This is a genomic window from Streptomyces sp. LUP30 (assembly GCF_001746365.1).
Lineage (GTDB): Bacteria > Actinomycetota > Actinomycetes > Streptomycetales > Streptomycetaceae > Streptomyces.
On the sequence record NZ_MJAJ01000031.1, the window covers coordinates 1 to 57,390 of the forward strand.

Consider the following 57,390-nt stretch of genomic DNA (forward strand, 5'->3'; position numbering starts at 1 on the left):
GCCGGAGCCTCGGCGGCCGGGGCCGGGGCCGGGGCTGCGGGAGCCGGAGCAGCGGCCGGAGCCGCGCCCGGGGCGCCGATGACGGCCAGCTTGGCGCCGACCTCGGCGGTCTCGTCCTCGCCGACGGTGATCTCCAGCAGCACACCGGAGGTGGGCGCCGGGATCTCGGTGTCGACCTTGTCGGTGGAGACCTCGAGCAGCGGCTCGTCGGCCTCGACCGAGTCGCCGACCGACTTCAGCCAGCGGGTGACGGTGCCCTCGGTGACGGACTCGCCGAGCGCGGGCAGGACGACGTCCGTGCCCTCGGCGGAACCGCCGCCGGCGGCGGCCTCGGGGGTGGGAGCCGGGGCCGGAGCCGCCTGCTCGGTGGAGGGCTGGGCGGCCGGGGCCGGCTCGGGGGCCGGCGGAGCGACCTCCTCGGCGGCCGGGGCCGGGGCGGCGGCCGGGGCTCCGGTGCCGTCGTCGATCACGGCCAGCTCGGCGCCGACCTCGACCGTCTCGTCCTCGGCGACCTTGATGGACGCCAGGACGCCGGACGCGGGGGAGGGGATCTCGGTGTCGACCTTGTCGGTCGACACCTCGAGCAGGGGCTCGTCGGCCTCGACGCGCTCACCCTCGGCCTTCAGCCAGCGGGTGACGGTGCCCTCGGTGACGCTCTCGCCGAGCGCCGGAAGGGTTACGGAAACCGCCATGGTTTCGGTTGCTCCTTACGAGTTGCGGAAGTCTGTGTCGTCGCTTCGACGTGTCTCGACCGAGGGTCAGTCGTGAGCGTGCAGCGGCTTGCCCGCCAGGGCCAGGTGGGCCTCGCCGAGCGCTTCGTTCTGCGTCGGGTGGGCGTGGACCAGCTGCGCGACCTCGGCGGGCAGCGCCTCCCAGTTGTAGATCAGCTGGGCTTCGCCGACCTGCTCGCCCATGCGGTCGCCGACCATGTGGACGCCGACCACCGCGCCGTCCTTCACCTGGACGAGCTTGATCTCGCCCGAGGTGTTGAGGATCTTGCTCTTGCCGTTGCCCGCGAGGCTGTACTTCAGAGCGACGACCTTGTCCGCGCCGTAGATCTCCTTGGCCTTCGCCTCGGTGATGCCCACGGAGGCGACCTCGGGGTGGCAGTACGTCACCCGGGGGACGCCGTCGTAGTCGATCGGCACGGTCTTCAGACCGGCCAGACGCTCCGCCACCAGCATGCCCTCGGCGAAGCCGACGTGCGCGAGCTGGAGCGTCGGGACCAGGTCGCCGACCGCGGAGATCGTCGGGACGTTGGTGCGCATGTACTCGTCGACCAGGACGTAGCCGCGGTCCATGGCGACGCCCTGCTCCTCGTAGCCCAGACCGGCGGAGACGGGCCCGCGGCCGACCGCGACCAGCAGGACCTCGGCCTCGAACTCCTTGCCGTCGGCCAGGATCACCTTGACGCCGTCGGCGGTGTACTCGGCCTTCGAGAAGAAGGTGCCCAGGTTGAACTTGATGCCACGCTTGCGGAACGCGCGCTCGAGGAGCTTGGAGGAGTTCTCGTCCTCGACCGGGACGAGGTGCTTGAGGCCCTCGACGACCGTCACCTCGGCGCCGAAGGACTTCCACGCCGAGGCGAACTCGACGCCGATGACGCCGCCGCCCAGGATGATCGCGGACTTCGGCACGCGGTCCAGGACGAGGGCGTGGTCCGAGGAGATGATCCGGTCGCCGTCGATCTCCAGGCCCGGCAGCGACTTCGGCACGGAGCCGGTCGCCAGCAGCACGTGGCGGCCCTGGACCCGCTGCCCGTTCACGTCGACGGAGGTGGGGGAGGACAGCCGGCCCTCACCCTCGATGTAGGTCACCTTGCGGGAGGCGATCAGCCCCTGAAGACCCTTGTACAGGCCCGAGACGACGCCGTCCTTGTACTTGTGGACGCCGGGGACGTCGATGCCCTCGAAGGTCGCCTTCACGCCGAACTGCTCGCTCTCGCGGGCCTGGTCGGCGATCTCGCCCGCGTGCAGCAGGGCCTTGGTGGGGATGCAACCCCGGTGCAGGCAGGTGCCGCCGACCTTGTCCTTCTCGATCAGGGCGACGTCCAGGCCCAGCTGCGCCCCGCGCAGGGCCGCGGCGTACCCGCCACTACCACCGCCGAGGATCACTAGGTCGAAAACGGTGCTGGCGTCGTTCGCCACGTCACGTCCTCCATGCATGTGCGCCGTGCGCCGGTCGTCGCTGACCGCCGGCGGCTGGTGTCCGGCCGCTCTTTCTTCGGCCCTGTGGTGGGGGCCCTGTCCTGCCGAGGCCCATCTTCGCACTTGCGGGAGACGAACGAGACGCGGGGCCGGGGTGTGAGACACCCCACGCTCACTTGTGACATGGGGGTCGGCCCGGCCAGGGGCGCGGGGGACCGCGCGACCGGCCACATTCGGCCCGTACCCGTCACGCGACGTACGGACCCGAGTGACCAGGCGCACAGTCCCCCCTTCCCCGGGGGGTTAGCCCAGGTCGCCGGCGGCGGTCAGCTCGGCCAGCCGCACCAGCGTCCGCACCGCGGTGCCGGTGCCGCCCTTCGGGGTGTACCCGAAGGCCCCGCCCTCGTTGAACGCGGGCCCGGCGATGTCCAGGTGCGCCCAGGTGATCCCCTCGCCCACGAACTCGCGCAGGAAGAGACCGGCGACCAGGCCGCCGCCCATCCGCTCACCCATGTTGGCGATGTCCGCGACGGTGGAGTCCATGCCCTTGCGCAGGTGTTCCGGAAGGGGCATGGGCCACGCCGGCTCGCCGACCTCCTCGGCGGCCTCGTGCACCGCCGAGCGGAACGCGTCGTCGTTGGCCATGATCCCGAAGGTGCGGCTGCCCAGCGCCAGCATCATCGCGCCGGTCAGGGTCGCGACGTCGACGATCGCGTCCGGCTTCTCCGCGGAGGCCGCCCACAGCGCGTCCGCGAGGACCAGCCGGCCCTCGGCGTCGGTGTTGAGGACCTCGACGGTCTTGCCGCTGTACATGCGCAGCACGTCGCCGGGGCGGGTGGCGGAGCCGGACGGCATGTTCTCGGCGAGCGCCAGCCATCCGGTGACGTTCACCTCCAGGCCGAGCCGCGCGGCCGCGACGACCGCGGCGAAGACCGCCGCCGCCCCGCTCATGTCGCACTTCATCGTCTCGTTGTGCCCGGCGGGCTTCAGCGAGATGCCGCCCGAGTCGTACGTGATGCCCTTGCCGACGAAGGCGAGGTGCTTCTTCGCCTTCGAGGAGGTGTACGACAGCTTCACCAGGCGCGGGGCCGAGGCGGAACCGGCGCCGACGCCGAGGATGCCGCCGTAGCCGCCCTTGACGAGAGCCTTCTCGTCGAGGATCTGGATCTTGATGCCGTGCTCCTTGGCCGCCGTCTGGGCGAGAGCGGCGAACGCCTCGGGGTCGAGGTCGTTCGGCGGCATGTTGATCAGGTCGCGGGCGCGGTTGAGCTCCTCGCCCACGGCGGCGGCGCGGGCGAGCGCCGCCTTGTGGGCGGCGTCGCGCGGCTTCCCGCCGAGGAGGACGGCCTCGGCGAGCGGCGCCTTGTCGTTCTTGGCCTTGGCGTCGCCGTTCGCGCGCGCGGTCTGCTTGTAGGCGTCGAAGGAGTACGCGCCGAGCACCACGCCCTCACCGATCGCGCCGGCGTCGGCGGCGTCGGTCACCGGCAGGGCGAAGGCGGCCTTCTTGGCGCCGGTGAGGGTGCGGGCGGCCGAGCCGGCCGCCCTGCGCAGCGCCTCGGCGTCGAAGGCGGCGTCCTTCTCGGGCTCGGAGCCGAGCCCCACCGCGAGCACGAGAGGCGTCTTGAAGCCGGCCGGGGCGGGCAGCTTCGTCACCTCGCCCTCGGCGCCCGAAGCCCCGAGGGTCTCCAGAACGCCGGCGAGCCGGCCGTCGAACGCCTTGTCGACGGCTTCGGCGCCTGGGGCGACGATCGGGCCCTTTGCGCCCTTGGCGACACCGATCACGATCGCGTCGGCCCGCAGGCCGGGCGCCGCGGCGGTGCTGAGAGTGAGAGCAGTCACGGTGGTGAAATCTCGCTTCCGATGTGGAGTTGCTGTGGCCGGAGTGTGTGGGTCGACCGGGCCCAGGGCCGACCCTAGATCCGGGTCCTGGGCGCAGTCGCATCCGGGGTCTGCCTCACCGGCGCGGCGGACCGGCGGAGCGAACCCGGAACGAGCGTACGCGTGCGGGTGCGTTCGCTCACGCACGCGAGTGTTCACCCGGCGGCGCGGTCATGGCCACTCCTCGGTCCGAGCACTCCGCGAAACGGCGTGTAGTCGCCGTTCCCGTCCCATTCCGGGCGGACGGCGTCGCCGGACCGCCGGCGAACGGCCGCCGCACCCTTCGGCGCGGGCATGGGCGATCATCGTCCGGGTACGTCGCCGCACACCCTGGAGCCCTGCCCGGTGAGACACCCGACCGCCCTGCTGCCCCTTGTCGCCCTGCTGCTCGCGGGCTGCTCCGCCGCCCCGGACGACGGACCCCGCGACGACGACGGACCCCGCAACGGCGCGACCGCAACGGCCGGTACGTGGTGGCGGCCGGCCCCCGGCGTCGGCTGGCAGTGGCAGCTCAGCGGCCGGCTGGACACCTCCGTCGACGTGCCGGTCTACGACATCGACGGCTTCGACCACGACGCGGCCACGGTGGCCGGCCTGCACGACGACGGCCGCCGGGTCGTCTGCTACCTCTCCACCGGCGCCTGGGAGGACTGGCGGCCCGACGCGAAGAAGTTCCCCGCGTCGGTGATCGGCGAGGGAAACGGCTGGAAGGGCGAGCGCTGGCTCGACATCCGCAGGACGGACGTCCTGGAACCGCTGCTGGCGGCACGCCTCGACATGTGCCGCGACAAGGGCTTCGACGCCGTCGAGCCGGACAACATGGACGGCTACCGGAACACCACGGGCTTCCCGATCGGGGCCGCCGACCAACTGCGCTACAACCGCCTCGTCGCCCGGCTCGCCCATGAACGCGGCATGTCCGTCGGCCTCAAGAACGACCTCGACCAGATCCCCGCTCTCGTCGGCGACTTCGACTTCGCGGTGAACGAACAGTGCGCCCAGTACGGCGAATGCGCGGACCTGACCCCCTTCGTCGAGGCGGGCAAGGCCGTGTTCCACGTGGAGTACGAACTGCCCACGAGCGCCTTCTGCGCCGACTCCCGTCGTCTGAAGCTGAGTTCGCTGCTGAAGAAGTACGAACTGGGAGCCTGGCGCGAGGCCTGCTGACGAGCGGTCAGGGCCCCTTCCGCGAACCCGGGACAGGGACCGGGCGGCGGCCTAACGGCCCAGGCAGAGCACGATCAGGGCGGTCGTCGCCGCCGTCTCCGCCAGGCCGCCGAAGACGTCCCCGGTGACCCCGCCGAACCGGCGCGTGCAGTGCCGCAGGAGGAGTTCGGCGGCGACGAGGGCGGCGAGGACCGCCAGCACCGGCCCCACGGCGTCGTACGGCTCGAAGGAGGCCCCCGCGGCCCCCGCCCCGCCCGTCCCCGATCCGATCAGGACGACGACGCCGCTCCCGTACGGCCCCCACCACGCTCCCGCGCCCGCCGCGGCCAGCGTGACGACCCCGGCGGCCAGGACCGCCCCGCGCACCGGGACCACCCCCGCCACCGCCGCGCCCAGCCCCTCGGGCCGAGCGGGCGGCACCCCGTCGCGGGCGGCCAGGGTCAGCGCGAGACGAGCGGCTACGGCGGAGACCACGGCGGCCAGCGCGCCCAGCGCCCATGAGCTGTCGTAGAGCTGCGTCAGCGCGGCCACCTGCGCCAGCAGCACGAGAACGAGCGTGAGCACGCCGAAGGGGCCGATGTCCGACTGCTTCATGATCCGCAGCGCGTCCTCGGCGGGCTTTCCGCTGCCCAGGCCGTCCGCGGTGTCGGCCAGCCCGTCCAGGTGCAGCCCGCGGGTGAGGACGGCGGGCACGGCGGCGGAGGCGACGGCGGCGAGCAGCGGGCTCGCGCCCGTCCCGAGCAGCAGCAGCCCGAGTCCGGCCGCGCAGCCGCCGACCACCAGACCGACCAGGGGCGCGCTCAGCATGCCCCCGCGCGCGGCGGCACGGTCCCAGCGGGACACCCTGACCGGGAGCGCCGTCAGGGTGCCGAAGGCGAAGCGGAGGCCGTCGAAGGGCGAGGTCGTGGACACGGCGGCAGAGTAGCCCGGACGCCCCACCCGCGAGGCAGCCCGCCCCGTGGCCCGTGAGACTGGCGGCATGGGCCACTGGCTGCACCGCAACGTCGTCGAACCGGGCAAGCTCCCCCTGCTGCTCGCGCTGGCCGCGTTCGTGCTCACCTTCCTGATCACCCGGGTCATCACCCGGCTGATCCGGGCCGGCAAGGGCCCCTTCGGCAACATCAGCTCCGGCGGCGTGCACATCCACCATGTGGTGCCGGGCATCGTCCTGACCGTCGCGGGCGGCTTCGGCGCGGTGGCCAGCGGACGGCACGGCTTCGGTTCGGGCGCCTGCGCGGTGGTCTTCGGCATCGGGACGGGCCTCGTCCTCGACGAGTTCGCGCTGATCCTGCACCTGGACGACGTGTACTGGACGGAGGCGGGCCGCAAGAGCGTGGAGGCCGTGGTCCTGACGGCGGCGCTGGGCGGACTGCTGCTGGTGGGCTTCGCGCCCTTCGGGGTCAACGACATGAGCCAGGAGGAGCTGCAGGACCGCGGGAGCGTCCTCGCGACCGTCGCCCTCAACTTGCTCTTCTCGCTGGCCGTGCTGACCAAGGGCAAGGTCATGACGGCCGTCTTCAGCGTCTTCGTGCCCTTCGTGGGCCTGATCGGCCTCGTCCGGCTGGCCCGCCCGGGCTCGCCCTGGGCTCGCCGGTTCTATCGGCGGCGCCCCCGCGCGCGGGCGAGGGCGACGCTGCGCGCCTACCGTCACGACCGGCGCTGGGCCCGTCCGCGCCGACTGGTGGGGGACTGGCTGGGCGGCAAGACGGACGCGGAACTCACCGCCTCCGCCGAGCGGCGCTGACGTCGGCGCGCCTGCGCGGCCCCGCACAGCGCCAGGACCGCCGCGATCGCCGCCAGATGCTCCTTGCCCGCCAGGTTGCCCTTCAGCGCCACTTCGACGGCCATCGCGACGATCACCGCGGCCGCCGTCGCGTACGCGCGGTGGCGCCAGCCCAGGAACACCGCGAGGCCGACCACGGCCGCCGACGGGCCGGTGTCCACCACCAGGGCGTCCGAAACGGGCAGCCCGAGCGGGCCGTGCGGGCCGAGGGCGATGCCCACGCGCGCGTACAGGGTCCCGGCGAGGGTGGCGGCGTAGGCGATGACGAGGGTCCGCCACCAGCCCAGACACAGCTCCGCGATCCCGAACACCAGCAGGATCTGTGCGAGGGCGCCCCATACCGGCAGGTCCAGCGCGGGGACGAACAGCGACAGCGGGGTCCGCAGCAGGGCGAGCGCCAACGGGTCCTCGGCCCGCACCGCCCCGAGGTCCTGGACCGGCTGGTAGCCCCACGACTGGTTCTGCACGGCCTGGGTCGCGGACGTCAGGCACACCGCGCCCAGGGTCATCGGCGCGGCCCGCCACCGCCGGGCCGCCAGCGGCTCGCGCACGGCCGCGTACAGCGGCCCCCACTCGGCCCGGGCCCAGCGGACGATCCGCCTCACCGGCGGGTCTCCAGGCGCCTGCGGTGCAGCCACTTCGGCAGCCCCGGCGCCTCCAGGAACCCCTCCGCCCGCGCCGCCGCGATGCCGATCCGGGGCAGGTCGGCGCTCTTCTCGAAGAGCAGGAACCGCGGCTCCCAGATGGGCCGGTACTTGGCGTTGGCGCGGTACAGCGACTCGATCTGCCACCAGCGCGAGAAGAAGCCGAGCAGCGACCGCCACAGCCTCAGCACCGGCCCGGCGCCGAGCCGCGCGCCCCGCTCGAACACGGACCGGAACACGGCGAAGTTCAGCGAGACCTGCGTGACCCGGATCCCGCCGGCCGCCCAGCTCTCACCGGCCGCCCCGTCCGCGGGCGCCGTCCGGGCCTCCCGGGCGTCCCCGGCCTCCGGGGCCCGCCGGGCCTCCAAGGTCTGTCGGGCCAGCCGGAGCAGCTCGATGACCATGAACTCGATCAGCCCGTTGTCGCAGTCGCGGTCCCGGCGCATCAGGTCGAGGGACAGCCCGTGCGGTCCCCACGGCACGAACGACAGCAGCGCCCGCAACTCGCCCCCGGCGTCGGCGCACTCCAGCATCACGCAGCGCCCGTCCCGCGGGTCCCCGAGCCGCCCCAGCGCCATGCTGAACCCGCGCTCGGTGGCCCCGTCCCGCCAGTCGTCGGCACGTCGCACGAGGGACGCCATCTCGTCGGCCGGGATGTCCTCGTGCCGGCGGACGCGCACGGTGTACCCGGCCCGTCTCACCCGGTTGCAGGCCTGCCGGACGGTCCGCATGGCCCGCCCCTCCAGGGTGAACTCGGCGACGTCGACGATGGCCTCGTCGCCGAGTTCCAGCGCGTCCAGCCCGTGCCGGGCGTAGACCGTCCCCGCCTCCTCGCTCGCCCCCATCACCGCCGGGATCCAGCCGTGCGCCCGCGCCTCGGCGAGCCACGGCTCGATCGCGCCGGGCCAGGCCTCCGGATCGCCGAGCGGATCCCCGGAGGCCAGCGACACCCCGCCCAGGACGCGGTAGGCGACGGCCGCCTTCCCGGTCGGCGACCAGCGCACGCTCTTCTCCCGGCGCAGCGCGAAGTACCCGAGCGAGTCGCGCTCACCGTGCCGGTCGAGGAGCTCCCGCAGCCCCTTCTCGTCGTCCTCGGTGAGCGGGTCGACGGCCCGCCGGGAGCGGAAGGCGGCGTACAGGACGGCGAGGACGAGCGCGGTGCTCAGCACGTTGACGGCGACGTCGACCCAGGTGGGAGTGGTGATCCCGGCGACGCGGTAGTCGTCGGCGGTGACGGAGACCAGCCGCAGCGCGCCGTAGCGCCAGCGTTCGAGGAAGGTGGACGGCACGGACGACCGGTCGGTCGCCGTCACGAGCAGCGCGGCCAGCAGCGACGCGGCCAGCAGCCCACCGGCCCCGACGGCCGCGGCGAGCTTCGGGTTGGACCGGTCGCCCTTCGCGTAGAACTCCCGCCGCCCCGCGACCAGCGCGGCGACGAAGGCGGCGGTCAGCGCGAGCGAGACCCAGTTCTGGGGTCTGCGCCGGATCTCCGGGAACGCCATGGCCAGCGCGAACAGGCCCAGGAACGCTCCGCTCAGACAGAGGTTCAGGATCCACGCGGCCCGTTTGCGCCGCCGCATGGTGACGGCCAGGAACGCGGTGAATGCCCCGGACGCGAATCCGGCCGTGAGCAGGTACGGAGTGAAGAGGTCCGCCTGGTTGTGCCGCCGCACGTCCTGCCCCAGGGAGACCCACACCGCACTGAGGAAGTTGACGAACGCGACGGCCCGCAGGTACCAGACGGCGAAGGCGGCGGCGCCCCGGGTGTTGCCCATGATCGGTGATCATATGGGTGCACTTCCGGGAAACCGCTCTTTTGCCGCCGCCTGTCCCTTTTGGTCCGCCGTCCTACTCGGTCGCGGACGCCTCCGCGGGGCCCTCGGTAGCGGAATCCCCGGGCTTCTCGTCGGCCGCCCCGGGCTTCTCCGGCAGCTCCGCGGCCAGCGCGGCCGCCGCCTGCACCAACGGCAGCGCGAGCAGCGCCCCGGCGCCCTCCCCGACCTTCACGCCCTGGTCCAGCAGCGGTTCCAGAGCCATCCGATCGAGTGCCTTCGCCTGTCCCGGTTCACCGCTCCTGTGGCCGGCCAGCCACCAGTCGGGCGCCCGGAAGGCGATCCGCTGTCCGACGAGCGCGCACGCGGCCGCCACGACCCCGTCCAGGACCACCGGCAACTTCCGTACCGCGCACTGGAGCAGAAAGCCCGTCATGGCCGCGAGGTCGGCCCCGCCCACCGTCGCCAGCAGATGCAGTTGCTCGCCCAGCACCGGCCGCGCCCGCCGCAGCGCGTCCCGGATCGCGGCGCACTTGCGCATCCAGGCCAGGTCGTCGATCGCGTCGCCGCCGCGCCCGGTCACCACGGACGCGTCGGTCCCGCACAGCGCGGCGACCAGCACGCCCGCGGCCGTCGTCCCGCCCACGCTGACGTCGCCGAGCACGACCAGATCGGTGCCGGAGTCCGCCTCCTCGTCCGCGACGGCCACGCCCGCCAGGAAGGCGGCCTCGGCCTCCTGGAGCGTCAGCGCGTCCTCGATGTCGATGCGGCCGCTGCCGCGCCGCACCCGGTGCCGCACGACGTCCGCCGGGAACGCGTCCGGGTCGCAGTCCAGCGCCATGTCCACGACCCGTACCGGCACGCCGAGCCGACGTGCGAGCACGGACACCGGACGGCCGCCCTCCAGGACCTCCCGCACCAACTCCGCGGCGCTGCCCGCGGGCCGGGCGGAGACGCCGAGCCCGGCGACGCCGTGGTCACCGGCGAACAGCACCACCCGCGGTCGCTCGATCGGCCGCACCGGCGACGAGCCCTGCGCCGCCGCCAGCCACTCGCCCAGGCCGTCCAGGCGCCCCAGCGATCCGGGCGGCACGATCTGACGCTCCCGGCGCGCCTCTGCGTCACGGCGGGTCCCGCCGTCGGGGCGCTCGATCAGATCGGTGAAGTCGTCGAGATTAAGCGAGCTCATTCGCCGAACAGTACCGGCACCGATCGAACGGTTCCGCGCCCCGTCGCCACCACACCGGCGCGACGTCATTGCACCCCGCACCCGTATCCCATACGTTCCGGTTTGCCGTATATCGCCCTCCCGTCACCCGTCACCCGTCACCCGTCACTGCTCCCTCCCGCCCATCCCCCCATCCCCCCCATCCCTCCTTCGCCCCGGAGCCGCTCATGCCTCTCAGGCCCGTCCACGAGCCGCGCCGCGACGACTGCCCCTGGTGCGCCTCGAAGCGCCTGCGCACCCGGCTGCGCGCACCTGATCTGCGTCTGCGCAGGCCCGGCACGTTCGTCGTCGACGAGTGCCGGGACTGCGCGCACGCCTTCCAGAACCCGCGTCTGACCCCCGAGGGGCTGGAGCTCTACGCCGCCGAGGAGGACCGGCCCGTCGAGCGCGGACGCCTGGAGGCCACGGCCCGGACGATGCTGCGCTTCCCCGAGCCGGAGAGCTGGCTGGACGTCGGGACGGGGGACGCGGCCTTCCCGGAGGCGGCCAGGCCGCTGTTCGCCTACACGGCGTTCGACGGGGTGGACCCGACCCCGAGGGTGGAGCGGGCGAGGGCCGCGGGCCGGCTCGACGAGGCCCACGTGGGCGAGTTGACGGCCCCCCAGGTCCTGGCCCGGCTGCGCGGGCGTTACGACGTGGTCAGCATGCTCCATCACCTGGAACACACCCGGGACCCCAGAGGGGAACTCGCGGCGGCGCTGACGGCCCTGCGTCCGGGCGGCCATCTGCTCCTCGAACTCCCCGACCCCGCCAGCGCGTTCGCGCGCGTCCTGGGCAAGTGGTGGCACTCCTACGACCAGCCCCGCCATCTCCATCTGATCCCCCTGGCCAACATCCGGGCCGAACTGGAGGCGCGGGGCTGTGAGATCGTCGTCACGGACCGCAGAGCCGCCCACAACCCGCGGGACCTGGCGGCCGCCGCCTCGCTCTACGCCCGGCGCACCCGCCTGCCCCGGACGGCCGGATCCCTGACGGCCCCGGCCGCGGCCCTCGACCATCTCCTGGCCCCCGCCCTGCGCCGCACCCGTTTCTCCAACGCCTACCGGGTCGTCGCGCGCCGCGGCTGACCCGGCCGGGCCCCGTGCTCACCCGCGCAGCACCAGCGCCTGCCCCGCGACCACCAGCACGACCTGCTCGCACTCGTCCGCGACCGCAGCGTTCAATCGCCCCAGCTCGTCGCGGTATCGGCGCCCCGACGCCGTCGCCGGCACGATCCCCGAACCCACCTCGTTGGACACCAGCACCACCGTCCGCCGGGCCGAGCGCACCGCCTCCGCCAACTCCGCCACACGCGAACGCAGCGCCCGCTCACCGCCGTCCGCCCACAACGCGTCGTCCCACGCCCCGACGGAGTCCATGACGTCCGTCAGCCACAGCGACAGACAGTCGATCAGCAGCGGCGCCCCCTCCCGGACCAGCAGCGGCACCAGGTCGCAGGTCTCCGTCGTCCGCCACGAGCCCGGCCGCCGCTCCCGGTGCGCGGCCACCCGCGAGGCCCACTCGGTGTCGCCGCCCCGGGCGCCCCCAGTGGCGACGTACAGCACGTCGGGGAAGGACTCCAGCCGCCGTTCGGCCTCCACCGACTTCCCCGACCGGGCGCCGCCCAGCACCATCGTCCGCCGGGGCACGTCCGGCACGGCCGACATGTCGTCGTACACCCCCACCGTCAGCGTCGAGCCGTCCGGCACCGCCCGCGCCCCCGCCGCCGCGAGCCGCCGCCGCAGCTCCGCGCCCGGCGCCACGTCGTGGTCCAGGTGGACGGCGACCACGTCCGTCGTCGGTCCCACCGCGCCGACCGCCCGCAGCTTCGCCAGCCCGTCCGGCCGCCCCACCACGTCCGTGAGGACCATGTCGTAGCGCTCAGCCGGCTCCGAGCCCTCCTCCAGACCGGCCGGCGCGCCGCCGGGCGGCAGATACAGCAGCCGACGCCCGTCCGGGCCCGTCACCGCGTAGCCGGTGCCCGGCGCGTCCATCGCCACCGCCCGCACCCGATGCCCCGTCAGCAGCGCCAGATCCCGCCCGTCCGACGCGCGGGCGGGCTGCGGCAGTCCGGCCGGCACCTCCACCGCGGGCCCGTCGTGCGGGTGCGTCAACAGGACCTGGGCCACCCCGCCCAGCGAACGCCCGGCCCGCGCGGCCGCGAACGCCGCGCCCGGAGTCAGGTCGAGCAACAGGGCCCCGTCCACGAGCAACGCGGTCGCCGCCCGCGCGTGCGCGCCGAGCGAGGTCGCGCACACGGCGCAGGAGCAGTCGGGGCGGGGCAGGCCCGCCGGGGCGCCGGTACCGAGCAGAGTGACTTCCACGGAGCTGATTTTCGCGCGTCCGACCCGGTCTTGCGCATCCGGCTAGGCTGCGGGGCAGAAGCCGGACCTTGATCCGGCTTCTGCTCTGCACGTGGTCACAGCTGGGAGGCGTACATGGCGGCATGGACGTGGCGGTTCGAGAAGTCCGACGGGACGGAGGTCCAACCGGCGGTGCAGCCCGAGGAGTTCACCACGCAGGGGGACGCCGAGTCCTGGATCGGGGAGGTCTGGAAGGACCTCCTCGAAGGCGGCGCCGACCAGGTCCGGCTCTTCGAGGACTCCACCGAGATCTACGGTCCGATGAGCCTGCAGGCCAACGAGGCGTAGGGCGGCTTCGGCCGCACACGGGGTGGCCGGACACCGGTCACCCCGTCCGCCGTTCACCCGAACGAGCGGAGCACACCCGAGAACGGGGCGCGCGCGCCCGGGCGCGCGTTCAGCCGCGCACGCCGCACAGATGCAGCAGCGCCGCCACCTGACGATAGGGATCGATGCGTCCGGCCCGCTCCTCGGCGGCCAGCAGGGCCTCGAAGTCGTCGGGGATCTCCGCCGCGTCCGCGGCCGTGTCCGTGAAGATCCGTACGCCGTACCAGGCCTGCAGCGGCGCCCCGATCCCGGCGAGCGTGCCGGTCAGCGCGGCCAGCCGGTCCGCCCGCACGTCCAGACCCAGCCGGTTGCGGTACGAGACGGTGTCGAACGCGCCCAGCGCGCCCGCCCAGTCCCCGGACATGCCCGGCCGCATGGCCAGCGCGTCCGCGTTGCGCACCAGCAGCGACAGCAGTCCGCCGGGGGCCAGCATCCGGGCGAGCCCCGCGAGCAGGGCGTCCGGTTCCTCCACGTACATGAGCACGCCGTGGCACAGCACCACGTCGAAGCTCCCGGGCAGGAAGTGCACCCCGGTGTCCCGGCCGTCGCCCTCGATGATCCGCATCCGCTCCCGGATGCCCTCGGGCTCCCCTGACAGCGCCTCCCGGGCCGCGGCGATCATCGTCGCGTCCTGTTCGAGACCGGTCACCTGATGCCCGAGCCGGGCCAGCCGCAGCGCCTGCGTGCCCTGGCCCATGCCCACGTCGAGCACCCGCAGCCGCTGACCGACCGGGTAACGCCCCGCTATCTGCTCGTCGAGCTGCCGGGCCACCAGCTCCTGACGTACGACGTCACGCAGCCCGCCCAACCTGCTGAGCCAGGCCTTGGCCGCCCCCCCGGAGAAAGCCGCAGTGCTCAGAGCTGCGCTCCACGCTTGACCTGCGGCTTCGGCAGTCGCAGCCGGCGCATCTGCAGCGAGCGCATGAGCGCGTACGCCACCGCGCCCCGGCGGTTCTGCCCCTCGAAGCGCTCGGCCAGCCGCTTGCGCAGCCGGAAGCCGGTGACGAGCGAGTCCAGCACGATGAGCACGATCACGACCAGCCACAGCAGCAGCGCGACGGTCTGCAGCGAGCCCACCCGCACCACGCTCAGCACGAGGATGACCACGGCCATCGGCAGGAAGAACTCCGCCACGTTGAACCGTGAGTCGATGAAGTCGCGCGCGAACTTGCGGACGGGCCCCTTGTCGCGGGCCGGCAGATACCGCTCGTCGCCACCGGCCAGCGCCTGGCGCTGCCGGTCCATCTGGGCGCGGCGCTCGTCGCGCTGGCGCTTGGCCGCGTCCTTGCGCGACGTCGACGTGTTGGCGACGCTACGGCGCTGGGACTGGGCCTCACTGCGCTTGGGCGTGGGCCGACCCTTCTTCGCCTGGGGGTCGCGGGGCTGCTTGGAGTCGGTCACCACCGCGTTGGCGGGGGCCTTCTCTTCCTTGGCACGGCTACGGAACACAAAACCCAAGGGTAAGCGCTCCCGGGCATGGACCCCAGCCCGGCGGGGAACGATCCGGCAACACCGGTCGTCTCCAGAAGGGACAGACCGGGCGAGAACCAGGAAGAGGGGGCACAGGGTGACCTACCGCTCACCCTGAGGGTCACCTACTCCTCACGCCGGATCAGGGGGCCCGGCCAGTCGTCCTTGGGGAGGAGCGCATCCGTCCCCGAACAGTGCGTCAATGGATGCAGGGCCCGTACTGTGGGTTCTGTCGAAGACTGAGAGCCGGAGTCCTTCAGAAGGGGGCGCGCGAAGCCCATGAGCGGTGTCATGAAGCGTATGGGGATGATCTTCCGCGCGAAGGCGAACAAGGCCCTTGACCGGGCCGAGGACCCGCGCGAAACCCTCGACTACTCGTACCAGAAGCAACTTGAGCTTCTGCAGAAGGTCCGTCGCGGCGTCGCCGACGTCGCGACCTCGCGCAAGCGCCTGGAACTGCAGCTGAACCAGCTGCAGTCGCAGTCCACCAAGCTGGAGGACCAGGGCCGCAAGGCGCTCGCCCTGGGCCGTGAGGACCTCGCCCGTGAGGCGCTCTCCCGCCGGGCCGCGCTCCAGCAGCAGGTCACCGACCTGGAGACGCAGCACTCCACCCTCCAGGGCGAGGAGGAGAAGCTCACCCTCGCGGCGCAGCGCCTGCAGGCCAAGGTGGACGCCTTCCGCACCAAGAAGGAGACCATCAAGGCCACCTACACCGCCGCCCAGGCCCAGACCCGTATCGGCGAGGCCTTCTCCGGCATCTCCGAGGAGATGGGCGACGTCGGCCTGGCCATCCAGCGCGCCGAGGACAAGACCGCCCAGCTCCAGGCCCGGGCCGGCGCCCTCGACGAACTCATGGCGTCCGGCGCCCTCGACGACCCGACCGGCATCGCCAAGGACGACCTCCAGGCCGAGCTGGACCGGCTGTCAGGTGGTACGGATGTGGAGCTGGAACTGCAGCGCATGAAGGCGGAGCTCGCCGGAGGCCCGTCCTCCGGACAGCAGGCCATCGAGGGCGGTTCGAACGCGTCGCAGTCCCAGCAGCAGCCGCAGGACACCCCGCGCTTCGACAAGCAGTAGCCCGGCGCCGGGGCCCGGAGCCGAGGAGGGCGACGTGATCGTACGGATCATGGGAGAGGGCCAGTGGAAGCTGGCCGACTCCCGCTTCGTCGAACTGAACAAGCTGGACGACGAGCTGCTCGCGGAGATGGAGAGCGGCGACGAGGCCGGTTTCCACCGCACTCTCGGCGCCCTCCTGGACGCCGTCCGCCGTCTCGGCGACCCCCTTCCGGACGACGCCCTGGAACCCTCCGAACTCATTCTCCCGTCCCCGGACGCGAGCCTGGAGGAGGTCCGGGAGATGCTGAGCGACGACGGCCTGATCCCCGGATGAGCGGGCCGCCCGGGGCGGCCCGCTGAGGCGGAGCGTGGCCTCGGGGTCGCCGCCGCCCCCGGCCACGGCAAGGAAAGCGACGGAAACTGAAAAGTGACCCTTCGGTGACTCCCCTCGCCCGGGCCCAGCGCCAGCTGAAGGCCCACCCGCTGGCACTGGACGCCTCCCTCGCGGCAGGCGTGCTGCTGTGCATGCTCGCGGGCTCCTTCGTCGACCCGCACGGGGAGCAGGGCGTCAGCTGGAGCATCCGCAGCCCCGACCCGCTGAGCCTGCTGCTGATCACCCTCAGCGCCGTCGCCCTCGTCTTCCGCCGCAGCGCCGCCATGACGGTCCTCGCCCTCACCGGTGCCGCCTCCGTGACCGAGTCCGTCACCGGCGACCCCCGCGCACCCGTCGCCATGTCCGCCGTCGTCGCCCTGTTCACCGTCGCGGCCGCCACCGACCGCCCCACCACCGTGCGCGCCGGCCTGCTCACCATGACGGTGCTCACCGGCGCGGCCATGATCGCCGGGCCGCTGCCCTGGTACGCGCAGGAAAACCTCGGCATCCTCGCCTGGACCGGCATCGGCGCCACCGCCGGGGACGCCGTGCGCAGCCGCCGGGCCGCCGTCCGGGCCATCCGGGAACGCGCCGAGCGCGCGGAACGCACCCGCGAGGAGGAGGCGCGCCGCAGGGTCGCCGAGGAGCGCCTGCGCATCGCCCGCGACCTGCACGACGTCGTCGCCCACCACATCGCCCTGGTCAACGTCCAGGCCGGAGTCGCCGCACACGTCATGGACAAGCGGCCCGACCAGGCCAAGGAGGCCCTCGCACACGTCCGCGAGGCCAGCCGCTCCGCGCTCAACGAACTGCGCGCCACCGTCGGCCTGCTGCGCCAGTCCGGCGACCCCGAGGCCCCCACCGAGCCCGCCCCCGGCCTGGACCGCCTCGACGAGCTCGTCGGCACCTTCCGCAGCGCCGGCCTCCGGGTCGAGGTGGCCCGCACCGACCAGGGCACCGAACTCCCCGCCGCCGTCGGACTGGCCGCCTACCGGGTCGTCCAGGAGGCCCTCACCAACGTCCAGAAACACGCGGGCCTCGAGGCGAAGGCCGAGGTCAGCGTCGTGCGCGTCGGTCCGAACATCGAGGTCACGGTCCTGGACGACGGGCGGTCGGCCGACGAGGAGAGCCCGCCGACCGGCGGCGGCCACGGCCTGCTCGGCATGCGCGAACGCGTCACCGCCCTGCGCGGCACCCTCACCACCGGTCCGCGCTACGGGGGCGGTTTCCGCGTCCACGCCATCCTGCCGGTCAAGACCCGCGCCCGTACCGCGGCGCACAGCACCGCAGAGGATCTCGTATGACCATCCGCGTCCTGCTCGCCGACGACCAGGCGCTGTTGCGCAGCGCGTTCCGCGTGCTCGTCGACTCCGAGCCCGACATGCAGGTGGTCGGCGAGGCGTCCGACGGCGCGGAGGCGGTCGCGCTGGCGAGGCGGGAGCGCGCCGACGTCGTCCTGATGGACATCCGCATGCCCGGCACGGACGGACTCGCCGCGACCCGACTGATCAGCGCCGATCCCTCCCTCGCCCATGTACGGGTGGTCATCCTGACGACCTTCGAGGTCGACGACTACGTCGTGCAGTCGCTGCGGGCCGGCGCCTCCGGCTTCCTCGGCAAGGGCAGCGAGCCGGAGGAGCTGCTCAGCGCGATCAGGATCGCCGCGGGCGGCGAGGCGCTCCTCTCGCCCACCGCCACCAAGGGCCTCATCGCCCGCTTCCTCGCCCAGGGCGGCGCGGCGGACGACGACCACGACCCCGCCCGCTCCGCCCGGCTGGGCGCGCTGACCGTGCGCGAGCGCGAGGTTCTCGTACAGGTCGCCGGCGGCCACTCCAACGACGAGATCGCCGAGCGCCTGGAAGTAAGCCCGCTCACCGTGAAGACGCACGTCAACCGGGCCATGGCCAAGCTGGGCGCCCGCGACCGGGCCCAGCTCGTGGTGATCGCCTACGAGTCGGGTCTGGTGCGCCCGAGGGCGGACTGAGGACGGCGCATGGCCCGGCCGGGCCCGGCATACCTATGCTGGGCGCCTGAACTGCTCTGCGGGGGAGAGGATCGGAGCGGTGTCGCTGCACAAGGACGACCCGAAGACACTCGGCGGGTACCGGATCGTCGACCGGCTCGGGGCCGGCGGGATGGGCGTCGTCTACCGCGGCCGTTCCCGCTCGGGGCGTGAGGTCGCCGTCAAGGTCGTGCACGCGCAGTACGCCGAGGACCCGGTCTTCCGTACCCGCTTCCGCCATGAGATCGAGGCGGTCCGCAAGGTCAGCGGCGCCTTCACCGCCCCGGTCGTGGACGCCGACCCGGAGGCCCTCCGGCCCTGGATGGCCACCCAGTACGTGTCGGGTCCCACCCTCGCCGCCCGCATCCGCGAGCACGGGCCCCTGCGCGGCAGGGAACTGCGCCGGCTCGCCCTGGGCCTGGTGGAGGCACTGCGGGAGATCCACCGGGCCGGGGTCGTCCACCGCGACCTCAAGCCCGGGAACGTCCTGATGGCCGGGGACGGCCCCCGTGTCATCGACTTCGGGATCTCCCGGGCGGCGGAGAACCAGACGCTCACCGAGACCGGCAAGATGATCGGCACCCCGCCGTTCATGTCGCCGGAGCAGTTCACGGACGCCCGCTCGGTCGGCCCCGCCTCGGACGTGTTCTCCCTGGGCGCGCTGCTGGTGTTCGCCGCGACCGGGCACGGCCCCTTCGACGCGGACAGCCCGTATCTGACGGCGTGGCGGGTGCTGCAGGAGGAACCGAAAGTGGAGGCGGTGGCCGAGCCGCTGCGCGTGGTCCTGACCCGCTGTCTGGCCAAGGAAGCCGGGTCCCGGCCCGGCCTCGAGGAACTGGCCGAGGCGTTCGCCCAGGTGCTGCCCGAGCCCGCGGCGGGAGACATGGAGACGGTGACCCTGCGTCTGCCGGCGCCGCCCGAGGCGGGCGAGGAAGCCGGCCCGCCCGCCGCCGCACCGCGTCGCGGCCGCCGCTCCCGGCTGCGCCGCCGGCCGGTGCTGGCCGGGACGGCGGGCGTCCTGGCCCTGGCGCTCACCGGCTACCTGCTGCTCGACCTCGATCCCTTCGGGAGGTCCGGGCAGTCGGACGGCGCCGGTTCCGGCGCCGCCGGCGGGTCGGTCAGCTGGGACCCCCTGCCGGCCGGCTGGAAGCCCTGGCGGACCTCGGTGTACGCCGCCGCCGCGAGCGGGGTGACGAAACCGCTGGGCGGCGGGGCCCCCCAGGGCTACTCCCTGTCCTGCGCGACCGGCCAGGGCGCCCTGTACTGCGCCGGGGACGGCACCCTCCCGGTCCGCGTCGACGGTGCGACCGGCCGGCTCGTCTGGCGGGCGGAATCCCTGTCGCCCGGCCTGCCGCAGACGCGGTACAACGGCAGGATCATCGGGGTGCGCGACGGTGTGCTGCTGGTCCTGGAGGTCGTGACGAACAAGGCGGGCAACGACGACGCCACCACCGTCGTCGCCCTCGACCCGGCCACCGGCAGGCCGCTCTGGTCGCGCACGCTGAACCGGTCCGCGTCCACCGCCGTCGAGGCGGGCGTCTCCGGCGATCTGCTGCTGACCTCGGCCGGTCGCCGCATGACCGCCCGCGAACTGCTGGGCGGCGCCGAGCGCTGGACGGCCACCCTTCCCGCCGGGCCCACCTACTCCTGTGAGTTCCACGACGTCGACGGCGTTCCGTACGCCGGCTGCCTCGACGCGGGCACACCGACGCGCACCGTGTACTACGCCGTGGATCGCGCCGACGGCTCGACCCGCAAGGTGAGCGTGCCGGACGGCGACGTCGAATACGTCGGCGCGGTCGGCGGCGATCTGGTCTTCGTGGCGCAGGTCCGGCGCGACCAGCGGAGCTTCGACGACTCGGCGTACGACGAGGTCCTGCTGATCGACCCGGACACCGGCGTCGTACGGAAGAAGAAGCTGCCGGGCAGCCCGCGCGGCCAGGCGGCGCTGGTGGGCGGAGTGCTCTGCTTCGCCAACTCCAGGGGACAGCTGGTCGCCCACTCGCCCGAGACGGGCGGGCGGCTGTGGCAGACCGCGACGACCCTGCAGCAGCCCGGCACGCCCTTCGCCGACGGGAAGGGACAGGCGGTGTTCGCGGCCAGCGCCTCCGGACGGGTCGCCGCCGTCGGCATCCGGACGGGGCGCCTGCTGTGGGAGTCCACCGCGAGGGCCGACCGCGTCGTCGGGTCCGCGTATGCCGCGGCGCGCGTGTTCCTCGACGGGGGCGCCCTGGTGGTGCTCACCCCCGACGGGACCGTCTTCTCGCTGGACCCGAACCACCCCGACCGGGAACCGCAGTCGGGGTGATCGGGAGCCGGCGGCGGTCCTGCTACGGCAGCGCCAGCATGCGCTCCAGCGCCAGCTTGGCGAACGCCTCGGTCTCCTCGTCGACCTCGATGCGGTTGACCAGCTTGCCCTCGGCGAGGGACTCCAGGGTCCACACCAGGTGCGGGAGGTCGATGCGGTTCATGGTCGAGCAGAAGCAGACCGTCTTGTCGAGGAAGACGATCTCCTTGCCCTCGGGCGCGAAACGGTTCGCCAGCCGGCGGACCAGGTTCAGCTCGGTCCCGATGGCCCACTTGGAGCCGGCCGGGGCCGCCTCCAGCGCCTTGATGATGTACTCGGTCGAGCCGACGTAGTCCGCCGCGGCCACGACCTCGTGCCGGCACTCCGGGTGCACGAGCACGTTCACGCCGGGGATCCGGGCGCGGACGTCCTCGACCGACTCCAGGCTGAAGCGGCCGTGCACCGAGCAGTGGCCCCGCCACAGGATCATCTTCGCGTCGCGCAGCTGCTCGACGGTCAGCCCGCCGTTCGGCTTGTGCGGGTTGTACAGGACGCAGTCCTCCAGGGACATGCCCAGGTCGCGGACGGCGGTGTTGCGGCCGAGGTGCTGGTCCGGCAGGAAGAGCACCTTCGCCGTGGAGGGCTCACCCTGCTCGAACGCCCACTCCAGCGCCCGCTGGGCGTTGGACGAGGTGCAGATCGTGCCCCCGTGCCTGCCTGTGAACGCCTTGATGTCCGCGGACGAGTTCATGTAGGAGACGGGCACGACCTGCTCGGCTATGCCGGCCTCGGTCAGCACGTCCCAGCACTCGGCGACCTGCTCGGCGGTGGCCATGTCGGCCATCGAGCAGCCGGCGGCGAGGTCGGGCAGGACCACCTTCTGGTCGTCCGACGTCAGGATGTCGGCGGACTCGGCCATGAAGTGCACACCGCAGAAGACGATGTACTCGGCCTCCGGGCGGGCGGCCGCGTCCCGGGCCAGCTTGAAGGAGTCGCCCGTGACGTCGGCGAACTGGATGACCTCGTCGCGCTGGTAGTGGTGGCCGAGCACGAAGACCTTGTCACCGAGCTTCGCCTTGGCGGCGCGGGCGCGCTCGACCAGGTCCGGGTCGGAGGGCGAGGGCAGGTCGCCGGGGCACTCGACGCCCCGCTCGCTCCTCGGGTCGGCCTCACGGCCGAGCAGCAACAGGGCGAGCGGAGTCGGCTGTACGTCGAGCTCCGTGGTCTGGGCGGTGGTCACGACACGCACCCTTTCTACTTTTCGTCGAATTGACGTTATCTATCATAACCCGCTTCACGTCACTTTGACGATGGTCATAGCGTCGGTGTGACGTGAATCCCCGTGAGGCGTTTTCGGCCCGCAACCGGGTGTGCGAGCATGAGAAGGGAACGACGAAGACGACGAAGGCAACAGCCCGGCCCGGAATGAATCCGCGGCCCCGTAGGTTGCAACCGTCGGCAAGCAGTCTCCGTACAACCCGGGAGAGATGTAGATGTCCGTATCGGACGAGACCAGCACCGTCACCGACGGCATCATCCTGTCCGACGCCGCCGCGGCGAAGGTCAAGGCCCTGCTCGACCAGGAAGGCCGCGACGACCTGGCCCTGCGTGTCGCCGTTCAGCCCGGCGGCTGCTCCGGCCTGCGCTACCAGCTCTTCTTCGACGAGCGGTCCCTCGACGGCGACGTCGTCAAGGACTTCGACGGCGTCAAGGTCGTCACCGACCGCATGAGCGCCCCGTACCTGGGCGGCGCGTCGATCGACTTCGTCGACACGATCGAGAAGCAGGGCTTCACGATCGACAACCCGAACGCGACCGGCTCCTGCGCCTGCGGCGACTCCTTCAGCTAGGTCCGCCCGCACGGCCGAACGACGCGAAGGCGGCGTCCCCCTCCGAGGGGGGCGCCGCCTTCGCGTTCGCCGCGGCTGCCGGATCGTGGCCGCCGGGTCGTCGCTACTGGGCCTGCGGCAGCCGGGCCCCCGCCTTCTCCAGCGGGACGGCCCTGCCGTCCGAGCCGACCACCTTGCGGCTGCCCGGCGCCTCGTCCAGCTGCACCACCTGGTGGTACTCCTTGGCGATCATGATGCAGACCTTCTTCGGCCACGGCGTCTCCGTCACGGTGACCTTCACCTCGCTGTCGGTCTCCACCGCCGTCGCCTTGTAGTCGGCGCAGACCCCGCCCGTGAAGCTCACGGTCAGCTCCCTGCCCTCCACGGCGTAGCCGTCCACGTGCACCTTCCGCTCACCGGACGTGCCGGACGTGCCGGACGGGACAGGGGTGGGCGTCGTCGCCGGCTTCAGATACGCGGGCTCGACGGCCGGCTGCGTCACCGTGTAGCCGGCCTCGGTCCCCGCCGCCTTCACCTCGAACAACCAGGACGGCACGAGCACCTGCCGTCCGCCGGAGGTGTGCGGGGCCAGCCCGAGCACCGCGTTCTCGACCGTCGCCGTCTGCCGTGCCGGGGCCGTCGACGCCTTGCACGGGCTCTCCAGCCGGTCCTTCAGCGGCACCGGACTGGCACAACCGCCGATGCCCATCCGGTGACCGCCGCCGGGCGCGCCGTTCAGCGCGTCCAGCGCCTCCCGCGCGCTCAGCAGGGGGTACGTGGCGCCCTTGACCGGTGTCTCCAGCTGCCCGTTCCCGCCGACGACCTCGCCCTGAGCGCTGACGCTGATCCCGGTCGCCCAGCCGTAGGAGGGCAGACCGCCGATCACCGGCTCGGCGTTCACCACCCGCTGGGCGCCCATGACCTGACTCGCGTCCACCTTGGCGTCGTCCTGGCCCACCGCCTTGAGGATCGGCGCCGCGGCCTTCTTCGCGGCCGCCTCGCTCACCGGGGCGTCGACGGGGGCCCCGGACGTCCCGGTGCACTTGACGGCGCCGCCCGAGCAGTTGTCGGTGCCGGGCGCGTACCGGGTGAACGTCCACAGGCCCGGCGCCTGCCGGTTCACCCGCAGCACCGGACCCGATCCGTCGTTGCCGACGCCGACCTTCCAGGCCTCCCCGTCGACCACCGGCGTCCCCTGGACGCCCAGCGCCTTCGCCAGTCCGGCCACGTCCGCCTCGGCGACCTGACCCCGTGCCCAGTACACGGGCGCGGACCCGGGACCTGCGGGCAGCGTGCCGGCGGCCTTGTACGTCACCCCGTAGGGGTTCGGCTCACCGGGCGCGATACCGCTCGTCCCGCCCTCGGGGGCACCCGTACCCGTGGAGTAGCCGTCCAGTGCGAGGACGGCGGGAGTGCCGTCGCCGGAGGGCGCCCCGGCTCCGGAGCCGCCGCCGGAACCGCCGACGGCGCCGGAGGTGAGAAGGGCTCCGCCGCCGCCCACCAGCAGCACGGCGGCCGCGACGGAGGCGATGAGCACCGGCGAACGGCGGCGGGAGCCGTTGGAGGCCTCGCCGCCGGTCCCGTGAGCCACCACGGGCTCGTCGCCCTCCTCGTCGACGGGGACCCCGGTCTCACCGCCGGACGGCTCACGGCCGTCGGGGGCAGCCCCGGAAGCGGCCCCGGACACCGTCCGGGGGGCGGTCTCGGGGGCGGTCTCGGGGGTGGTCTCGGAGGCGGCGGCGGACGGCTCGGCGGCGGACTCGCGACGGGCGCCCCCTTCCGGAGCGTCCCGCTCCTCCGGCACCGCCGCCTTCGTGGGCTCCACAGCCGTCTCTTCGGCCGAAGCCTCCCCGGCGGTCGCCGCCCGGGCCGAAACCGGCCCGGCCGCTGTCACTGTTTCGGTCGCATGCTCTTCGGCCCTGGCCTGCTCGGCGTCGGCCTTCGTCTGCTCGGCGTCGGCCTTCGCCCGCCCGGCCGTCGTCTCCCCGGAACCTGTCGTCTCCTCGGAACCCGTCGTCTCCGGCTCGCGCGCGGCGTCGTCGTTCTCGGGTCGCTCGGTGTTCACCGCATCGCTCCTTCGGCTGCCCTGCTGTCGTACCCCGCATCCCCTGGACGAGGGATGCCGATGGGACGCGGCGGGGGAGCGCACGGTTCCCTTCCGAGCGCCGTACGGGAGAAATGCCGGGCGGAAGCCGCTGGGGCGCCGTCCCTAGTTGCCGTAGTCGGGCATGGCCTCCAGCAGACGCGCCGACGTCGCGGGAACCTTCACGCCGTGGATGAGTGACGGGGAGACCGGACGGGAAAGGATCTTCTCAGGGGCCGCCCAGTGCGGAGCCATCCGAGCGCAGTCGCCGCGCAGCGACGCCAGGTCGCCGTCGAACTCGGCCGGCTGGGGGGCGTGGACCTCGAGGTTCGTCATAACCGAACCGTATGCACGCTCAGCCTGCGAAGAAAGATCTACTATCGGGTAGTTTCGTCTGCTTCAGTGGCGCGGTTGGACCGGGTAGCGTGAACTGTCAATCCCCCTCCCCACAGGAGAGTCCACGCCGTGCGCATCGCAGTCACCGGCTCCATCGCGACCGACCACCTCATGACGTTCCCCGGCCGCTTCGCGGACCAGCTCGTCGCGGACCAGTTGCACACGGTCTCGCTCTCCTTCCTGGTCGACAACCTCGACGTGCGCCGGGGCGGCGTCGGAGCGAACGTCGCCTTCGGCATGGGGCAGCTGGGCACCCGCCCGATCCTCGTCGGCGCCGCGGGCGCGGACTTCGACGAGTACCGCGCCTGGCTGGACCGGCACGGCGTCGACACCGGGTCGGTCCGCATCTCGGAGACCCTGCACACCGCCCGTTTCGTGTGCACCACCGACGCCGACCACAACCAGATCGGCTCCTTCTACACGGGCGCGATGAGCGAGGCCCGTCTCATCGAGCTGAAGACCGTCGCCGACCGCGTGGGCGGCCTGGACCTGGTCCTGATCGGCGCCGACGACCCGGAGGCGATGCTCCGCCACACGGAGGAGTGCCGCTCCCGCTCGATCCCCTTCGCCGCCGACTTCTCGCAGCAGATCGCCCGTATGGGCGGCGAGGAGATCCGGATACTGCTGGAGGGCGCGACGTACCTGTTCTCCAACGAGTACGAGAAGGGCCTCATCGAGTCCAAGACCGGCTGGTCGGACGCCGAGATCCTCGCCAAGGTCGGCCACCGCGTCACCACCCTCGGCGCGCGCGGCGTCCGCATCGAGCGCGACGGCGAGGACCCGATCGAGGTCGGCTGCCCGCAGGAGGAGCGCAAGCTCGAGCCCACCGGCGTCGGCGACGCGTTCCGCGCCGGCTTCCTCTCCGGTCTGGCCTGGGGCGTCTCCCTGGAGCGCGCCGCCCAGATCGGCTGCATGCTCGCCACCCTCGTCATCGAGACCGTGGGCACGCAGGAGTACCAGCTGCGCCGAGCCCACTTCATGGACCGCTTCGCCACCGCCTACGGCGACGAGGCCGCCGCCGAGGTCCGCAAGCACCTGGCCTGACTCAGGACGTCCGGCGGACCGTGTAGGCAGCGCCGCGGTCCGCCGGCTCCTCGCCGAGGTACTCCTGCCCCCGCATCTCGCACCAGGCGGGAATGTCGAGCCGGGCCGCCTCGTCGTCGGACAGCACCCGCACCGTGCCGCCGACGGGCACGTCCCCGATGACCTTCGCCAGCTCGATGACGGGAATCGGGCACCGCCTGCCCAGCGCGTCCACGACGAGCGCCTCGCCCGGCGCGTCCGCCGCCGGCGCGGCCGCTGCCCCGGGGGCGGGCGCCCCGAGCTTGTCCCGTACCCCCGCCACCGCCCCCGGCAGCACCGCGAGGAATCTCTCCACATCCTCCTCGGCGGCTCCCCACGGCAGGGAAACCCGCACATTCCCCTCACTCAGCACGCCCATCGCCCTCAGCACGTGGCTGGGCGTCAGCGTGCTGCTGGTGCAGGACGACCCGGACGAGACGGAGAAGCCCGCCCGGTCCAACTCGTGCAGCAGGGCCTCCCCGTCGACGTAGAGACAGGAGAACGTGACGACCCCCGGCAGCCGTCGATCCGGGTCCCCGACCACCTCGACGTCCGGGACGACGTCCGCCACCCGCGCCCGGATCCGCGCCGTCAGGTCCCGCAGTCGCGCCGCCTCGGCCGCCGCCTCCGCCCGCACCGCCCGCAACGAAGCCGCCGCGGCCACGATCGCCGGAAGGTTCTCGAACCCGGCCGCCCGCCCCGATTCCCGCTCGTCCACGGGCCCCTGAGCGGCGAACCGCACCCCCTTGCGCACCACGAGCAGTCCCACCCCCGACGGCCCGCCCCATTTGTGAGCGCTGCCGGTCAGCAGGGACCAGGGCCCCTCCACGACCCCCCACGCCAGCGACTGGGCCGCGTCCACCAGCAGCGGGGCCCCCGCCTCCCGGCACGCCTCGGCCACCGCCGCCACCGGCTGCTCGGTGCCCACCTCGTGGTTGGCCGACTGCAGAGCGGCCAGCGCGGTGTCGGGCCGCAGGGCGTCGACGTACGACTCGACGGCGACCGCTCCGGTCCTGGTCACCGGCACCCGGGTCACCGCCCCGCCCTCAGCCTCGAACGCCTCGGCCGAATGCAGTACCGAGGAGTGTTCGACGGCTGACACGATCAGGTGACGTCCGACCCGCCGCCGTCCCGCCGTCGCGCCCGCGATCCCGGTGTGCACGGCCCGGGTTCCGGAGGAGGTGAAGGCCAGTTCGTCCGGCCGGCAGCCCACCGCCTCGGCCGTCGCCTCGCGCGCCGCGTCCAGCAGCATCCGCGCCCGCCGCCCCTCCCTGTACAGCCGCGCCGGATCTGCCCACCCCTCGTCGAGAGCGGCCAACAGGGCCTGGCGGGCGACGGGATGCAGGGGAGCGGCGGATGCGGCGTCGAAGTAGGACACACGGCAACCGTAGAACGTGCGGCAGCCGCGCAGGGGGCGCGGGCGGCTTCGATCCGCGGCTCCGTCGCGCCGGGGCGGCGGACCGCCGTCGCCCCGCGGCCGCCGCACAAGCCGCATTGACGAGCTATTAGGCGCTAGCGGACGCTCCTCCCACCCCTTCGGGGTGACCCGCGGCGCGTATGCCACCCTCCCCGCGACCCCCCGGAGGGCGTCGGCTAGGGTTTGGTCCGCATAAACATCCAAACCCCTGCCCGACGCAGGGCGGCGACCGACCAGCGAGAAGTCAGGCCGCAGCCAACCGCGCGGGCGAGACTCTCGGGAAGGCGCTACGTGAGTCCCAACGGCTCCGACCGCTCGCCGCGGCGCCCGATGCGGCGGAAGCTGCTGCAGGCAATGACCGCGGGCCTGGTCCTGGCGACCGCCACCGGTTGCACATACAAGGACTTCCCCCGCCTTGGCATGCCCACCCCGGTCACAGAAGAGGCTCCGCGGATCCTCTCCCTGTGGCAGGGCTCATGGGCTGCCGCGCTGGCCACCGGCGTGCTGGTGTGGGGCCTGATCCTGTGGAGTGCTTTCTTCCACCGGCGTAGCCGCACCAAGGTCGAAATCCCTCCGCAGACCCGGTACAACATGCCCATCGAGGCGCTGTACACGGTCGTGCCGATCATCATCGTCTCGGTGCTGTTCTACTTCACCGCCCGCGACGAGTCGAAGCTGCTGAGCCTCGACAAGAAGCCCGACGTCACGGTCAACGTGGTCGGCTTCCAGTGGAGCTGGTGCTTCAACTACATCGAGAAGGTCGACGGTTCCAACGGGAACGCGAAGACCGCCCCGAACCTGGCCGCGATTCCGGACCGGTACAAGAAGGACTTCCCGTCCGACGCGGGCGGCGTCTACACCTGTGGCACCCCGGGCGAGCGGAACCCGGAAACCAACAACCCGGGCCCGACCCTCTGGCTCCCCAAGGGCAAGACGGTCCGCTTCGTCCTCACCTCGCGTGACGTCATCCACTCCTTCTGGGTGGTGCCGTTCCTGATGAAGCAGGACGTCATCCCGGGCCACACCAACTCCTTCCAGGTGACCCCCAACCACGAGGGCACCTTCCTGGGCAAGTGCGCCGAACTGTGCGGCGTCGACCACTCCCGGATGCTCTTCAACGTGAAGGTCGTCTCTCCGGAGCTCTACCAGAAGCACCTGAAGGACCTCGCCAAGAACGGGCAGACCGGTTACGTTCCGGCCGGCATCGAGCAAACGAGCCCCGAGAAGAACCGGGAGTCGAACGTCCTGTGAGCATCCTCAACGAACCCCAGGGTGCCTCCGCAGCTGAGGACTCGTACGAGAACGAGCTGCCGGTCAGGCGCAAGCAGCCCGGCAACGTCGTGGTGAAGTGGCTGACGACCACCGACCACAAGACCATCGGTACGTTGTACCTGGTCACGTCGTTCGCGTTCTTCTGCATCGGCGGCGTCATGGCACTCCTCATGCGCGCCGAGCTGGCCCGTCCGGGCCTGCAGATCATGTCGAACGAGCAGTTCAACCAGGCGTTCACGATGCACGGCACGATCATGCTGCTGATGTTCGCGACGCCGCTGTTCGCCGGTTTCACGAACTGGATCATGCCGCTGCAGATCGGCGCGCCCGACGTGGCGTTCCCGCGGCTGAACATGTTCGCCTACTGGCTGTACCTGTTCGGCTCGACCATCGCGGTGGGCGGCTTCCTCACCCCGCAGGGCGCGGCCGACTTCGGCTGGTTCGCCTACAGCCCGCTGTCGGACGCGGTCCGCTCCCCGGGCATCGGCGCCGACCTGTGGATCATGGGTCTGGCCTTCTCCGGCTTCGGCACCATCCTCGGCGCGGTCAACTTCATCACCACGATCATCTGCATGCGCGCACCCGGCATGACGATGTTCCGCATGCCGATCTTCGTGTGGAACGTGCTGCTGACGGCCGTCCTGGTCCTGCTGGCCTTCCCCGTCCTCGCCGCCGCGCTGTTCGCGCTGGAGGCGGATCGGAAATTCGGGGCGCATGTCTTCGATGCCGCGAACGGCGGGGCGTTGCTGTGGCAACACCTCTTCTGGTTCTTCGGCCATCCAGAGGTGTACATCATCGCGCTGCCGTTCTTCGGCATCATCTCCGAGGTCATCCCGGTCTTCTCCCGCAAGCCGATGTTCGGCTACATGGGCCTGGTCGCCGCGACGATCTCGATCGCCGGTCTGTCCGTGACGGTGTGGGCGCACCACATGTACGTCACCGGAGGCGTGCTGCTGCCGTTCTTCTCCTTCATGACGTTCCTCATCGCCGTCCCGACCGGTGTGAAGTTCTTCAACTGGATCGGCACGATGTGGAAGGGCTCCCTGTCCTTCGAGACGCCGATGCTGTGGGCGACGGGCTTCCTGATCACCTTCACCTTCGGCGGTCTGACCGGCGTCATCCTGGCCTCGCCGCCGATGGACTTCCACGTGTCCGACTCGTACTTCGTGGTGGCGCACTTCCACTACGTCGTCTTCGGCACCGTCGTCTTCGCGATGTTCTCCGGTTTCCACTTCTGGTGGCCGAAGATGACCGGCAAGATGCTCGACGAGCGCCTGGGCAAGATCACCTTCTGGACGCTGTTCATCGGCTTCCACGGCACCTTCCTGGTCCAGCACTGGCTGGGCGCCGAGGGCATGCCGCGCCGTTACGCGGACTACCTGGCCGCCGACGGGTTCACCGCCCTGAACACGATCTCGACGATCAGCTCGTTCGTCCTCGGCCTGTCCGTCCTGCCGTTCTTCTACAACGTGTGGAAGACCGCCAAGTACGGCAAGCCGGTCGGCGTCGACGACCCGTGGGGTTACGGCCGCTCCCTGGAGTGGGCCACCTCCTGCCCGCCGCCGCGCCACAACTTCATCACCCTGCCGCGGATCCGCAGTGAATCCCCGGCGTTCGACCTGCACCACCCGGAGATCGCCGCGCTCGAGCAGCTGGAGCACAGCGGCCACGGCGCCAGCGCCATCGCGGGCAGCAAGGAGGCCGGCAAGTGAAGATCCAGGGCAAGATGTTCGTCTGGCTGAGCGTCTTCGTCCTCGCCATGGCGGTCGTCTATGGCGTGTGGTCGAAGGAGCCGGCCGGTACCACGGCCCTCTTCCTGGCCTTCGGCCTGTGCATCATGATCGGCTTCTACCTGGGCTTCACCGCCCGGCGGGTCGACGCGGGCGCGCAGGACAACAAGGAGGCGGACGTCGCGGACGACGCCGGCGAGGTGGGCTTCTTCAGCCCGCACAGCTGGCAGCCCCTGTCGCTCGCCATCGGCGGCGCCATGGCCTTCCTCGGTGTCGCGGTCGGCTGGTGGCTGCTCTACTTCTCCGCCCCGCTGATCATGATCGGCCTGTGGGGCTGGGTCTTCGAGTACTACCGCGGTGAGAACCGCACCCAGTAGCACGCATGAGCTGCGGCGAGAGCCCGGACACTCCGTCAGGAGGGTCCGGGCTCACGCTTTTGCCGTAGCGGGGGTCCGCCGTCCGTGTCACTCAGCGCGCCGCGGCCGACCCGGCTCCCTAGCGTGAAGCCATGAGCCACCAACCCCGCCCTCGCACCGTCGTCGGCTGCACCCTGCTGGTGATCGCCCTGGGCGCGGTCGCAAGCGCCTGCGGCTCGGACGACGACCCGCTCTCCGCGCGCCCCTACGACGCGACGGACCAGATCTCCTTCAACGCCCCCGACGGCGACGGCCGCAAGGCCGACCCGGACAAGCCCCTGCAGGTCACCGCGGACGACGACCGCATCACGGACGTCACCGCCGTGGACGGCACAGGCCGCTACCTCGCGGGCGAACTCGCCGCCGACGGCAGCCGCTGGCACAGCACCGAGCCGCTGGCCGCAGGCGCCCACTACACCGTCCGCGTGAGCACCGAGGACGACGACGGAGCGCCCGGCCGCCGCGTCCTCGCCTTCGACACCGGCAAGCCCACCACCAAGAAGCGGCTGGCGGTCGAGTTCGGCCCCGACGCCGGCGAGTACGGCGTCGGCCAGCCCGTCACCGCCAAGCTGGACCAGCCCGTCAAGGACCCCGCCCAGCGGGCCGTCGTCGAACGCGGCCTCAAGGTCACCTCCTCGCCGTCCGTGCAGGGCGGCTGGCACTGGGTGGACGACAAGGAACTCCACTACCGCCCCAAGGACTACTGGCCCGCCCACGCCACCGTCCGTGTGCGCAGCAACCTGGACGGCATCAAGATCAGCGACCGGCTGTGGGGCGGCCCGGCCAAGGAGCTCAAACTCACCATCGGCGACCGGGTCATCGCCATGACGGACGCCGCGTCGCACTCCATGACGGTCTTCAAGAACAACCAACAGATCAACCAGATCCCCGTCACCACCGGGAAGCCCGGCTTCGAGACCCGCAACGGCGTCAAGGTCGTCCTGGGCAAGGAGTACTTCGTACGGATGCGCGGGACCACCGTGGGCATCGCGGAGGGCTCCTCGGACTCCTACGACCTGCCCGTCTACTACGCCACCCGTGTCACCTGGAGCGGCGAGTACGTCCACGCCGCCCCCTGGTCCGTGGGGTCCCAGGGCTACGAGAACGTCAGCCACGGCTGCACGGGCATGAGCACGTCCAACGCCGAGTGGTTCTTCGACCACATCCGCCAGGGCGACGTCGTCCAGGTCGTCAACAGCAACGGCAACACGATGGAGACGTTCGGCAACGGCTTCGGCGACTGGAACCTGGACTGGAAGAAGTGGACCACGGGCAGCGCGCTGACCGGCGCCAAGCAGGAGACGGACCAGGAGACGGCGCGACTGAGCCCGGCGGCCGTGTAGGCGCCGTCAGGGGTGCGGGGCCGGCCGCGACGGGCACGGCTCCGCGGGCGGGCGCGACGGACGGCCCCGGACCCGAGTCCGCGACGCCGCCGCGCCCCGCCCCGGCACGCGCTACGCGCTCTGCTGGAGCCTCTTCGTCCGCAGCAGGGACGCCAGGGCCCCGGCGAACTCCACGGGCTCCACAGGCAGCGTCACAGCCGCGTCGGCCCGGCTCCAGGTGGCGAGCCACGCGTCCTGGGGCCGCCCGATCAGCAGCAGCACCGGCGGGCAGCGGAACACCTCGTCCTTGAGCTGACGGCACAGCCCCATGCCCCCCATGGGCGCGGCCTCCCCGTCGAGGACGACGACGTCGATGCCGCCCCGGTCCAGCTCCCGCTGCACCGCCGCAGGCGTCGCGCACTCCAGGAACTCCACCACAGGGACGTCCGGCGCGGGCCTGCGGCCGGTCGCGAGCCGTACCTGCTCCCGCGTGTTGGAGTCGTCGCTGTAGACCAGCACCGTGGCGGTCGCCTGCATGCTTCCTCCGTGACATCAGTGTCGTACGGACAGAACCGATGTCGCGGATGCTACTCCCTCACCCACCTCGTCAACACCGCTTGGAACACGGCTTCGATGGGCCATCCGGGCAGTACACACGGTGCGAACACTCCGAACGGCACCCCCCGGAGTGAGGGCGGGATAAGGGACCGACATAATGTCGGTCGTGGCGACAGCAACGACAGTAGACACCGGGCACGCGCACCCGTCGGTCAATCGACCGAACCTCACCAGCGTCGGAACCATCATCTGGCTGAGTTCCGAGCTGATGTTCTTCGCGGCCCTCTTCGCGATGTACTTCACCCTGCGATCGGTGACGGGTCCTGATCACTGGAAGGAGATGGCCGAGGCCCTGAACCTCCCGTTCTCGGCCACCAACACCACGATCCTGGTGCTCTCCTCGCTCACCTGCCAGCTCGGCGTCTTCGCCGCCGAGCGCGGTGACGTGAAGAAGCTGCGGATGTGGTTCATCGTCACCTTCATCATGGGTGCGATCTTCATCGGCGGTCAGATCTACGAGTACACGGAGCTGGTGAAGAAGGACGGGCTCTCGCTCTCCTCCGACCCGTACGGCTCGGTGTTCTACCTGACCACCGGCTTCCACGGCATGCACGTGACGGGCGGCCTCATCGCCTTCCTGTTCGTCCTCGGGCGCACCTACGCCGCCAAGAGGTTCACCCACGAGCAGGCGACCGCGGCCATCGTCGTGTCCTACTACTGGCACTTCGTCGATGTCGTCTGGATCGGCCTCTTCGCCACGATCTACCTGATCAAGTAGCCGGGGCCCGCTCCCGCACCTCCACAAGCATCGACGCAGAAGATCCTGACACCGGGGTAATCCGTGAAAAAGCTCTCCGCACGACGACGCCATCCGCTGGCGGCGCTCGTCGTCCTACTCCTCGCGCTGGCATGCACCGGGGGGCTGTACGCCGTGTTCGCGCCCGCGGGCAAGGCGCAGGCAGACGACAGCGCCCAGTCCCTCACGATCGAAGAGGGCAAGAAGCTCTACGCCGTCGGCTGCGCCAGCTGCCACGGCACCGGCGGTCAGGGCAGCTCCGACGGTCCGAGCCTGGTCGGCGTGGGCGCCGCGGCCGTCGACTTCCAGGTCGGCACCGGCCGCATGCCGGCGGCGACCTCCCAGGGCCCGCAGGTGGTGAAGAAGAAGAACATCTACACGCAGGCCGAGATCGACCAGCTCGCCGCGTACATCTCCTCGCTCGGCACCGGCCCGGCCGTGCCCACCAAGGCCGAGTACGGCCCGGAGGGCGCGGACATCGCCAAGGGCGGCGAGCTGTTCCGCACCAACTGCGCGCAGTGCCACAACTTCACCGGCAAGGGCGGGGCCCTCACCAAGGGCAAGTTCGCTCCCACCCTGGAGGACGTGGACCCGAAGCACCTCTACGAGGCCATGCAGACGGGCCCGCAGAACATGCCCTCCTTCCCCGACACCACCCTGTCGGAGCAGAACAAGAAGGACATCATCGCGTACCTGCACGCGGTCAACAGCAGCGACACCGACAACCCCGGTGGTCTGGAGCTGGGCGGCCTCGGACCGGTCAGTGAGGGCCTGTTCGCCTGGATCTTCGGTCTCGGCGCACTGATCGCGGTCGCCGTCTGGGTCGCCGCTCGGACCGCAAAGGCCAAGAAGTCATGAGTAGCCAAGACATTCCAGAAGAGAACCTGCCCGCTGAGCAGGGCCACGCACACGGCGCGGTAGGCGTCGCGGACGAGAAGAACCCGTTCGCGGACCCCGGCCTGCCGCCCCACGAGCACCGCGTCCAGGACATCGACGAGCGGGCCGCCAAGCGGTCCGAGCGTGCGGTCGCCTTCCTGTTCACGCTGTCGATGCTTGCCACGGTCGGCTTCATCGCCTCGTACGTGGCGATCCCCGCCGACAAGTCGATCTTCGTGTTCCCGATCGGTCACCTCAGCGCGCTGAACTTCGCGCTGGGTCTGACCCTGGGCACGGCGCTGTTCACCATCGGCGCCGGCGCGGTCCACTGGGCCCGCACCCTGATGTCGGACGTCGAGGTCGCCGACGAGCGGCACCCGATCGCCGCGAGCCCCGAGGTCCGTGCGAAGGTCCACGCGGACTTCCGGCAGGGCGCCAAGGAGTCCGCGCTCGGCCGCCGCAAGCTGATCCGCAACACGCTGTTCGGCGCGGTCGCCCTGGTGCCGCTGTCCGGTGTCGTGCTGCTGCGCGACCTCGGCCCGCTGCCCGAGGAGAAGCTGCGTCACACGCTGTGGGCCAAGGGCAAGCTGCTCGTCAACATGAACACCAACGAGCCGCTGCGTCCGTCGGACGTGGCCGTCGGTTCTCTCACCTTCGCCAAGCCCGAGGGCCTGGAGGAGCACGACGAGGACTTCCAGAACGAGATCGCCAAGGCGGCCCTGATGATCGTCCGGCTGCAGCCGGACAACATCAAGGACAAGCGCGAGCTCGAGTGGTCGCACGAGGGCATCGTGGCGTACTCGAAGATCTGCACCCACGTCGGTTGCCCGATCTCCCTGTACGAGCAGCAGACGCACCACGTGCTGTGCCCCTGCCACCAGTCCACCTTCGACCTCTCCGACGGTGCCCGAGTGATCTTCGGCCCCGCCGGTCACGCCCTGCCGCAGCTGCGCATCGGCGTGAGCGACGAGGGCTACCTTCAGGCGCTCGGCGACTTCGAAGAGCCCGTCGGTCCTGCCTTCTGGGAGCGCGGATGAGCACGACAGAGAACCACGACAGCGCCGTGACCCGCGACCGCGGGAAGGCGCCGGCCGGCGAGCGCATCGCCGACTGGGCCGACGGCCGGCTGGGGATCTACTCCCTCGCCAAGTCCAACATGCGCAAGATCTTCCCCGACCACTGGTCGTTCATGTTGGGCGAAGTGTGCATGTACAGCTTCATCATCATCATCCTGACGGGTGTGTATCTGACGCTGTTCTTCCACCCGTCGATGACCGAGGTGGAGTACCACGGCAGCTACGTCCCGCTCCAGGGACAGCTGATGTCCGAGGCGTTCAGCTCGACCCTGCACATCTCCTTCGACGTGCGCGGCGGTCTGCTCATCCGGCAGATCCACCACTGGGCGGCGCTGATCTTCCTCGCCGGCATGTTCGTGCACATGATGCGCGTGTTCTTCACGGGTGCGTTCCGCAAGCCGCGTGAGGTCAACTGGCTGTTCGGCTTCCTGCTGTTCGTCCTGGGCATGTTCACCGGCTTCACCGGTTACTCGCTCCCGGACGACCTGCTCTCCGGCACCGGTGTGCGCTTCACGCAGGGCGCGATCCTGTCGATGCCGATCGTGGGCACGTACATCTCGATGTTCCTGTTCGGCGGCGAGTTCCCCGGTCACGACTTCGTGGCCCGGTTCTACTCGATCCACATCCTGCTGCTGCCGGGCATCATGCTGGGCCTGATGGTGGGCCACCTGATCCTGGTCTTCTACCACAAGCACACGCAGTTCGCGGGCCCCGGCAAGAGCAACAAGAACGTCGTGGGCATGCCGCTGCTGCCGGTGTACATGGCCAAGGCCGGAGGCTTCTTCTTCCTGGTCTTCGGCGTGATCGCGGCCATCGCAGCCGTGGCGCAGATCAACCCGATCTGGGCCATGGGCCCCTACCGTCCGGACCAGGTGTCGACCGGCGCCCAGCCCGACTGGTACATGGGCTTCGCCGAGGGCCTGATCCGCTTCATGCCGGGCTGGGAGATCAACCTCTGGGGCCACACGCTGGTCCTGGGCGTGTTCATCCCGCTGGTGCTCTTCGGCGTCCTGCTCGCCCTGCTGGCGCTCTACCCCTTCATCGAGTCGTGGATCACCGGCGACAAGCGCGAGCACCACATCCTGGACCGCCCGCGCAACGCGCCGACCCGTACGGCGCTGGGCGTCGCCTGGGTCACGATGTACATGATCATGCTGGTGGGCGGTGGCAACGACCTCTGGGCCACCCACTTCCACCTGTCGATCAACACGATCACCTGGTTCGTCCGGATCTTCTTCTTCGTCGGACCGGCCATCGCGTACATCGCCACCAAGCGGATCTGCCTCGGCCTGCAGCGTCGCGACAAGGACAAGGTGCTGCACGGTCGCGAGACCGGCACCATCAAGCGCCTGCCGCACGGTGAGTTCATCGAGATCCACGAGCCGCTCAGTCAGGAGCAGCTGCACACCCTCACCGCTCACGAGCAGTACGAGCCGGCCGCGATCGGCGCCACCGTCGACGACAACGGCGTCGAGCGCAAGGTCACCGGCAAGGAGAAGCTCCGCGCCAAGATCAGCGGAGCGTACTTCGGCGAGGACCAGCAGATCCCGAAGCCCACTGTCGAGGAGTACAAGGAGATCACGAGCGGCCACGGCCACCACTGATCGCTGAGGCGTCGCCACGCCGCAGGAAAGGGCCCCGTCCGGTCTTCGGACGGGGCCCTTTGCCGTGCCCGCGGCTGGATAGGGTGGGGTTCACCTGGTTCCGCGGCCCCGGCCCACAGCCCGGGGCCCGAGGCCGGCGACGCACGACCAGACACGACTCTCGACGACACACGCAGGAGCGGCTATGAGCGCTGTGACCCCCGCTGGAGGCGACACCGCGGCGGGCCGTTCCTGGCCCGAGGTGCTGAACGGTCTGCTGTACGGCCGTGACCAGGACGCGGACGCCACGTTCTGGGCGCTGGACCGGATCATGCGCGGGGAGGCCACCGACGCGCAGATCGCCGGGTTCGTGGTGGCCCTGCGGGCCAAGGGCGAGACCGTCGCGGAGATCAACGGGCTGGTCCGGGCGATGTACGAGCACGCCAACCTGATCGAGGTGCCGGGGCCGACCGTCGACATCGTCGGCACGGGCGGCGACGGCGCGAAGACCGTCAACATCTCCACGATGTCGGCGATCGTCGTCGCGGGCGCGGGCGCCACGGTCGTCAAGCACGGGAACCGGGCCGCGTCCTCCGCATCCGGCGCCTCGGACGTCCTGGAGAAGCTCGGCGTCAATCTGGAGCTGACCCCGAAGCGGGTGGCTGAGGTCGCCCAGGAGGCCGGGATCACCTTCTGCTTCGCGATCAAGTTCCACCCGGCGCTGCGTCATGTGGGCGCGGCGCGCGGCCAGTTGGGCATCCGCACGGTGTTCAACGTGCTCGGTCCGCTGACCAACCCGGCCAAGGTGGCGGCCCAGGCGGTCGGGGTCGCCGATCCCCGCATGGCGCCGGTCGTCGCCGGCGTCTTCGCCGAGCGCGGCAACTCCTCCCTGGTCTTCCGGGGCGACGACGGCCTCGACGAGCTGACCACCACCGCCACCTCACACGTGTGGGTGGTGCGGGACGGCAAGGTCGTCGAGGAGAGTTTCGACCCGCGCGACGTCGGCCTCGCGCTCGTCCCGGTGGAGGCCCTGCGCGGCGGCGACCCGTCCTACAACGCGGAGGTCGCCCGCCGTCTGCTGGACGGCGAGACGGGCCCGGTGCGCGACGCCGTCCTGCTGAACTCGGCGGCGGCGCTGGTCGCGCTCGAGCCGGGCGCCGGGACGCTGGCCGAGCAGTTGCGGGCCGGCATGGAACGGGCGGCCGAGTCGATCGACTCGGGCGAGGCCAAGCGGGCGCTGGAGCGCTGGGTGGCGGCCAGCAACGCCTGACGCCCTCACGGGCGGTCGTCCCGCGATCCGGACACGGGTTGCGGGACGACGATCACCTGACGTAGTTTTCTGGATCAGGTCATGAGTGACAGTCATGAGGCCCCGGCCGACTGTCCGGCAACCCTCCGTCCGTGGCGGGGTGCCCCGGGTGAAGACCAGGTCGTGGACAGCAAGGTCCACGGCAAGCGCGGACCCCTCGCGAAACCAGGGGTCCTGGGTCGTTCGAGGGAGTCTCCCGTGAGCAAGCGAATGCGATAGGGCGTACAGCCCCGCCTCCGCATCCCCTTTCACCTTCCTCCGTGGCGGAGCCATGTCCGCCCGCACGGTGGTTCCGTCCTGCCTCTCACGGGAGTTCGCCATGTCCGTCTCCACCCTTGCCGCCGCCCGCACCCTTTGTGCCCCGCTGCCCGTTCTGGGCAGTGATGTCACCGTCCCGCTCGTGACCGGCGGCGAGGTCGCCTACGCGGCCCTCGACTACGCGGCCAGCGCCCCCGCCCTGCAGCGCGTCTGGGACGACGTGGCGGCCTACGCCCCTTACTACGGCAGCGTGCACCGCGGCGCCGGCTACCTCTCGCAGCTGTCCACGGACCTCTTCGAGAACGCCCGCCGGACGGTGACCGAGTTCCTGGACTGCCGCCCGGACGACCAGCTGATCTTCACGCGCTCGACGACCGACTCCCTCAACCTGCTCGCCGCCGCGCTCCCGGCCGAATGCGAGGTCTTCGTCTTCGAGACCGAGCACCACGCCTCGCTGCTGCCCTGGAAGGACGCCCGGGTCGCCTACCTCGACGCCCCCCGCAGCCCGCGCCAGGCCGTCGAGACGCTGGAGCGGGCGCTCGCCGAGCGCGACCCGCGGCGTCCGGCCCTGGTCTGCGTCACCGGCGCCTCGAACGTCACCGGTGAGCTGTGGCCGGTGCGCGAGCTGGCGGAGGCCGCGCACGCCCACGGTGCCCGGATCGTCCTGGACGCGGCCCAGCTGGCCCCCCACCACCCGGTGTCGGTCCGTGATCTCGACGTGGACTGGGTCGCCTTCTCCGGCCACAAGCTGTACGCGCCCTTCGGATGCGGGGTCCTGGCCGGCCGCGCCGACTGGCTGGTCGAGGCCGACCCCTACCTCGCGGGCGGCGGCGCCAGCCGCAAGGTCACCCGGCGCGAGGACGGGGGAGTGGACGTCGAGTGGCACGAGAGCGCCGCCCGCCACGAGGCCGGCTCCCCGAACGTGATCGGCGCCTACTCCATCGCCTCGGCCTGCAAGGCGTTGACGGAGGCGGGCTTCGACGACCTGGTCGCCCGTGAGGAGCACCTGATCGCGAAGGTGCGGTCCGGGCTGGCGGACGTCCCCGAGGTGCGGATCCTGTCCCTCTTCGGCGACGACGCCCCCCGGGTCGGCGTGATCTCCTTCGTCGTCGAGGGCTGGAACAGCTCCCACTTCGCCGCCGCCCTCTCCGCCGAGTACGGCATCGGCGTCCGCGACGGCCTCTTCTGCGCCCACCCCCTGGTCCGCACCCTCCTGGGCAGCGACCCGCAGACCCAGGGCGAGTGCGGCGCGCCCGAGGCCGCCCCGGGGGAGAAGTCCCTCAACGCCATCCGCGTGAGCTTCGGCGCGGGCACGCCCGACGAGCACGTCGACCGCTTCGTGACCGCGGTCCGCGAACTGGTCGCCCAGGGTGCGAAGTGGCAGTACCACACGGAGAACGGCCGCTGCGTCCCGTCGGTGAACTGACCCGGAGCCCCCCCCACGCCCCACCCCGGGGGCGCCGTACCCCGGGGGGCCGTTTCACCTGCGGAGGGGCCGACCCCGCAGACGCGGAGCGCGACGCCGCGCGTTACGAGTCCAGGCCGATGGCGAACGCCGCTTCCAGGTCGTGCTGCGAGTACGTGCGGAACGCCACGTGGGTGTCCGTCCCCTCGACCCCCGGGATCTTGCTGATGCTGCCGGGGATGACCTCGGCGAGGTCCTCGTGCTGCTTCACCCGGACCATCGCGATGAGGTCGTACGTCCCCGTCACGGAGAAGACCTCGCTGACACTGTCCAGCGAGGCGATCCGCTCGGCGATCTCGGGGATCCGGTCCACGCTGGTCTTGATGAGGACGATCGCGGTGATCACGGCTGGTTCTCTCCCTCGGGGGCCGGAGCTGGGGCGGGCTTCACTCTAGTCGCCCGCCCGTCTCCCCCCGCCGCCCTTCCGGGGCCGCCCCCGGGGGCCCTCCGCTCGCCGAAGCGGGCCCACGCATAGAGGAGCCCGAGGCCGAAGCCGACCAGGTGCGCCAGATACGCCACGCCCGGCCCCTGGGAGGCCCGCCCCGCCCCCACCCACTGCAGGGCCGCCCAGAAGGGCAGCACGACCCAGGCCGGGAAGCGCAGCGGCAGGAAGAACAGGAAGGGCAGGAGGCTGGTCACCCGCGCCCGGGGGAACAGGTACAGGAACGCGCCGAGCACCGCGGAGATCGCGCCCGAGGCGCCCACCAGGGACTGGGACGACTCGGCGTTGGCCGCCGCGTAGCCCAGCAGGGCCAGGTAGCCGCAACCGGTGTAGAAGAGGGTGAACTCCATGCGGCCCATCCGGCGCTCGGTCATCGCCCCGAAGACGTAGAGGAAGAGCATGTTGCCCAGCAGATGCACCCAGCTGCCGTGGACGAAGAGAGCGGTGAGCGGCCTCAGGGCGGCCCCTGGAGCGCCCTCGAAGAGTTCGGCGGGCACCACGCCCCAGCGCCGGAAGTAGGCGCGCTGCGCGGCCGGCAGTCCGCCGCCGGCGCCGTACGCCGGATTGAGGCCCGAGGCGGGGCCGATCACGAAGATCAGACAGCACAGCGCGATCAGGCCATGGGTCACCGGCGCGGAGGAAGCGCCGAGCCTCCTGCGTACCGTCCCGTTCCAGTTGCTGATCATGACTACAAAGCATGACGCAGCGGGACGTACTCCCCTGGACCGCCTCGCCGCCGGACGGCCCCCGTGGACGGACGGGCGGCGAGTACCCACCAGGCCGTAGGGTTACGAGCCACACGCACGGGGGAGCCTCCGGCCCGACCCCGGCACCAGAAGCGGGACACTAGAAGGAAGCGGAAAGTCACGATGACGGTTCCCCTGCCGACCGACACGACACGGTGGCGCTGCACGCTCTGCGGCAACCTCACGCGGTTCGACGTGACGCGCTCGTCGAAGGTCGTCGAGTACGTGCACCTCGACCTCGCCGGCGAGCCGAAGGTCGAGGAGCGCGACGTGGTCAGTGAGACCATCGAGTCGGTGCGGTGCCGCTGGTGCAATGCCGTGGACCAGGTGGAACTCGTGGATCGGCCGGGCGCCGGTTCCTGACGGTGGGGGCCCCTCCGCTCGGCTTACGTCGAGAGCGGGAGAGGCCCCGCACAGTATTGGGGTGTGACGGATGGTGGAGAGCGCAGGCGGGGGGCCGGGCGACGGCGCCGCCGAGATGCTCGACCGTCCGCTGCCGGACGGTGTGCGGCGCAGGGTCGTCACGATCGTCTCCGACGGCTTCGGCGGGCTGACCGTCGGCGAACTGCCCGTCCAGTTGCGCCAGTACGCCCGGTTCGCCCCCAATCGGCGGGCCAAGTTCGCGGGGAACGCGATGGCGGCCGCGCTGGAGACCGATCCGCTCTTCAGGCAACGCATCGCCGAGAAGTTCAGAGAGGTCCAGCCGGAACTGTCCGGCGCCCTCGACTCCGGCTCGCCGACCCCGGCCGCGGACCCGCTCGACGTGGCGGCCGCGGCCTACGTGCTGCGGCCCGCCGGCTGGGTGAAGCTGGTCACCGCGGCCGGCGAGGAGGCCCAGCGGGCGGACGCGGAGCGGGCCGGCGAGGAGAGCCGGGCCGAACTGGAGCGACTGCGCGAGGAGCTCGACCGGGCCCGGGAGCAGACCCGGACGGACACCGAGCGGCTGCGCGCCGAGCTGGACGCGGCGAAGAAGGAGACCGAGTCGCTGCACCGCAAGCTGCGTTCGGCCCTCAGCGACGTCAAGCGGGGCGAGGCCGCGCTGCGCAAGGTGCAGGCCGAGCTCGAGACCGTGCGCGCCGAGGGGCACGCCCAGGTGTCCGCCGCGGAGAGCGAGGCCCGGCGGCTGAAGGCGCGGCTGGGCGAGGCCGAGGCCACGCTGGAGGCCACCCGGCGGGCCGCGCGCGAGGGCCGCAGCGTGGAGGACATGCGGGTGCGGCTGCTGCTGGACACCGTCCTCGACGCGGCCCAGGGGCTGCGTCGGGAACTGGCGCTGCCGCCGGTGTCGGTGCGTCCTGCGGAGACCGTCGACGCGGTCGAGCCGGGCCGGATGACGCCGAAGGACATCGCCGCCAGGGCCCTGTCGGAGCACGATCCGGCCATTCTCGACCAGTTGCTCGCGCTGCCGCAGGCGCATCTCGTCGTCGACGGCTACAACGTCACCAAGACCGGCTATCCGCAGATGCCGTTGGAGAAGCAACGGCTGCGGCTGCTGGGGCAGCTCTCGCAGCTCGCGGCGCAGACCGGCGCCGAGGTCACCTGTGTGTTCGACGGGGCCGAACTGGCCGCTCCGGTGCTGCTCGCTCCGCCGCGCGGGGTGCGGGTACTGTTCTCCAAGCCGGGCATCACGGCCGACGAGCTGATCCGTCAACTCGTGCGGGCCGAGCCGTCCGGCCGTCCGGTCATCGTCGCTTCGACCGACCGCGAGGTGGCCGACGGGGTCGCCAAGGTGGGTGCCCGACCGGTGGCTTCCGCGGTACTTCTGAAGCGCCTGTCCTGAAGGTCGAAGTTCGCAGGTTTAATGACCGAATTGACGCAATCGTCACGCAACGTAGTGTCAATCGCGCATCACTGCTCGTGAGTTGAGTGAAAAAACTGCGTTGCGTGATGGGTTTTTTTCTTCTGAGGATTTGAACTGATCACGGCGAGGTCACTAAGGTCAGGCCTCGAACCTCCACACGGGTGATCACTCAAAAGAAGGAGCCCGTCTCCGTGGCGTCCCACCGTCGACCGAAGCAGCCCAGTCGCGCACGCGTGACCGTGCTGACCACCGCAGCCGCCGCTGCCGTCGTGCTGAGCTCGCAGGCCGCCAACGCGGCCCCCAGCCAGAAGCTCACCAAGGACGAGGTCAAGAGCAAGGTCGACAAGCTCTACGAAGAGGCGGAGCAGGCCACCGAGACGTTCAACGGGGCCCAGGAGAAGCAGGAGAAGCTCCAGAAGGAGATCTCCACCATCCAGGACAACGTGGCCCGGGGGCAGGCGGATCTCAACGAGCTGCGCGACTCCATGGGTCTGGCGGCCGCCGCCCAGTACCGCACCGGGTCCATAGACTCGTCCCTGCAGCTTCTTCTGTCCTCGAACCCGGACGACTTCCTGGACAAGGCCTCGGCCGCCGACCAGTTGAGCGCCCAGCAGGTCGAGGCGCTCAAGAAGATCCAGGAGAAACAGCGCGAGCTCGCGCAGCAGCGCACCGAGGCCTCCGGCAAGCTCAAGGACCTCGCCACGACGCGCACGGAACTGGGCAAGAAGAAGCAGGAAGTCCAGGCCAAGCTCGCCGAGGCGCGCAAGCTCCTCAACACGCTGACGGCCAAGGAGAAGGCCGCCCTCGCCGCCGCCGACACCCGCGCCAGCCGGGACGCCGGTCAGCGGGTCGACCTCGGCGACGCCCCCACCGGCTCCGGCCGGGCCATGGCCGCCTTCCAGGCCGCGCAGAGCCAGCTCGGCAAGCCCTACCACTACGGCTCCACCGGCACCGCCATGTACGACTGCTCGGGCCTCACCTCCTGGGCCTACGGACAGGCCGGCGTCGGCATCCCGCGGACCTCGGAGCAGCAGGCCAACATCGGGACGCGCATCTACTCGCAGAGCGACCTCAAGGTCGGCGACCTGGTGTTCTTCTTCAACGACCTGCACCACGTGGGCCTGTACGCGGGCAACGGCCAGATCATCCACGCGCCGCGCACCGGCACCGTCGTGCGCTACGAGTCGATGGGCACGATCGGCGGCCCGTTCATGTTCGGCGTCCGCGTCTGATCCACGCCGGGCCGGTGTCCGATCAACCTCAAGATCAGGACACCACGCCGCCCGAACGGGCGAATCATGACGACGAGGAGTGACCCCACGCCCCGCCGGTGACCTGCGTCAGCGGCGGGGCGTCACTGTGCGTGCCCGCCGAGGTCTTTGGCCGACCCCCCGTCGCGGGGCTACTGTCTGCCGCGTTTCCCTGTCCACCGGTGGAAGGAGCGCGGCTTTCCGTGGGGTCCCATCGCCGCCTTGCACAGTCCGGGTTCGACCGGGGCGCCTGCAGCGCCCTGAGCGTGCTGTCCGTCGCGGCCGCCGCCCTCGGCGCCGTGTCCGCCGTACCGGCCACGGCCGCACCGCACGACGGCACCCGTGCCGAGGTGGACCGTCTCTACGAGGAGGCCGAGAAGGCCACCGAGGCCTACGACAAGGCCGACGAAAGCGCCGGCGTCCTGCGCCGACAGGTCGGCGACGCCCAGGACCACATCGCCCGCCAGCAGGAGCGCGTCAACGGCCTGCGCGAGCAGCTCGGTTCGCTGGCCGGCGCCCAGTACCGCTCCGGCGGTCTCGACCCCTCCCTGGCGCTGCTGTTCTCCGACGACCCGGAGGAGTACCTCGCCAAGGCGTCCGTCCTGGACCGGATCACCGCCCACCAGGCCGGTGAACTGAGGGAGCTGCAGGGCGCCCTGCGCGAGCTCGCCCAGGAGCGCACCGAGGCCGCCCGCAAGCTCGCCGAGCTGGACAAGAGCCGCAGGGCCGTGGTCGGCCACAAGCGGACCGTGGAGCAGAAGCTCGCCAAGGCGAGGGCGTTGCTCAACTCCCTGCCGTCCGGGGAACGCGCCGCCTACGACCGGGCCTCCCGCTCCGACCGCGAGGACCTGCCCGGCCTCTCGGGGTCGGTCCCGGCGTCCGGCCGGGCTGCCGCCGCGCTGGCCGCCGTCCGTTCCGCGCTCGGCAAGCCGTACGTATGGGGCGCCAACGGGCCCTCGGGCTTCGACTGTTCGGGCCTCATGCAGTGGTCGTACGCGCAGGCCGGCGTCTCGCTGCCGCGCACCTCGCAGGCCCAGGCGCACGCCGGGCGGCGGGTCCCGCTCTCCCAGGCCCGGCCCGGCGACATCGTCACGTACCGCTCCGACGCCAGCCATGTCGGCATGTACGTCGGCAACGGCCAGGTCATCCACGCCCCCTATCCGGGGGCGCCGGTGCGCTACGACCCGGTCGGGATGATGCCGGTCTCGTCCGTCACCAGGCCCTGACCCTCGGCCCGTCGGGCACGGCCGCCGTACGATCGGGTGGATGACTGGTCGAAGGCGGATGTGCGGATTCCGGGGCGTGGGGCCCTGGCCGGTGGTCGGCACGCTCCTCGCCTCCCTGGTCGCCTGCGGCGGCCGCCCCGGCACGGACGGCACGCGGGCCGACGTGCAAAGGCTCCTCGACCGGCGGGCCGCCGCGGTCCTCGACCGGGACGTGCGCGCCTACGCGGACACCGGCAGCGCCGCCGGGTTCGCCGCGGTGCGGGCCGTTCCGCTGGCGGCCTGGTCCTACCGCGTGACGGCGCTGCGGCGCGGCGGGGACACCGCCACCGCGGACGCCGAGCTGAGCTACCGGGTCGAGGGCTACGACCGGGCCCCGGTGGTCGTCAAGCGCACCGTGCGCCTGGCCCGGGACACGGGCGGGCGGTGGTCGGTGACGTCGGAGAAGCCCGCGAAGGAGACCGGCCAGCAGTTGTGGGACCAGGGAACGGTGAACGTCGTGCGCGGGACGCACAGTCTGGTGCTGGGGGTCGGGCAGTCCGCTGACCGGCTGCGGTCCTTCGCGGAGCTGGCCGACGACGCCGTCCCCGAGGTGTCGGCGGCCTGGGGCACCGCCTGGGCGGGCCACGTCGTCGTCCTGGTGCCGAAGTCGCTGACGGGCATGGCGGGGCTGCTGGGCTCGCCCGTCGCCGCCTACCGGGGGATCGCCGCGGTGACGACGGGGGAGACGGGCGGCCGGACGAAGACTCCCGCGGACCGGGTCATCGTCAACCCCGACGCGTACGGCATGCTCGGCCGGGTCGGCCGGCAGGTGGTCCTCACCCACGAGACCACGCATGTCGCCACCCGCGCCCACACCGACGCCGCCACCCCGCTGTGGCTGTCCGAGGGGTACGCCGACTGGGTCGGCTACCGCGGCACCGGACGCACTCCGCCCGAGGTCGCGCCGGAACTGCAGCACTCCGTCATGACCGGGAGCGTCCCGGCGGCGCTGCCCGCGGACGGCGACTTCGCGTTCTCCGGCGACGCCGGCCGGCTGGCCGAGGCGTACGAGGGCGGCTGGCTGGCCTGCCGGATGATCGCCGAGCGGTGGGGCGAGGTGGAACTCGACGCGTTCTACCGGGCCGTCGGGGAGCACCAGGAGCGGCCGGGGGCGGTGGAGGGCGCGCTGAAGGACGTCCTGGGCACCTCTCTCCCGGAGTTCACCAGGAACTGGCAGGAGTACCTGAGGGCGCAGCTCGGCTGAGCGGCCGGGGCGACGTGGTGGGCCGCCCGGGTCACCCGGTCCGGTCGGGCGCGGTCAGCTCCGCGATCGCCTCGCGCAGCCACGCCCGCTCCGCCTGCCCGGTCGCCCGTGCGACCCGCAGAATGCCCCGCCGGAACAGGTCGTCCTCCCGCTCCGCCCGCACGGGCTCGCCGTCGACGTAGAAGAAGCTCGCCGGCGTCTCCAGGAAGTCCAGGCGCCGCCGCAGAACGGCCGACTGCTCCGCGGGGTCGGGAAGGTGACGCAGGAACGCCAGGACGGTGTTGAAGCGGACGTGGTCCGTGATCTCGGCCTGCTTGGGGCGGCGCAGGCGTTCCAGCAGGTCCGCCCGCCCCCGGTCGGTGAGGGTCAGCACTCGGCGCGGAGCCGCGCCCGCACCGTCCTCGGTGTGCTGATCGAGCCTGCCCGCGGCGACCAGGCGGGTGATCGCCGGGTAGAGCGCGCCGTCGCTGACCGGGCGGACATGACCGGTCAGGGCGGTGATGCGCTCCTTCAACTCGTAACCGTGCAGCGGCTCCTCGGCGAGGAAGCCGAGGATCGACAGCTCAAGCATGGTCCTCCCTTGCGGACGCGCTGACGGCATGTTACCTCTTATCGAGTTACCTCGTTTAGAGGTAACTCGATAAGAGGTATACCGGTCGGCCGTGTGCCGCACTTCCGAGGGGGACCCCGTCGTGGACAGTCATCGCGGACAGCTGGTGGCGCTCGCCCGTCCGGTCTACTTCTCGCTCCTGGCCTCGGTGGCCGCCGGCATCATCAACACCGTCTGGGTGTCCCGGCTGGGCGGACCGGCGGTGGCCGCCGTGGCGGTGGCCACCAACGCCGAGAACGTGCTGCTGGGCGTGGCGCTGGTGTTCGCCTCGGGGACGACCGTGCTGGTCGCCCATGCGAGGGGCGCGCGGGACCCCGGCACGGTGCGCGCGGCGGTACGAGGCGGCTGGGCGCTGTGTGCGCTGGTCACGCCGGTGATCGCGGTCGGAGGCTGCCTGCTGCGCGAGCCGCTGGCCCGTCTCGTGCTCGGCGGGCACGGCGGCCCCGCCCTGCCCCTGGCCGTCTCGTACTTCGCTGTCTCGATGCCGGGCGTCGCCGTCTTCTTCGCCCAGCAGCTCGTCGACGGCATCCTCAAGGGCACGGGCGACACGAGGACGCCGATGCGTCTGGCCCTGCTCGCCAACGGCCTGATCCTCATCGGCGACCCGCTGTTCATCCACCTCTACGGCGTGCGCGGCGCCGCTGTCTCCACGGTGCTGTGCCGGGCCGCGGCCCTCGGCGCAGGGCTGTCGGCCCTGCGCCGCAACGCCGTGCTGCGGACGGCCGTCCGGGCGGCGCCCACGCTCTCCACGGCCGCCTCCCTGCGGCGCACGCTGCTGACCGGCCTGCCGATGGCGGCCGACTTCACCCTGCGCCAGGGCGGGGCGCTCGCCCTGGTCGCCGTGGTGGCGCGGCTCGGGGTGACGGCGGTCGCCGCGTACGCGACCGCCTACAAGGTCATGTACGTGGCGACGATGGCCTTCTACGCCGTCCGTCAGGCCGCCTCCATCCACACCGCGCACACCCGGGGCGAGGGCCGGGAGGAGCGCCGGGCGATCGGGCGGCAGGCCGTGCTCGTCTCCGGGGCCGTCGCCCTGGTGGCCGCCCTCCTGCTGTACGCCGCCGCGCCCTGGATCATGACCGCCTTCGGCGCCGGGCCCGGCGTGGTCCGCGACGGGGTGCTGTTCCTGCGCTGTGTCGGGCCGTATCTGCTGCTCATGGCCGGGTTCATCGCCGTGGGCGGCGTCTTCGAGGGCAGCGGGGGAGCGCCGGTGCTGCTGCGGGTGACCCTGCTGGGCACGGCCGTGCAGCTGCCGCTGGCGTACGCGCTGTCGGGGCTGGGGCTGCCGGGGATCTGTCTGGCCCTGGCCCTCTCGATGGGCGTGCAGAGCCTGGTGGTGGGGGCGGTGCTGCGGCGGGCGTGGCCCCGGCGTCAGGAGGAGGCCGCCGGCGTGCCGGCGGGGGCGGTCTGAGCGAGCGGGGCGGCGTCCGAGGCGGCGCCCGGCGCCGTCGAGCGCCACAGCCTCACGGCCGCGGTGAGCGCGGCGGCCACCAGCAGGCCGTTGCGCCAGAACATCAGGGCGACCCCGAGGGGGGTGCTCGCGACGACGTCCGCGAAGCAGAGCGGGAACTCCAGGCCCGTCACGGCCGCCGCGGCCAGGACCAGTGCTGCGGGCGCGGTCATGCGGCCGGCCTCGAAGCACAGGCAGACCGCCGCGAGCCCGATGAGCCACACGAGGTACTGGGGGCTGATCACCCTGCTGGTGACGGTGAACAGCAGGACCGCCGTGAAGGCCGCCTCCGCGAGCGTGTGCGCCGTGAGGCGTCTCGCGGTCAGCCGCCACAGCAGCAGCCAGCCGCATGCGAGCGCCGTCAGCCCCAGCGCCACGTCGCTCACGAGGCCCGTGTACGGGCCGGCGAACTCCAGCGAGCCGTAGCGGAACAGCACCTCGCCCGGCCAGCCGAGGTGCCGGGCCGCATGCAGGGCGAGGCCGGCCACCGACTCCACCTCGACGCCCCGGTCCCGCTGGGAGGCCAGAAAGGCGAAGGCGCCGGGCAGGGCGAGGGCGGACACGGCGCACAGGGCGAGGGCCGTCACCGCCGCCGCACCCCACGCCCGACGGCGTACCGCGCCCGCGAGCAGCAGCACCGGCCATCCCTTCAGCAGTGCCGCGAAGCCGGTCAGCGCCCCCATCGTCCGAGGCCGGCGCACGCCGGCGACCAGGGCGGCGACCGCTACGGCCGTCACCATCACGTCGTAGCGGGCGTAGACGGTGGGGCCCAGCAACGGGACGCCCGTCACCCATGTCCACGCGCCGCGCAGCGACCGGCCGGAGTGCAGGCCCGTGTGCAGCAGCGGCACGAGCACGGCCAGGTCGGCGAGGAAGGCCAGGACGAAGAAGGCCGACGCGTACCCGAGGAAGGGCAGCGCAGCGGGGGAGAGGATCGCGAGGGCGGCGGCGGGCGGGTACTGCCAGGTGACGTCGCTCGCCGGGAAGGCCCCGGCGCGCAGCACCTCGTACCAGCCGCGGTAGATGACGGACACGTCGTCGGTGACGTCCGGGCCGGGGAAGCGGAGCACCCCGAAGACGAGGAGCAGCAGCGTCAGACGGGTCGCGCCCCAGGTCGTCAGCAGACAGGTCAGGGGCCGCCGCACGGCCGTCGTCTCCATGCCGCTCATGATCTCCCCCCGGGCTGTGGAGCGCCGCCGGGCGCGGCCGTGCGGAGCGTTTGGATAGGGTCGGTCGCGATGCACAAGACCCTGATCGTGACGAACGACTTCCCGCCCCGTCCGGGCGGGATCCAGGCGTTCCTGCACAACATGGCGCTCCGGCTCGACCCCGACCGGCTCGTCGTCTACGCGTCCACCTGGAAGCGCTCCCGTGAGGGCGTCGAGGCGAGCGCCGCCTTCGACGCGGAGCAGCCCTTCACCGTCGTCCGGGACTCCACGACGATGCTGCTGCCGACGCCCGCGGCGACCCGCCGGGCGACCGGGCTGCTGCGCGAGCACGGATGCGCGTCGGTGTGGTTCGGGGCGGCGGCTCCGCTCGGGCTCATGGCGCCGGCGCTGCGCAGGGCGGGCGCCGAGCGGCTGGTGGCCACCACCCACGGGCACGAGGCCGGGTGGGCGCAGCTGCCCGCCGCCCGGCAGCTGCTCGGCCGGATCGGCGAGAGCACGGACACGATCACCTACCTCGGCGAGTACACCCGCTCGCGGATCGCGACCGCCCTGAGCGCCGAGGCCGCGGGCCGGATGGTGCAGTTGCCGCCGGGCGTCGACGAGAAGACCTTCCATCCGGGCTCGGGCGGAGACGAGGTGCGGGCGCGGCTCGGGCTGACCGACCGGCCGGTGGTCGTGTGCGTCTCGCGGCTGGTCCCGCGCAAGGGGCAGGACACCCTGATCCTGGCCATGCCCCGGATCCTGGCGGCCGAGCCGGACGCCGTGCTGCTGATCGTCGGGGGCGGGCCCTACGAGAAGGACCTGCGCAGACTCGCGCGCGAGAGCGGGGTGGCCGCCTCCGTGCGCTTCACGGGGTCGGTGCCCTGGTCGGAGCTGCCCGCCCACTACGGCGCCGGCGACGTCTTCGCGATGCCCTGCCGGACCCGGCGCGGCGGACTCGACGTCGAGGGGCTCGGGATCGTCTATCTGGAGGCTTCGGCGACCGGACTGCCCGTGGTCGCGGGGGACTCCGGCGGCGCGCCCGACGCCGTGCTGGACGGCGAGACGGGGTGGGTCGTGCGGGGCGGTTCGCCGACGGCCGCCGCCGAGCGGATCGTCGCCCTCCTCGGGGACGCCGAGCTGCGCCGCCGGATGGGGGAGCGGGGCCGGCGGTGGGTCGAGGAGAAGTGGCGCTGGGACCTGCTCGCGGAGCAGCTGAAAACCTTGCTCTAGACTTTTCCCCTTTTGCTCTAGGCGGAGGGCGAAAATCCGCTGATGCTGCGCACATGACAGCCAAACTGATGCAGCGTCAGCTGACGAGACGTCACATTCTTGGTATGGCCGCCCTCCAGACGGCGGCCGCCCTCGGCTTCACCCGCGTGGGCCTGCAGTCGGCCCGGGCGGACGAGCCCGCCGCGGTCGAATCCGCCCCCGCGATCGTGGTCGGCTCCGGCTACGGCGCCGCCGTCGCCGCCCTGCGCCTCGGCCAGGCCGGCATCCGCACCCTCGTCCTGGAGATGGGCCGGCTGTGGAACACGGCCGGCGCCGACGGCAAGGTCTTCTGCAACACCGCCAACCCCGACCAGCGGTCCATGTGGTTCCGCACCCGCACCGAGGCGCCGCTGGCCACCTTCCTGTGGCTGGACCTCGTCAACAGGGACATCAGCCGCTACCCCGGCGTCCTGGACCGCGTGCACTTCGACGCCATGTCCGTCTTCGTGGGCCGGGGGGTCGGCGGCGGCTCCCTGGTCAACGGCTCCATGGCGGTCACCCCGCTCCCGTCGTACTTCGCCGAGCAGTTCCCCACCGTCGACGCGGCCGAGATGTACGCGACGTACTACCCGCGCGCCCGCGCCATGCTCGGCGTCAACACCGTCGACCCCGCCTGGTTCGAGTCGACCGAGTGGTACCGGTTCACCCGCGTCTCCCGCAAGCACGCGCAGAACACCGGCCTGAAGACCACCTTCGTGCCGAGCGTCTACGACTTCGGCTACATGCAGCGCGAGGCGGCCGGCACCGCCGTCAAGTCGGCTCTGGGACAGGAGGTCATCTACGGCAACAACAACGGCAAGAAGAGCCTCGACAAGACGTATCTGGCGGCGGCGCTCGGCACCGGCAACGTCACGATCCACACCATGGAGAAGGTGCGCGGCATCAGCCGGGCCGCCGACGGCACGTACGTCCTGACCGCCGACCGCATCGACGACACCGGCAAGGTCGTCGAGACCAAGCAGTACGGCTGCACCTACCTGTTCCTCGGCGGCGGCAGCCTCGGGACCAGCGAACTCCTCGTCCGCGCCCGGGAGACCGGTACGCTGCCCGCGCTGAACGCCGACGTCGGGGCGGGCTGGGGGACCAACGGCAACGTGATGCTGGGGCGGGCCAACCACCTGTGGGACACGGTCGGCGCCAACCAGTCGACCATGCCGGTCATGGGCATCGACGACTGGGCCAACACGGCCAACCCCGTCTTCGCGGAGATCGCCCCGCTGCCCACCGGCCTGGAGCACTGGGTCAGCCTCTATCTGGCGATCACCAAGAACCCGCAGCGCGCCGCGTTCACCTACGACGCGGCCTCGGGCGGGGTGAAGCTCGGCTGGAGCGCCGCGCAGAGCGCCGTCTCGGTGAGCATGGCGAAGAAACTGTTCGACCGCATCAACGCGGCGAACGCGACCATCTACCGCTACGACCTGTTCGGCTCCGGCAACAAGGTGTTCGCCGACGACTTCACCTACCACCCGCTGGGCGGCTGCGTGCTGGGGAAGGCCACCGACGACTACGGCCGGGTGAAGGGCTATTCGAAGCTGTACGTCACCGACGGCTCGCTGGTGCCCGGCAACATCGGGGTGAACCCCTTCGTCACCATCACCGCGCTCGCCGAACGCACGATGGCGCGGGTCCTCGCGGAGGACCTCGCGCCATGACGTGCCGTCAGCAGGCCTTCAGGGGCCGCTACTTGGCGTAGATCGCCTCGATCTCGCCCGCATAGTCCTTCGCCACCACGTTGCGCTTGAGCTTCAGTGACGGCGTGAGGTGGCCCGAGTCCTCCGTGAACTGGGAGGAGAGAATGCGGAACTTCCGCACCGATTCCGCCTTCGAGACCGCGGCGTTGCCGTCGTCGATCGCCGACTGGATGGCAGCCTGCAGGTCGGCGTCCTCACGCAGCGACGCCGCGGTCGAACCCGCCGGCTTGCCGTGGTCGGAAGCCCACCGGCCCAGGAACTCCTCGTCGATGGTGACCAGCGCGCCCACGAACGGCCGTCCGTCGCCCACCACCATGCACTCCGCGACCAGCGCGTGCGCGCGGATGCGGTCCTCGATCACGGCCGGGGCGACGTTCTTGCCGCCGGCGGTGACGATGATCTCCTTCTTGCGGCCGGTGATCCTGAGGTAGCCGTCCTCGTCGAGGGTGCCGATGTCGCCGGTGTGGAACCAGCCGTCGGCCAGCGCCTCGGCGGTCGCGCCCGGGTTGTTCCAGTACTCCTTGAACAGGTGCTCGCCGTGCAGCAGCACCTCGCCGTCGTCCGCGATCCGCACCACGGAGCCGGGCAGCGGCTGACCGACCGTGCCGATCTTCTGCCGGTCCCACGGGTTGAAGGCGGTCGCGGCGCAGGACTCGGTCAGGCCGTAGCCCTCCAGAACCGTGAAGCCGATGCCGCGGAAGAAGTGACCGAGGCGCTCGCCCAACGGGGCGCCGCCGGAGATCGCGTACTCGCCCCTGCCGCCGAGCACCGCGCGCAGCTTGCTGTAGACGAGCCGGTCGAAGACCTTGTGCTTGATCTTCAGCTTCAGCGGCGGGCCCGCCGGGAGCTCCAGCGCCTTGCTGTAGGCGATCGCGGTGTCCGCCGCCTTGTCGAAGATCGCGCCCTTGCCGTCCGCCTGCGCCTTGGCGCGCGCGGAGTTGTAGACCTTCTCGAAGACCCGCGGCACGCCCAGGATCAGCGTCGGGCGGAAGGACGCCAGCTCGTCGGTGAGGTTCTTGATGTCCGGGACCGTGCCGAGCTTGATCGGCGCCATCATCGGGGCGATCTGCACCAGCCGGCCGAAGACGTGCGCGAGGGGCAGGAACAGCAGGACGCTGCACTCGCCCGTGCGGAACAGCGGCCGCAGCCGCTCCACGACGTTCCCGCACTCGGCGAAGAAGCTGCGGTGGGTCAGCACACAGCCCTTGGGACGGCCGGTCGTGCCGGACGTGTAGACGATGGTCGCCGGGTCGTCGGCCCTGGCCTGCGAGCTGCGTTCCTCGACGACCTGCTCGGAGACGTCCCTGCCGAGCCGCCCGAGCTCCTCGACGCCCCCCGCCTCGATCTGCCAGACGTGCTTGAGCGCGGGCAGCGCCTCGCGCACCGACTCCACGGCCGCCGCGTGGGCGTCCAGCTCGACGACGACGGCCGTCGCCCCGGAGTCCGAGAGGATCCACTGCACCTGCTCCGGGGAGCTGGTCTCGTACACCGGCACGGTGACCGCGCCCGCGCACCAGATCGCGAAGTCGAGCAGCGTCCACTCGTAGCGGGTGCGCGACATCAGGGCCACCCGGTCGCCGGGCTGGACGCCGGAGGCGATGAGGCCCTTGGCGGCCGCGTGCACCTCGGCGAGGAACGCCGTGGCCGTCACGTCCTGCCAGACGCCGTCCACCTTGCGGGCGATGACGGCGACGTCGGGATGCTGCGCGGCGTTTCTGCGGACGATGTCGGTCAGATTGCCGTCCGCAGGGACCTCGTACAAAGCCGGAAGGCTGAACTCGCGCAAGACTGCTGCTCCTCATAGGGCGCCGGCGCCACGACGTTGTGCGATGCGACGGTGCGGTCCAAGGCTCGGGCTGCGCTCAGGATCTCGGCGAACCCCGTGGATCCGGTGAATCTCGGTGGTTGAAATCCTGAGCACGACTGGACTGCCCGGACGTTACCCGCCGGTATGGCCTCTTCGACAGGGGGGTCCGACGAGATGTTCGCTGCGTCACACAGATTGGTGTCTCCCGGCCGACACTAGTCCACCACTTTACTGACTGGCCAGTAACCGGTATCCGGGCCGCCACTGTTCACGTTTGCCGCACACGCCTACGCTTGATCGACATGGCATCCACACCGTCCGGAAGTCCCAGGACACGCATCCACGTGGTCAGCGACGTGCACGGCAACGCGCGCGACCTGGCCCGGGCCGGAGACGGCGCCGACGCGCTGATCTGCCTGGGCGACCTCGTCCTGTTCCTGGACTACGCCGATCACTCCCGCGGCATCTTCCCCGACCTCTTCGGCGTGGAGAACGCCGACCGCATCGTCGAGCTGCGCACCGCCCGCCGCTTCGAGGAGGCCCGTGAGTTCGGCGCCCGGCTGTGGAGCGGAGTCGGCGGCGACCGGGCGGCGCTGATCGAGCAGGCGGTCCGCAAGCAGTACGGCGAGATGTTCCCGGCCTTCCCGACGCCGACCTACGCCACCTACGGCAACGTGGACATGCCCCGGCTATGGCCCGAGTTCGCCGGACCCGGCACGACCGTCCTCGACGGGGAGCGCGCGGAGATCGGCGGCCGCGTCTTCGGTTTCGTGGGCGGCGGTCTGCGCACCCCGATGCGCACCCCGTACGAGATCAGCGACGAGGAGTACGCGGCCAAGATCGAGGCCGTCGGAGAGGTGGACGTGCTGTGCACCCACATCCCGCCGGAGGTGCCGGAACTCGTCTACGACACCGTGGCCCGCCGCTTCGAACGCGGCAGCCGCGCCCTGCTGGACGCCATCCGCCGCACCAGACCCCGCTACTCCCTGTTCGGCCACGTCCACCAGCCGCTCGCCCGCCGGATGCGGATCGGGGCCACCGAGTGCGTCAACGTGGGGCACTTCGCGGGCAGCGGCAGGCCTTATGCCCTGGAGTGGTGAAATCGCCCGACCGACCGCGCGGTAGCCTTCACGCTGCATACACGTACCCTTACGGGCCCGCATCCGGAGGAGCCACGGCGATGGCGGAACACACCAGCTCGAGCATCACGATCGAGGCGGCACCGGCCGACGTCATGGCGGTGATCGCCGACTTCGCCCGCTACCCGGACTGGACCGGAGAGGTGAAGCAGGCAGAGGTCCTCAAGCAGGACGCGCAGGGCCGCGCCGAACAGGTACGCCTGGTCATGGACGCCGGCGCGATCAAGGACGACCAGGTCCTCGGCTACACCTGGACCGGAGAGCACGAGGTGTCCTGGACGCTGGTGAAGTCCCAGATGCTGCGCCAGCTCGACGGCTCCTACCTCCTCAAGCCGGCCGGCGCGGGCGGCACCGAGGTCACCTACCGGCTGACCGTGGACGTCAAGATCCCCATGCTGGGCATGATCAAGCGCAAGGCCGAGAAGGTCATCATCGACCGGGCGCTGGCGGGCCTGAAGAAGCGGGTGGAGTCGGGGGAGAAGTAGGACGGGCCCCGGGGGCGCGGGCTCCGGGGCGGCCCGACCGGTAGCGTTCCCCCTTATGCGCACCCTCCTGATCACCGGCCCCGGCGGCAGCGGCCGTACGACAGTCGCGGCCGCCACGGCTCAGCGCGCGGCAGCGGAGGGCGCCCGCACCCTCGTCCTCAGCGCCGACCGCACCGACACCCTCGGCGCGGCGCTCGGGGTGCGCACCGGACCGGCCCCCGTGAACGTCGCCGCACGCCTCACCGCCTGGCGTCCCGACGCCGCCGCCGGCTTCCGCGACGACCTCACCGGCTTCCAGGACCGGGCCGCCACCGTCCTCGACCTGCTCGGCGCCTCCCGGCTGGACCCGGAGGAGGTCACCCCTCTCCCCGGCGCCGAGGAGCTGACCCTGCTGCGCGCCCTGCGCGACGCCGCGCTCGCCGAGGCGCACGACCTTCTCGTCGTCGACCTCCCGCCCGCCCCGCAGGCGCTCGCCCTGCTGGCCCTCCCGGAGGAACTGCGCCGCTATCTGCGTCGTCTGCTCCCGCCGGAACGCCAGGCGGCCCGCGCCCTGCGGCCCATGCTCGGCCGGCTCGCCGGCGTGCCGATGCCCGCCGAGTGGCTGTACGAGACGACGGCCCGCTGGGACACCGAGCTGGCCGCCGTCGAGGCCGTCCTCGCCGACCGGGGGACCGCGGTACGGCTCGTCGCCGAGCCCGGACCGGCCGGCGCCGACGCGATCCGCGACGCCCGCCTGGGCCTGGCCCTGCGTGCCCTGCCCGTCGAGTCGCTGATCGCCAACCGGGTCCTGCCGGAGGACGCCGCCGACGACGGCCGGCTCGGCCGGCTCGTCACCCAGCAGCGCAAGACCCTTCAGGAGTGGGACGGGGCGTCCCGTCCCGTCGCCCACCTCGGCCACGACCCCCGCGGCGCCGACGACCTCACCGCGCTCGCGGCCCCCGCCGTCAACCCGGCCGTCTCCCCGGTCGAGTGGCCCGTCGCCGACCGGCTCGCGCAGGACGGGGTGCTCGTCTGGCGCCTCCCGCTGCCCGGCGCCGTGCGCGACGAACTCGACCTGGTCCGGCGCGGCGACGAACTCGTCGTCACCGCCGGGCCGTTCCGCCGCATCGTCGCGCTGCCCTCCGTGCTGCGCCGCTGCACCGTCGAGGGCGCCGCCCTG

52 protein-coding genes and 1 riboswitch (1 of these 53 only partly in view) are annotated in these 57,390 nt (G+C 71.9%); of the genes, 32 read left to right on the forward strand and 20 right to left on the reverse strand.

Annotated features, from left to right (window positions below):
• From BG482_RS24030 to BG482_RS24040, 3 genes are all read right to left on the reverse strand, one after another.
• Window positions 1-692 (reverse strand): biotin/lipoyl-containing protein (locus BG482_RS24030; protein WP_306286969.1); only part of this gene is annotated, 692 nt, incomplete at its 3' end.
• Between the two features lie 66 nt (window positions 693-758).
• The gene (gene lpdA / locus BG482_RS24035) at window positions 759-2,147 is read right to left on the reverse strand and encodes a dihydrolipoyl dehydrogenase (RefSeq protein WP_069771193.1); all 1,389 of its coding nucleotides are present in this window, start codon (window positions 2,145-2,147) and stop codon (window positions 759-761) included.
• Between the two features lie 303 nt (window positions 2,148-2,450).
• On the reverse strand, window positions 2,451-3,986 hold the full coding sequence (locus tag BG482_RS24040; RefSeq protein ID WP_069771194.1) for a leucyl aminopeptidase: 1,536 nt from the start codon (window positions 3,984-3,986) through the stop codon (window positions 2,451-2,453).
• 384 nt (window positions 3,987-4,370) lie between these two features.
• Between BG482_RS24040 and BG482_RS24045 the strand changes: the two genes are divergently transcribed.
• Window positions 4,371-5,192, forward strand: a complete 822-nt coding sequence (locus BG482_RS24045; protein WP_069771195.1) for an endo alpha-1,4 polygalactosaminidase — start codon at window positions 4,371-4,373, stop codon at window positions 5,190-5,192.
• A gap of 51 nt (window positions 5,193-5,243) precedes the next feature.
• Here BG482_RS24045 and BG482_RS24050 read toward each other — a convergent pair whose 3' ends face one another.
• Entirely contained in the window at window positions 5,244-6,104 is an 861-nt protein-coding gene (locus BG482_RS24050) for an adenosylcobinamide-GDP ribazoletransferase (RefSeq protein WP_256096464.1), read from the reverse strand.
• A 67-nt stretch (window positions 6,105-6,171) separates the two neighbouring features.
• Between BG482_RS24050 and BG482_RS24055 the strand changes: the two genes are divergently transcribed.
• Entirely contained in the window at window positions 6,172-6,936 is a 765-nt protein-coding gene (locus BG482_RS24055; RefSeq protein WP_069771197.1) for a hypothetical protein, read from the forward strand.
• Here BG482_RS24055 and BG482_RS44100 read toward each other — a convergent pair.
• The 3 genes from BG482_RS44100 to cobT all read right to left on the reverse strand — a co-directional run bounded on the left by BG482_RS44100 (window position 6,840) and on the right by cobT (window position 10,580).
• Window positions 6,840-7,580: a hypothetical protein gene (locus BG482_RS44100; protein ID WP_069771198.1), complete on the reverse strand. Its 741-nt coding sequence runs from the start codon at window positions 7,578-7,580 to the stop codon at window positions 6,840-6,842. The genes BG482_RS24055 and BG482_RS44100 overlap by 97 nt on opposite strands.
• A complete protein-coding gene (locus tag BG482_RS24065; protein ID WP_069771199.1) occupies window positions 7,577-9,394 on the reverse strand; it encodes a phosphatidylglycerol lysyltransferase domain-containing protein in 1,818 nt (605 codons plus the stop codon). The genes BG482_RS44100 and BG482_RS24065 overlap by 4 nt, the downstream gene beginning before the upstream one ends.
• A 73-nt stretch (window positions 9,395-9,467) precedes the next feature.
• Complete coding sequence (gene cobT / locus BG482_RS24070; protein WP_069771200.1) at window positions 9,468-10,580, reverse strand: nicotinate-nucleotide--dimethylbenzimidazole phosphoribosyltransferase; 1,113 nt, start codon at window positions 10,578-10,580, stop codon at window positions 9,468-9,470.
• A 206-nt stretch (window positions 10,581-10,786) separates the two neighbouring features.
• Between cobT and BG482_RS24075 the strand changes: the two genes are divergently transcribed.
• Window positions 10,787-11,686, forward strand: coding sequence for a class I SAM-dependent methyltransferase (locus BG482_RS24075; protein ID WP_069771201.1), 900 nt, complete (start codon window positions 10,787-10,789; stop codon window positions 11,684-11,686).
• Window positions 11,687-11,704: 18 nt separating this feature from the next.
• Here BG482_RS24075 and BG482_RS24080 read toward each other — a convergent pair whose 3' ends face one another.
• Window positions 11,705-12,922: a bifunctional adenosylcobinamide kinase/adenosylcobinamide-phosphate guanylyltransferase gene (locus BG482_RS24080; protein WP_069771202.1), complete on the reverse strand. Its 1,218-nt coding sequence runs from the start codon at window positions 12,920-12,922 to the stop codon at window positions 11,705-11,707.
• A gap of 114 nt (window positions 12,923-13,036) precedes the next feature.
• Here BG482_RS24080 and BG482_RS24085 point away from each other — a divergent pair, with 114 nt between their 5' ends.
• Window positions 13,037-13,249, forward strand: coding sequence for a hypothetical protein (locus BG482_RS24085; RefSeq protein WP_069771203.1), 213 nt, complete (start codon window positions 13,037-13,039; stop codon window positions 13,247-13,249).
• A gap of 109 nt (window positions 13,250-13,358) precedes the next feature.
• On the opposite strand, the gene BG482_RS24090 is transcribed toward BG482_RS24085, so the two are convergent.
• On the reverse strand, window positions 13,359-14,060 hold the full coding sequence (locus BG482_RS24090; protein ID WP_069771204.1) for a methyltransferase domain-containing protein: 702 nt from the start codon (window positions 14,058-14,060) through the stop codon (window positions 13,359-13,361).
• A gap of 83 nt (window positions 14,061-14,143) precedes the next feature.
• The gene (locus BG482_RS24095) at window positions 14,144-14,737 is read right to left on the reverse strand and encodes a DUF3043 domain-containing protein (RefSeq protein ID WP_069771205.1); all 594 of its coding nucleotides are present in this window, start codon (window positions 14,735-14,737) and stop codon (window positions 14,144-14,146) included.
• A gap of 327 nt (window positions 14,738-15,064) precedes the next feature.
• On the opposite strand from BG482_RS24095, the gene BG482_RS24100 reads away from it, so the two are divergent.
• The 5 genes from BG482_RS24100 to BG482_RS24120 all read left to right on the forward strand — a co-directional run bounded on the left by BG482_RS24100 (window position 15,065) and on the right by BG482_RS24120 (window position 20,497).
• Window positions 15,065-15,835: a PspA/IM30 family protein gene (locus BG482_RS24100; protein ID WP_069771206.1), complete on the forward strand. Its 771-nt coding sequence runs from the start codon at window positions 15,065-15,067 to the stop codon at window positions 15,833-15,835.
• 34 nt (window positions 15,836-15,869) lie between these two features.
• Window positions 15,870-16,148 carry a hypothetical protein gene (locus BG482_RS24105; RefSeq protein WP_069771207.1) on the forward strand — a complete coding sequence of 93 codons (279 nt, stop codon included), beginning with the start codon at window positions 15,870-15,872 and terminating at the stop codon, window positions 16,146-16,148.
• Window positions 16,149-16,252: 104 nt separating this feature from the next.
• A complete protein-coding gene (locus BG482_RS24110; RefSeq protein WP_069771208.1) occupies window positions 16,253-17,491 on the forward strand; it encodes a sensor histidine kinase in 1,239 nt (412 codons plus the stop codon).
• Window positions 17,488-18,171, forward strand: coding sequence for a response regulator transcription factor (locus BG482_RS24115; protein ID WP_069771209.1), 684 nt, complete (start codon window positions 17,488-17,490; stop codon window positions 18,169-18,171). The genes BG482_RS24110 and BG482_RS24115 overlap by 4 nt, the downstream gene beginning before the upstream one ends.
• A 79-nt stretch (window positions 18,172-18,250) precedes the next feature.
• Entirely contained in the window at window positions 18,251-20,497 is a 2,247-nt protein-coding gene (locus tag BG482_RS24120; RefSeq protein WP_069771210.1) for a PQQ-binding-like beta-propeller repeat protein, read from the forward strand.
• Window positions 20,498-20,519: 22 nt separating this feature from the next.
• Here BG482_RS24120 and nadA read toward each other — a convergent pair whose 3' ends face one another.
• The gene (gene nadA / locus BG482_RS24125; protein WP_069771273.1) at window positions 20,520-21,716 is read right to left on the reverse strand and encodes a quinolinate synthase NadA; all 1,197 of its coding nucleotides are present in this window, start codon (window positions 21,714-21,716) and stop codon (window positions 20,520-20,522) included.
• A 253-nt stretch (window positions 21,717-21,969) separates the two neighbouring features.
• Here nadA and BG482_RS24130 point away from each other — a divergent pair, with 253 nt between their 5' ends.
• A complete protein-coding gene (locus BG482_RS24130; RefSeq protein WP_030794551.1) occupies window positions 21,970-22,326 on the forward strand; it encodes an iron-sulfur cluster assembly accessory protein in 357 nt (118 codons plus the stop codon).
• A 103-nt stretch (window positions 22,327-22,429) separates the two neighbouring features.
• Here BG482_RS24130 and BG482_RS24135 read toward each other — a convergent pair whose 3' ends face one another.
• Window positions 22,430-24,370 carry a hypothetical protein gene (locus BG482_RS24135; protein ID WP_069771211.1) on the reverse strand — a complete coding sequence of 647 codons (1,941 nt, stop codon included), beginning with the start codon at window positions 24,368-24,370 and terminating at the stop codon, window positions 22,430-22,432.
• A 144-nt stretch (window positions 24,371-24,514) separates the two neighbouring features.
• On the reverse strand, window positions 24,515-24,724 hold the full coding sequence (locus BG482_RS24140; protein WP_069771212.1) for a hypothetical protein: 210 nt from the start codon (window positions 24,722-24,724) through the stop codon (window positions 24,515-24,517).
• A gap of 129 nt (window positions 24,725-24,853) precedes the next feature.
• Here BG482_RS24140 and BG482_RS24145 point away from each other — a divergent pair, with 129 nt between their 5' ends.
• Window positions 24,854-25,828, forward strand: a complete 975-nt coding sequence (locus BG482_RS24145) for a carbohydrate kinase family protein (RefSeq protein ID WP_069771213.1) — start codon at window positions 24,854-24,856, stop codon at window positions 25,826-25,828.
• 1 nt (window position 25,829) lies between these two features.
• Here the strand turns inward: BG482_RS24145 and BG482_RS24150 are convergent, their stop codons facing one another.
• Complete coding sequence (locus BG482_RS24150; protein WP_069771214.1) at window positions 25,830-27,224, reverse strand: cysteine desulfurase/sulfurtransferase TusA family protein; 1,395 nt, start codon at window positions 27,222-27,224, stop codon at window positions 25,830-25,832.
• Between the two features lie 330 nt (window positions 27,225-27,554).
• Between BG482_RS24150 and coxB the strand changes: the two genes are divergently transcribed.
• The 4 genes from coxB (at window position 27,555) to BG482_RS24170 (ending at window position 32,024) form a co-directional block, all read left to right on the forward strand.
• Window positions 27,555-28,514: a cytochrome c oxidase subunit II gene (gene coxB / locus BG482_RS24155; protein ID WP_069771215.1), complete on the forward strand. Its 960-nt coding sequence runs from the start codon at window positions 27,555-27,557 to the stop codon at window positions 28,512-28,514.
• Window positions 28,511-30,247, forward strand: a complete 1,737-nt coding sequence (gene ctaD, locus BG482_RS24160) for a cytochrome c oxidase subunit I (protein ID WP_069771216.1) — start codon at window positions 28,511-28,513, stop codon at window positions 30,245-30,247. Before coxB ends, ctaD begins: the two co-directional genes overlap by 4 nt.
• Window positions 30,244-30,642 (forward strand): cytochrome c oxidase subunit 4, encoded by a 399-nt coding sequence (locus BG482_RS24165; RefSeq protein WP_069771217.1) that lies wholly within the window; start codon window positions 30,244-30,246, stop codon window positions 30,640-30,642. Before ctaD ends, BG482_RS24165 begins: the two co-directional genes overlap by 4 nt.
• Before the next feature lie 131 nt (window positions 30,643-30,773).
• Entirely contained in the window at window positions 30,774-32,024 is a 1,251-nt protein-coding gene (locus tag BG482_RS24170; RefSeq protein WP_069771218.1) for an Ig-like domain-containing protein, read from the forward strand.
• A 111-nt stretch (window positions 32,025-32,135) separates the two neighbouring features.
• On the opposite strand, the gene BG482_RS24175 is transcribed toward BG482_RS24170, so the two are convergent.
• Window positions 32,136-32,540: a hypothetical protein gene (locus tag BG482_RS24175; RefSeq protein ID WP_069771219.1), complete on the reverse strand. Its 405-nt coding sequence runs from the start codon at window positions 32,538-32,540 to the stop codon at window positions 32,136-32,138.
• A gap of 178 nt (window positions 32,541-32,718) precedes the next feature.
• Here BG482_RS24175 and BG482_RS24180 point away from each other — a divergent pair, with 178 nt between their 5' ends.
• From BG482_RS24180 to BG482_RS24205, 6 genes are all read left to right on the forward strand, one after another.
• On the forward strand, window positions 32,719-33,339 hold the full coding sequence (locus BG482_RS24180) for a heme-copper oxidase subunit III (RefSeq protein WP_069771220.1): 621 nt from the start codon (window positions 32,719-32,721) through the stop codon (window positions 33,337-33,339).
• A 63-nt stretch (window positions 33,340-33,402) separates the two neighbouring features.
• The gene (locus BG482_RS24185) at window positions 33,403-34,215 is read left to right on the forward strand and encodes a c-type cytochrome (RefSeq protein ID WP_069771221.1); all 813 of its coding nucleotides are present in this window, start codon (window positions 33,403-33,405) and stop codon (window positions 34,213-34,215) included.
• Window positions 34,212-35,270: a ubiquinol-cytochrome c reductase iron-sulfur subunit gene (locus tag BG482_RS24190; protein ID WP_069771222.1), complete on the forward strand. Its 1,059-nt coding sequence runs from the start codon at window positions 34,212-34,214 to the stop codon at window positions 35,268-35,270. The genes BG482_RS24185 and BG482_RS24190 overlap by 4 nt, the downstream gene beginning before the upstream one ends.
• A complete protein-coding gene (locus BG482_RS24195) occupies window positions 35,267-36,913 on the forward strand; it encodes a cytochrome bc complex cytochrome b subunit (RefSeq protein WP_069771223.1) in 1,647 nt (548 codons plus the stop codon). The genes BG482_RS24190 and BG482_RS24195 overlap by 4 nt, the downstream gene beginning before the upstream one ends.
• Before the next feature lie 184 nt (window positions 36,914-37,097).
• Window positions 37,098-38,162, forward strand: a complete 1,065-nt coding sequence (gene trpD, locus BG482_RS24200; RefSeq protein WP_069771224.1) for an anthranilate phosphoribosyltransferase — start codon at window positions 37,098-37,100, stop codon at window positions 38,160-38,162.
• Window positions 38,163-38,239: 77 nt separating this feature from the next.
• Window positions 38,240-38,356: riboswitch (SAM riboswitch) on the forward strand.
• 164 nt (window positions 38,357-38,520) lie between these two features.
• Complete coding sequence (locus tag BG482_RS24205) at window positions 38,521-39,885, forward strand: aminotransferase class V-fold PLP-dependent enzyme (protein ID WP_069771274.1); 1,365 nt, start codon at window positions 38,521-38,523, stop codon at window positions 39,883-39,885.
• Between the two features lie 103 nt (window positions 39,886-39,988).
• Here BG482_RS24205 and BG482_RS24210 read toward each other — a convergent pair whose 3' ends face one another.
• Window positions 39,989-40,270 carry an Lrp/AsnC family transcriptional regulator gene (locus tag BG482_RS24210; protein ID WP_069771225.1) on the reverse strand — a complete coding sequence of 94 codons (282 nt, stop codon included), beginning with the start codon at window positions 40,268-40,270 and terminating at the stop codon, window positions 39,989-39,991.
• On the reverse strand, window positions 40,267-41,052 hold the full coding sequence (locus BG482_RS24215) for a rhomboid family intramembrane serine protease (RefSeq protein ID WP_069771226.1): 786 nt from the start codon (window positions 41,050-41,052) through the stop codon (window positions 40,267-40,269). The genes BG482_RS24210 and BG482_RS24215 overlap by 4 nt, the downstream gene beginning before the upstream one ends.
• A 183-nt stretch (window positions 41,053-41,235) precedes the next feature.
• Between BG482_RS24215 and BG482_RS24220 the strand changes: the two genes are divergently transcribed.
• From BG482_RS24220 to BG482_RS24240, 5 genes are all read left to right on the forward strand, one after another.
• Window positions 41,236-41,475, forward strand: coding sequence for a hypothetical protein (locus BG482_RS24220; protein ID WP_069771227.1), 240 nt, complete (start codon window positions 41,236-41,238; stop codon window positions 41,473-41,475).
• A 70-nt stretch (window positions 41,476-41,545) separates the two neighbouring features.
• Window positions 41,546-42,889, forward strand: a complete 1,344-nt coding sequence (locus tag BG482_RS24225) for an NYN domain-containing protein (protein WP_069771228.1) — start codon at window positions 41,546-41,548, stop codon at window positions 42,887-42,889.
• Window positions 42,890-43,101: 212 nt separating this feature from the next.
• A complete protein-coding gene (locus BG482_RS24230; RefSeq protein WP_069771229.1) occupies window positions 43,102-44,142 on the forward strand; it encodes a C40 family peptidase in 1,041 nt (346 codons plus the stop codon).
• Window positions 44,143-44,363: 221 nt separating this feature from the next.
• Window positions 44,364-45,386 carry an NlpC/P60 family protein gene (locus BG482_RS24235; RefSeq protein WP_069771230.1) on the forward strand — a complete coding sequence of 341 codons (1,023 nt, stop codon included), beginning with the start codon at window positions 44,364-44,366 and terminating at the stop codon, window positions 45,384-45,386.
• A 40-nt stretch (window positions 45,387-45,426) separates the two neighbouring features.
• A complete protein-coding gene (locus BG482_RS24240; RefSeq protein ID WP_079142077.1) occupies window positions 45,427-46,629 on the forward strand; it encodes a hypothetical protein in 1,203 nt (400 codons plus the stop codon).
• A 31-nt stretch (window positions 46,630-46,660) separates the two neighbouring features.
• Here the strand turns inward: BG482_RS24240 and BG482_RS24245 are convergent, their stop codons facing one another.
• Window positions 46,661-47,200: a PadR family transcriptional regulator gene (locus BG482_RS24245; RefSeq protein ID WP_069771232.1), complete on the reverse strand. Its 540-nt coding sequence runs from the start codon at window positions 47,198-47,200 to the stop codon at window positions 46,661-46,663.
• A gap of 121 nt (window positions 47,201-47,321) precedes the next feature.
• Between BG482_RS24245 and BG482_RS24250 the strand changes: the two genes are divergently transcribed.
• Entirely contained in the window at window positions 47,322-48,650 is a 1,329-nt protein-coding gene (locus BG482_RS24250) for an MATE family efflux transporter (RefSeq protein ID WP_069771233.1), read from the forward strand.
• Here BG482_RS24250 and BG482_RS24255 read toward each other — a convergent pair.
• Window positions 48,611-49,849 (reverse strand): glycosyltransferase family 87 protein, encoded by a 1,239-nt coding sequence (locus BG482_RS24255; protein ID WP_069771234.1) that lies wholly within the window; start codon window positions 49,847-49,849, stop codon window positions 48,611-48,613. The genes BG482_RS24250 and BG482_RS24255 overlap by 40 nt on opposite strands.
• Window positions 49,850-49,927: 78 nt before the next feature.
• On the opposite strand from BG482_RS24255, the gene BG482_RS24260 reads away from it, so the two are divergent.
• Window positions 49,928-51,070, forward strand: coding sequence for a glycosyltransferase family 4 protein (locus BG482_RS24260; protein WP_069771235.1), 1,143 nt, complete (start codon window positions 49,928-49,930; stop codon window positions 51,068-51,070).
• Window positions 51,071-51,174: 104 nt separating this feature from the next.
• Window positions 51,175-52,761: a GMC oxidoreductase gene (locus BG482_RS24265; RefSeq protein WP_069771236.1), complete on the forward strand. Its 1,587-nt coding sequence runs from the start codon at window positions 51,175-51,177 to the stop codon at window positions 52,759-52,761.
• 28 nt (window positions 52,762-52,789) lie between these two features.
• Here BG482_RS24265 and BG482_RS24270 read toward each other — a convergent pair whose 3' ends face one another.
• Complete coding sequence (locus tag BG482_RS24270; RefSeq protein ID WP_069771237.1) at window positions 52,790-54,586, reverse strand: long-chain fatty acid--CoA ligase; 1,797 nt, start codon at window positions 54,584-54,586, stop codon at window positions 52,790-52,792.
• 365 nt (window positions 54,587-54,951) lie between these two features.
• On the opposite strand from BG482_RS24270, the gene BG482_RS24275 reads away from it, so the two are divergent.
• The 3 genes from BG482_RS24275 to BG482_RS24285 form a co-directional block, all read left to right on the forward strand.
• Window positions 54,952-55,707 carry a metallophosphoesterase gene (locus BG482_RS24275; RefSeq protein ID WP_069771238.1) on the forward strand — a complete coding sequence of 252 codons (756 nt, stop codon included), beginning with the start codon at window positions 54,952-54,954 and terminating at the stop codon, window positions 55,705-55,707.
• An 80-nt stretch (window positions 55,708-55,787) separates the two neighbouring features.
• Window positions 55,788-56,231, forward strand: coding sequence for an SRPBCC family protein (locus BG482_RS24280; RefSeq protein WP_069771239.1), 444 nt, complete (start codon window positions 55,788-55,790; stop codon window positions 56,229-56,231).
• Window positions 56,232-56,286: 55 nt separating this feature from the next.
• On the forward strand, window positions 56,287-57,390 hold the 5' portion of the coding sequence (locus tag BG482_RS24285) for an ArsA family ATPase (protein WP_069771240.1). The gene runs 63 nt beyond the window's last position; 1,104 of the gene's 1,167 nt are visible here — the first part of the coding sequence; its start codon is at window positions 56,287-56,289; its stop codon lies off the right edge, out of view.

Excerpts from the sequence above, each read along its gene's own strand:
- BG482_RS24055 (WP_069771197.1), top strand. The coding sequence starts at position 6,172 with ATGGGCCACTGGCTGCACCGCAACGTCGTCGAACCGGGCAAGCTCCCC.
- BG482_RS24065 (WP_069771199.1), bottom strand. The coding sequence starts at position 9,394 with ATGGGCAACACCCGGGGCGCCGCCGCCTTCGCCGTCTGGTACCTGCGG.
- cobT (WP_069771200.1), bottom strand. The coding sequence starts at position 10,580 with ATGAGCTCGCTTAATCTCGACGACTTCACCGATCTGATCGAGCGCCCC.
- BG482_RS24075 (WP_069771201.1), top strand. The coding sequence starts at position 10,787 with ATGCCTCTCAGGCCCGTCCACGAGCCGCGCCGCGACGACTGCCCCTGG.
- BG482_RS24085 (WP_069771203.1), top strand. The coding sequence starts at position 13,037 with ATGGCGGCATGGACGTGGCGGTTCGAGAAGTCCGACGGGACGGAGGTC.
- BG482_RS24100 (WP_069771206.1), top strand. The coding sequence starts at position 15,065 with ATGATCTTCCGCGCGAAGGCGAACAAGGCCCTTGACCGGGCCGAGGAC.
- BG482_RS24115 (WP_069771209.1), top strand. The coding sequence starts at position 17,488 with ATGACCATCCGCGTCCTGCTCGCCGACGACCAGGCGCTGTTGCGCAGC.
- BG482_RS24130 (WP_030794551.1), top strand. The coding sequence starts at position 21,970 with ATGTCCGTATCGGACGAGACCAGCACCGTCACCGACGGCATCATCCTG.
- BG482_RS24140 (WP_069771212.1), bottom strand. The coding sequence starts at position 24,724 with ATGACGAACCTCGAGGTCCACGCCCCCCAGCCGGCCGAGTTCGACGGC.
- BG482_RS24170 (WP_069771218.1), top strand. The coding sequence starts at position 30,774 with ATGAGCCACCAACCCCGCCCTCGCACCGTCGTCGGCTGCACCCTGCTG.
- BG482_RS24175 (WP_069771219.1), bottom strand. The coding sequence starts at position 32,540 with ATGCAGGCGACCGCCACGGTGCTGGTCTACAGCGACGACTCCAACACG.
- BG482_RS24180 (WP_069771220.1), top strand. The coding sequence starts at position 32,719 with ATGTCGGTCGTGGCGACAGCAACGACAGTAGACACCGGGCACGCGCAC.
- BG482_RS24190 (WP_069771222.1), top strand. The coding sequence starts at position 34,212 with ATGAGTAGCCAAGACATTCCAGAAGAGAACCTGCCCGCTGAGCAGGGC.
- BG482_RS24195 (WP_069771223.1), top strand. The coding sequence starts at position 35,267 with ATGAGCACGACAGAGAACCACGACAGCGCCGTGACCCGCGACCGCGGG.
- trpD (WP_069771224.1), top strand. The coding sequence starts at position 37,098 with ATGAGCGCTGTGACCCCCGCTGGAGGCGACACCGCGGCGGGCCGTTCC.
- BG482_RS24205 (WP_069771274.1), top strand. The coding sequence starts at position 38,521 with ATGTCCGTCTCCACCCTTGCCGCCGCCCGCACCCTTTGTGCCCCGCTG.
- BG482_RS24215 (WP_069771226.1), bottom strand. The coding sequence starts at position 41,052 with ATGATCAGCAACTGGAACGGGACGGTACGCAGGAGGCTCGGCGCTTCC.
- BG482_RS24220 (WP_069771227.1), top strand. The coding sequence starts at position 41,236 with ATGACGGTTCCCCTGCCGACCGACACGACACGGTGGCGCTGCACGCTC.
- BG482_RS24225 (WP_069771228.1), top strand. The coding sequence starts at position 41,546 with ATGGTGGAGAGCGCAGGCGGGGGGCCGGGCGACGGCGCCGCCGAGATG.
- BG482_RS24240 (WP_079142077.1), top strand. The coding sequence starts at position 45,427 with ATGACTGGTCGAAGGCGGATGTGCGGATTCCGGGGCGTGGGGCCCTGG.
- BG482_RS24245 (WP_069771232.1), bottom strand. The coding sequence starts at position 47,200 with ATGCTTGAGCTGTCGATCCTCGGCTTCCTCGCCGAGGAGCCGCTGCAC.
- BG482_RS24255 (WP_069771234.1), bottom strand. The coding sequence starts at position 49,849 with ATGGAGACGACGGCCGTGCGGCGGCCCCTGACCTGTCTGCTGACGACC.
- BG482_RS24260 (WP_069771235.1), top strand. The coding sequence starts at position 49,928 with ATGCACAAGACCCTGATCGTGACGAACGACTTCCCGCCCCGTCCGGGC.
- BG482_RS24265 (WP_069771236.1), top strand. The coding sequence starts at position 51,175 with ATGGCCGCCCTCCAGACGGCGGCCGCCCTCGGCTTCACCCGCGTGGGC.
- BG482_RS24280 (WP_069771239.1), top strand. The coding sequence starts at position 55,788 with ATGGCGGAACACACCAGCTCGAGCATCACGATCGAGGCGGCACCGGCC.